General features: G+C 35.3%; 55 protein-coding genes and 2 tRNA genes (1 of these 57 only partly in view). 31 read left to right on the top strand and 26 right to left on the bottom strand.

The genetic code is table 11. The features are described 5' to 3' along the window. Together DB895_RS06555 and DB895_RS06550 are read left to right on the top strand one after the other, a co-directional pair. A protein-coding gene (locus tag DB895_RS06555; protein ID WP_262497401.1) for a tRNA1(Val) (adenine(37)-N6)-methyltransferase crosses the window boundary here: on the top strand, window positions 1-641 show its 3' portion. It extends 73 nt beyond the left edge of the window; 641 of the gene's 714 nt are visible here — the last part of the coding sequence; its start codon lies beyond the left edge, outside the window; the stop codon is at window positions 639-641. A 210-nt stretch (window positions 642-851) separates the two neighbouring features. Continuing rightward, window positions 852-2,030, top strand: coding sequence for an acyl-CoA dehydrogenase family protein (locus DB895_RS06550; RefSeq protein ID WP_116724631.1), 1,179 nt, complete (start codon window positions 852-854; stop codon window positions 2,028-2,030). A gap of 81 nt (window positions 2,031-2,111) precedes the next feature. Here the strand turns inward: DB895_RS06550 and DB895_RS06545 are convergent, their stop codons facing one another. The 3 genes from DB895_RS06545 to DB895_RS06535 all read right to left on the bottom strand — a co-directional run bounded on the left by DB895_RS06545 (window position 2,112) and on the right by DB895_RS06535 (window position 3,996). Continuing rightward, on the bottom strand, window positions 2,112-2,429 hold the full coding sequence (locus DB895_RS06545) for a 2Fe-2S iron-sulfur cluster-binding family protein (protein WP_116724562.1): 318 nt from the start codon (window positions 2,427-2,429) through the stop codon (window positions 2,112-2,114). Window positions 2,430-2,546: 117 nt separating this feature from the next. After that, complete coding sequence (locus DB895_RS06540; RefSeq protein ID WP_116724561.1) at window positions 2,547-2,786, bottom strand: NifU family protein; 240 nt, start codon at window positions 2,784-2,786, stop codon at window positions 2,547-2,549. An 82-nt stretch (window positions 2,787-2,868) separates the two neighbouring features. Beyond that, window positions 2,869-3,996, bottom strand: coding sequence for an Mrp/NBP35 family ATP-binding protein (locus DB895_RS06535; RefSeq protein ID WP_116724630.1), 1,128 nt, complete (start codon window positions 3,994-3,996; stop codon window positions 2,869-2,871). A 274-nt stretch (window positions 3,997-4,270) separates the two neighbouring features. Here DB895_RS06535 and DB895_RS06530 point away from each other — a divergent pair, with 274 nt between their 5' ends. Both DB895_RS06530 and DB895_RS06525 read left to right on the top strand, forming a co-directional pair. Further along, window positions 4,271-5,794 carry a TlpA family protein disulfide reductase gene (locus DB895_RS06530; protein ID WP_166426941.1) on the top strand — a complete coding sequence of 508 codons (1,524 nt, stop codon included), beginning with the start codon at window positions 4,271-4,273 and terminating at the stop codon, window positions 5,792-5,794. A gap of 250 nt (window positions 5,795-6,044) precedes the next feature. Beyond that, the gene (locus tag DB895_RS06525) at window positions 6,045-6,590 is read left to right on the top strand and encodes a hypothetical protein (protein WP_133242652.1); all 546 of its coding nucleotides are present in this window, start codon (window positions 6,045-6,047) and stop codon (window positions 6,588-6,590) included. Here DB895_RS06525 and DB895_RS06520 read toward each other — a convergent pair whose 3' ends face one another. From DB895_RS06520 to trmB, 3 genes are read right to left on the bottom strand one after another with little or no spacing between them, the layout of a single operon-like run. Then, on the bottom strand, window positions 6,591-6,914 hold the full coding sequence (locus DB895_RS06520; RefSeq protein WP_116724558.1) for an MGMT family protein: 324 nt from the start codon (window positions 6,912-6,914) through the stop codon (window positions 6,591-6,593). Window positions 6,915-6,917: 3 nt separating this feature from the next. Further along, complete coding sequence (locus DB895_RS06515; protein ID WP_116724557.1) at window positions 6,918-7,550, bottom strand: LysE family transporter; 633 nt, start codon at window positions 7,548-7,550, stop codon at window positions 6,918-6,920. Window position 7,551: 1 nt separating this feature from the next. Then, entirely contained in the window at window positions 7,552-8,226 is a 675-nt protein-coding gene (gene trmB, locus DB895_RS06510; RefSeq protein ID WP_116724556.1) for a tRNA (guanosine(46)-N7)-methyltransferase TrmB, read from the bottom strand. Window positions 8,227-8,319: 93 nt separating this feature from the next. On the opposite strand from trmB, the gene DB895_RS06505 reads away from it, so the two are divergent. Next, window positions 8,320-9,399 carry a glycosyltransferase gene (locus tag DB895_RS06505; RefSeq protein WP_116724629.1) on the top strand — a complete coding sequence of 360 codons (1,080 nt, stop codon included), beginning with the start codon at window positions 8,320-8,322 and terminating at the stop codon, window positions 9,397-9,399. Between the two features lie 80 nt (window positions 9,400-9,479). On the opposite strand, the gene phoU is transcribed toward DB895_RS06505, so the two are convergent. The 8 genes from phoU to DB895_RS06465 all read right to left on the bottom strand — a co-directional run bounded on the left by phoU (window position 9,480) and on the right by DB895_RS06465 (window position 17,337). Continuing rightward, entirely contained in the window at window positions 9,480-10,151 is a 672-nt protein-coding gene (phoU, locus tag DB895_RS06500) for a phosphate signaling complex protein PhoU (RefSeq protein ID WP_116724555.1), read from the bottom strand. Window positions 10,152-10,192: 41 nt separating this feature from the next. Continuing rightward, window positions 10,193-10,951, bottom strand: coding sequence for a phosphate ABC transporter ATP-binding protein PstB (pstB, locus tag DB895_RS06495; protein WP_116724554.1), 759 nt, complete (start codon window positions 10,949-10,951; stop codon window positions 10,193-10,195). Window positions 10,952-11,000: 49 nt separating this feature from the next. Continuing rightward, entirely contained in the window at window positions 11,001-11,939 is a 939-nt protein-coding gene (pstA, locus tag DB895_RS06490) for a phosphate ABC transporter permease PstA (protein ID WP_116724553.1), read from the bottom strand. Between the two features lie 2 nt (window positions 11,940-11,941). Then, entirely contained in the window at window positions 11,942-13,144 is a 1,203-nt protein-coding gene (pstC, locus tag DB895_RS06485; RefSeq protein ID WP_116724552.1) for a phosphate ABC transporter permease subunit PstC, read from the bottom strand. Between the two features lie 100 nt (window positions 13,145-13,244). After that, window positions 13,245-14,078 (bottom strand): phosphate ABC transporter substrate-binding protein, encoded by an 834-nt coding sequence (locus DB895_RS06480; RefSeq protein ID WP_116724551.1) that lies wholly within the window; start codon window positions 14,076-14,078, stop codon window positions 13,245-13,247. 29 nt (window positions 14,079-14,107) lie between these two features. Continuing rightward, window positions 14,108-15,391: a porin family protein gene (locus DB895_RS06475; protein WP_116724550.1), complete on the bottom strand. Its 1,284-nt coding sequence runs from the start codon at window positions 15,389-15,391 to the stop codon at window positions 14,108-14,110. A 191-nt stretch (window positions 15,392-15,582) separates the two neighbouring features. Beyond that, window positions 15,583-16,650, bottom strand: coding sequence for a sensor histidine kinase (locus DB895_RS06470; RefSeq protein WP_116724549.1), 1,068 nt, complete (start codon window positions 16,648-16,650; stop codon window positions 15,583-15,585). Continuing rightward, window positions 16,651-17,337 (bottom strand): response regulator transcription factor, encoded by a 687-nt coding sequence (locus DB895_RS06465; RefSeq protein ID WP_116724548.1) that lies wholly within the window; start codon window positions 17,335-17,337, stop codon window positions 16,651-16,653. 183 nt (window positions 17,338-17,520) lie between these two features. On the opposite strand from DB895_RS06465, the gene DB895_RS06460 reads away from it, so the two are divergent. The 5 genes from DB895_RS06460 (at window position 17,521) to DB895_RS06440 (ending at window position 24,173) form a co-directional block, all read left to right on the top strand. After that, entirely contained in the window at window positions 17,521-20,322 is a 2,802-nt protein-coding gene (locus tag DB895_RS06460) for a TonB-dependent receptor (RefSeq protein WP_116724547.1), read from the top strand. 197 nt (window positions 20,323-20,519) lie between these two features. Then, window positions 20,520-21,710 (top strand): hypothetical protein, encoded by a 1,191-nt coding sequence (locus DB895_RS06455; RefSeq protein WP_116724546.1) that lies wholly within the window; start codon window positions 20,520-20,522, stop codon window positions 21,708-21,710. Between the two features lie 106 nt (window positions 21,711-21,816). Beyond that, entirely contained in the window at window positions 21,817-22,152 is a 336-nt protein-coding gene (locus DB895_RS06450) for a T9SS type A sorting domain-containing protein (RefSeq protein ID WP_116724545.1), read from the top strand. Window positions 22,153-22,249: 97 nt separating this feature from the next. Then, window positions 22,250-23,107, top strand: a complete 858-nt coding sequence (locus DB895_RS06445) for a T9SS type A sorting domain-containing protein (protein ID WP_166426940.1) — start codon at window positions 22,250-22,252, stop codon at window positions 23,105-23,107. Between the two features lie 58 nt (window positions 23,108-23,165). Then, entirely contained in the window at window positions 23,166-24,173 is a 1,008-nt protein-coding gene (locus tag DB895_RS06440; RefSeq protein ID WP_116724628.1) for a LuxE/PaaK family acyltransferase, read from the top strand. A 21-nt stretch (window positions 24,174-24,194) separates the two neighbouring features. Here the strand turns inward: DB895_RS06440 and tyrS are convergent, their stop codons facing one another. Further along, window positions 24,195-25,490 (bottom strand): tyrosine--tRNA ligase, encoded by a 1,296-nt coding sequence (gene tyrS / locus DB895_RS06435; protein WP_116724543.1) that lies wholly within the window; start codon window positions 25,488-25,490, stop codon window positions 24,195-24,197. 144 nt (window positions 25,491-25,634) lie between these two features. Between tyrS and DB895_RS06430 the strand changes: the two genes are divergently transcribed. After that, entirely contained in the window at window positions 25,635-26,633 is a 999-nt protein-coding gene (locus tag DB895_RS06430; RefSeq protein ID WP_116724542.1) for an NAD-dependent epimerase/dehydratase family protein, read from the top strand. A 45-nt stretch (window positions 26,634-26,678) separates the two neighbouring features. On the opposite strand, the gene DB895_RS06425 is transcribed toward DB895_RS06430, so the two are convergent. From DB895_RS06425 to DB895_RS06415, 3 genes are all read right to left on the bottom strand, one after another. Then, window positions 26,679-27,032 carry a DUF4296 domain-containing protein gene (locus DB895_RS06425; protein WP_116724541.1) on the bottom strand — a complete coding sequence of 118 codons (354 nt, stop codon included), beginning with the start codon at window positions 27,030-27,032 and terminating at the stop codon, window positions 26,679-26,681. Window positions 27,033-27,260: 228 nt separating this feature from the next. Beyond that, on the bottom strand, window positions 27,261-28,601 hold the full coding sequence (locus DB895_RS06420; protein ID WP_116724540.1) for a dihydroorotase: 1,341 nt from the start codon (window positions 28,599-28,601) through the stop codon (window positions 27,261-27,263). A gap of 35 nt (window positions 28,602-28,636) precedes the next feature. Further along, the gene (locus DB895_RS06415; RefSeq protein WP_116724539.1) at window positions 28,637-29,362 is read right to left on the bottom strand and encodes a polyprenol monophosphomannose synthase; all 726 of its coding nucleotides are present in this window, start codon (window positions 29,360-29,362) and stop codon (window positions 28,637-28,639) included. A 189-nt stretch (window positions 29,363-29,551) separates the two neighbouring features. On the opposite strand from DB895_RS06415, the gene DB895_RS06410 reads away from it, so the two are divergent. The 15 genes from DB895_RS06410 to DB895_RS06340 all read left to right on the top strand — a co-directional run bounded on the left by DB895_RS06410 (window position 29,552) and on the right by DB895_RS06340 (window position 44,748). After that, window positions 29,552-30,217, top strand: coding sequence for a DUF4271 domain-containing protein (locus DB895_RS06410; protein ID WP_116724538.1), 666 nt, complete (start codon window positions 29,552-29,554; stop codon window positions 30,215-30,217). A 20-nt stretch (window positions 30,218-30,237) separates the two neighbouring features. Further along, window positions 30,238-30,987 (top strand): uroporphyrinogen-III synthase, encoded by a 750-nt coding sequence (locus DB895_RS06405; RefSeq protein ID WP_116724537.1) that lies wholly within the window; start codon window positions 30,238-30,240, stop codon window positions 30,985-30,987. A 332-nt stretch (window positions 30,988-31,319) separates the two neighbouring features. After that, window positions 31,320-32,573: a tyrosine-type recombinase/integrase gene (locus tag DB895_RS06400; RefSeq protein WP_116724536.1), complete on the top strand. Its 1,254-nt coding sequence runs from the start codon at window positions 31,320-31,322 to the stop codon at window positions 32,571-32,573. Between the two features lie 429 nt (window positions 32,574-33,002). Then, a complete protein-coding gene (locus tag DB895_RS06395) occupies window positions 33,003-33,290 on the top strand; it encodes a helix-turn-helix domain-containing protein (RefSeq protein ID WP_116724535.1) in 288 nt (95 codons plus the stop codon). Window positions 33,291-33,326: 36 nt separating this feature from the next. Beyond that, window positions 33,327-34,673, top strand: coding sequence for a hypothetical protein (locus DB895_RS06390; protein WP_133242651.1), 1,347 nt, complete (start codon window positions 33,327-33,329; stop codon window positions 34,671-34,673). A gap of 73 nt (window positions 34,674-34,746) precedes the next feature. Continuing rightward, window positions 34,747-36,318, top strand: coding sequence for a type I restriction-modification system subunit M (locus DB895_RS06385; RefSeq protein WP_116724533.1), 1,572 nt, complete (start codon window positions 34,747-34,749; stop codon window positions 36,316-36,318). Between the two features lie 12 nt (window positions 36,319-36,330). After that, on the top strand, window positions 36,331-36,999 hold the full coding sequence (locus tag DB895_RS06380) for a restriction endonuclease subunit S (RefSeq protein ID WP_116724532.1): 669 nt from the start codon (window positions 36,331-36,333) through the stop codon (window positions 36,997-36,999). Then, window positions 36,996-37,607 carry a restriction endonuclease subunit S gene (locus tag DB895_RS06375; protein WP_116724531.1) on the top strand — a complete coding sequence of 204 codons (612 nt, stop codon included), beginning with the start codon at window positions 36,996-36,998 and terminating at the stop codon, window positions 37,605-37,607. The genes DB895_RS06380 and DB895_RS06375 overlap by 4 nt, the downstream gene beginning before the upstream one ends. A gap of 8 nt (window positions 37,608-37,615) precedes the next feature. Then, entirely contained in the window at window positions 37,616-38,026 is a 411-nt protein-coding gene (locus tag DB895_RS06370; protein WP_145958729.1) for a hypothetical protein, read from the top strand. A 55-nt stretch (window positions 38,027-38,081) separates the two neighbouring features. Beyond that, window positions 38,082-38,750 carry a DUF3800 domain-containing protein gene (locus DB895_RS06365; protein ID WP_116724529.1) on the top strand — a complete coding sequence of 223 codons (669 nt, stop codon included), beginning with the start codon at window positions 38,082-38,084 and terminating at the stop codon, window positions 38,748-38,750. Between the two features lie 2 nt (window positions 38,751-38,752). Beyond that, window positions 38,753-39,259, top strand: a complete 507-nt coding sequence (locus DB895_RS06360; protein WP_116724528.1) for a hypothetical protein — start codon at window positions 38,753-38,755, stop codon at window positions 39,257-39,259. A 219-nt stretch (window positions 39,260-39,478) separates the two neighbouring features. Continuing rightward, a complete protein-coding gene (locus tag DB895_RS06355; protein ID WP_116724527.1) occupies window positions 39,479-40,201 on the top strand; it encodes a hypothetical protein in 723 nt (240 codons plus the stop codon). Window positions 40,202-40,210: 9 nt separating this feature from the next. After that, window positions 40,211-43,093 carry a type I restriction endonuclease subunit R gene (locus tag DB895_RS06350; protein ID WP_116724526.1) on the top strand — a complete coding sequence of 961 codons (2,883 nt, stop codon included), beginning with the start codon at window positions 40,211-40,213 and terminating at the stop codon, window positions 43,091-43,093. Between the two features lie 22 nt (window positions 43,094-43,115). Continuing rightward, window positions 43,116-43,475: a hypothetical protein gene (locus tag DB895_RS06345; protein ID WP_133242650.1), complete on the top strand. Its 360-nt coding sequence runs from the start codon at window positions 43,116-43,118 to the stop codon at window positions 43,473-43,475. A gap of 877 nt (window positions 43,476-44,352) precedes the next feature. Next, entirely contained in the window at window positions 44,353-44,748 is a 396-nt protein-coding gene (locus DB895_RS06340) for a hypothetical protein (RefSeq protein ID WP_116724524.1), read from the top strand. A gap of 222 nt (window positions 44,749-44,970) precedes the next feature. On the opposite strand, the gene DB895_RS06335 is transcribed toward DB895_RS06340, so the two are convergent. From DB895_RS06335 to DB895_RS06320, 4 genes are all read right to left on the bottom strand, one after another. After that, a tRNA-Ser gene (locus DB895_RS06335) sits at window positions 44,971-45,055 on the bottom strand. Between the two features lie 62 nt (window positions 45,056-45,117). Next, a complete protein-coding gene (locus DB895_RS06330) occupies window positions 45,118-46,146 on the bottom strand; it encodes an asparaginase (protein WP_116724627.1) in 1,029 nt (342 codons plus the stop codon). Further along, entirely contained in the window at window positions 46,136-47,272 is a 1,137-nt protein-coding gene (locus DB895_RS06325) for a 1-acyl-sn-glycerol-3-phosphate acyltransferase (RefSeq protein WP_116724523.1), read from the bottom strand. Before DB895_RS06325 ends, DB895_RS06330 begins: the two co-directional genes overlap by 11 nt. A 66-nt stretch (window positions 47,273-47,338) precedes the next feature. Further along, the gene (locus DB895_RS06320; protein WP_116724522.1) at window positions 47,339-48,106 is read right to left on the bottom strand and encodes a TatD family hydrolase; all 768 of its coding nucleotides are present in this window, start codon (window positions 48,104-48,106) and stop codon (window positions 47,339-47,341) included. A 111-nt stretch (window positions 48,107-48,217) separates the two neighbouring features. On the opposite strand from DB895_RS06320, the gene DB895_RS06315 reads away from it, so the two are divergent. Continuing rightward, entirely contained in the window at window positions 48,218-48,670 is a 453-nt protein-coding gene (locus DB895_RS06315) for a retropepsin-like aspartic protease (protein WP_116724521.1), read from the top strand. 344 nt (window positions 48,671-49,014) lie between these two features. On the opposite strand, the gene odhB is transcribed toward DB895_RS06315, so the two are convergent. Continuing rightward, window positions 49,015-50,238 carry a 2-oxoglutarate dehydrogenase complex dihydrolipoyllysine-residue succinyltransferase gene (gene odhB / locus DB895_RS06310; RefSeq protein ID WP_116724520.1) on the bottom strand — a complete coding sequence of 408 codons (1,224 nt, stop codon included), beginning with the start codon at window positions 50,236-50,238 and terminating at the stop codon, window positions 49,015-49,017. Between the two features lie 85 nt (window positions 50,239-50,323). Then, complete coding sequence (locus DB895_RS06305; RefSeq protein WP_116724519.1) at window positions 50,324-53,098, bottom strand: 2-oxoglutarate dehydrogenase E1 component; 2,775 nt, start codon at window positions 53,096-53,098, stop codon at window positions 50,324-50,326. Window positions 53,099-53,217: 119 nt separating this feature from the next. Here DB895_RS06305 and DB895_RS06300 point away from each other — a divergent pair, with 119 nt between their 5' ends. The 3 genes from DB895_RS06300 (at window position 53,218) to DB895_RS06290 (ending at window position 55,863) form a co-directional block, all read left to right on the top strand. Next, window positions 53,218-53,769: a hypothetical protein gene (locus DB895_RS06300; RefSeq protein ID WP_116724518.1), complete on the top strand. Its 552-nt coding sequence runs from the start codon at window positions 53,218-53,220 to the stop codon at window positions 53,767-53,769. Window positions 53,770-54,041: 272 nt separating this feature from the next. Next, window positions 54,042-55,307 carry an MFS transporter gene (locus tag DB895_RS06295; protein ID WP_116724517.1) on the top strand — a complete coding sequence of 422 codons (1,266 nt, stop codon included), beginning with the start codon at window positions 54,042-54,044 and terminating at the stop codon, window positions 55,305-55,307. 88 nt (window positions 55,308-55,395) lie between these two features. Further along, a complete protein-coding gene (locus DB895_RS06290; RefSeq protein ID WP_116724516.1) occupies window positions 55,396-55,863 on the top strand; it encodes a DUF2062 domain-containing protein in 468 nt (155 codons plus the stop codon). A 37-nt stretch (window positions 55,864-55,900) separates the two neighbouring features. Here the strand turns inward: DB895_RS06290 and DB895_RS06285 are convergent, their stop codons facing one another. Continuing rightward, window positions 55,901-56,656: a UDP-2,3-diacylglucosamine diphosphatase gene (locus DB895_RS06285; protein ID WP_116724515.1), complete on the bottom strand. Its 756-nt coding sequence runs from the start codon at window positions 56,654-56,656 to the stop codon at window positions 55,901-55,903. A gap of 24 nt (window positions 56,657-56,680) precedes the next feature. Then, window positions 56,681-57,133: a 6-pyruvoyl trahydropterin synthase family protein gene (locus tag DB895_RS06280; RefSeq protein ID WP_116724514.1), complete on the bottom strand. Its 453-nt coding sequence runs from the start codon at window positions 57,131-57,133 to the stop codon at window positions 56,681-56,683. Between the two features lie 103 nt (window positions 57,134-57,236). Between DB895_RS06280 and DB895_RS06275 the strand changes: the two genes are divergently transcribed. Further along, window positions 57,237-57,310 (top strand) — tRNA-Ala (locus DB895_RS06275). The last annotated feature ends 361 nt before the right edge of the window (window positions 57,311-57,671 follow it).

The raw sequence follows: 57,671 nt of genomic DNA, 5'->3' as shown, positions 1-57,671 counted from the left end.
TTTTGCTTGGCGCTTGGACTCCTTTGGAAAACAATCCCAACAGCATTTTAGACATTGGAACTGGAACTGGCATCATAGCCCTAATGTTAGCACAACGAAGTGCCGCAACACAAATTGACGCCCTCGAAATTGACGAAGACGCTTACGAACAAGCGGTCGATAATTTTGAAAACGCCCCTTGGAACGACAAACTATTTTGTTTTCACGCCGGTTTGGATGAATTTATTGAAGAACCTGAAGACGAATATGATTTGATTGTTTCTAATCCCCCATTTTATGTCGAGGACTATTATTCTACCAATAAACAACGGGATTTGGCTCGATTTCAAGACGCAATGCCTTTTGAAGATTTGATTGAAGCAGCCGATTTATTACTCTCTGAAAACGGAATATTCGCAGTAATAATTCCTTTTAAGGAAGAAGCAAAATTTATTGATTTGTGTGCCGAAGCGGAACTTTTCCCAATAAAAATAACAAGAGTTAAAGGCACGCACCAAACACCAATTATTAGAAGTCTACTCGCTTTTAAGCGTTTTGAAATGAGTACTCAGTCGGCTAACGAATTGGTAATTGAAATTTCAAGACATGAATATACGGATGAATATATTGAACTGACGAAGGATTTTTATTTGAAGATGTAAGTCATTCTCTACTGCCCTAGCCCTGATGGAAGGGAAAATCCCGCGCTTTTTAGCGCGGATTGGAATGACAGCAGGAATAGCTTCAAAAAATCTATATAAAATTATAACAATCGTCAATGGTTTTGTTAAATTTCTTTGTGTAAATTTGTGCCTTATTAATTAACCGATTGCTTTGCTTTACGCTTCGCAATGCCTTGCAATGACAAAACTATGAAACCAGATCTTTTTCAAGCCCCAGATTATTACAATCTTGATGAATTACTAACCGACGAACATAAATTAGTGCGGGATGCCGCGCGGGAATGGGTTAAACGGGAAGTTTCACCAATTATAGAGGATTATGCCCAAAAAGCAGAATTCCCAAAACAAATCATCAAAGGCTTAGCGGACATTGGCGCTTTTGGGCCTTATATTCCAGAGCAATATGGCGGTGCGGGTTTAGACCAAATTTCGTACGGTTTGATTATGCAAGAAATCGAAAGAGGCGATTCGGGAGTTCGTTCCACGGCTTCTGTGCAATCTTCGCTGGTGATGTATCCAATTTGGAAATACGGAAACGAAGAACAACGCATGAAATATTTGCCAAAACTGGCTTCCGGAGAATTTTTGGGTTGTTTTGGCTTGACTGAACCCAATTATGGATCTGACCCAGGAAGTATGATTACCAATTATAAAGATATGGGCGACCATTATTTGTTGAATGGTGCCAAAATGTGGATTTCGAACGCCCCATTTGCGGATATTGCCGTGGTTTGGGCTAAGGATGAAACAGGAAGAATTCACGGATTGATTGTAGAACGTGGCATGGAAGGCTTTACCACTCCAGAAACACATAACAAATGGTCTCTTCGCGCATCGGCAACTGGAGAACTGATTTTTGATAATGTAAAAGTGCCTAAAGGAAATTTATTGCCTAATAAATCCGGCTTGGGAGCCCCGTTAGGCTGTTTAGATTCTGCTCGGTACGGCATTGCTTGGGGAGCCATTGGAGCAGCAATGGACTGTTATGACACGGCTTTGCGTTATGCGAAAGAAAGAATTCAGTTTGACAAACCTATAGCAGGGACCCAACTGCAACAAAAAAAATTAGCCGAGATGATTACCGAAATCACCAAAGCGCAATTGCTAACATGGCGATTGGGCGTTTTGAGGAACGAAGGCAAAGCGACTACAGCCCAGATCTCCATGGCTAAAAGAAATAATGTAGATATGGCTATACATATTGCTCGTGAAGCTCGACAAATGTTGGGCGGAATGGGAATCACTGGTGAATACTCTATTATGAGGCACATGATGAATTTAGAAAGTGTAATTACGTATGAAGGGACTCATGACATCCATTTGTTAATTACAGGAATGGATATTACGGGTATTCCTGCCTTTAAATAAAATGAAATTCCCCAGAAACAAAATGGCTTTTCAGAAATGAAAGCCTTTTTGTTTCTGGGGAATTTAAAGTCCTCCTTATTTTTATGATTCTGGCGCCAACTCCAGTTCCAATCCTTCCAAACTTTCCGTGATTGGGATTTGACACCCCAAACGACTGTTCGGTTTCACATAAAATGCCTCCGAAAGCATAGCTTCCTCATCATCCCCCATTTCTGGCAAAGCAATATCGTTGAGAACGTAACATTGGCAGGAAGCACACATGGCCATTCCGCCACAGGTTCCTTCTACAGGAAGTTCATAAGCTTTACATAATTCCATGATGTTCATGGCCATATCCGTGGGAGCCTGCAAATCATGAACAACTCCTTCTCGGTCTTTAATTTTTATTAATACATCCATTATATCTTGAAATTGGTTGTTTTATGTTATTTATTTTTTAACTGATACTGGCTGTGGTTTTTAAATCACAATCATTTTATTAAAAATGTTCCTGCAGCATTAAACTCAAATCATGATTTACAAAATATTGACCACCGTTTCAATTTGTGGAGCAAACTTTTTTATGGTGGTTTCTACTCCTGCTTTAAGTGTCATTTGGTTTACACTACAGCTGGTGCAAGCACCCTCAAGTCGCACTTTCACGTGTTTGTTGTCCTCGATAGAGATGAGCGTAATATCTCCACCATCAGAATTCAAAAAAGGTCTGATTTCTTCCAGTGCTTTTAAGACATTGCGCGTTAATTCTTCTGTTGTCATAATTTAGGATTATTAGATTGTCAGATAGTTCATAGTTGGATGGGTAGATTATTTCAAAATCTACTCACCAACCCATAACAATCTATTTTTTTACCGCAGAACAGCCGGCCATTGTCGTGATTTTAACAGCTTCAGTAGGAGGTAAACTTTCGTTTCTGCTTACCACTTCCCGCACCACGTTTCTTGTGATTTCTTCAAAAACAGTTTCAATAACAGAACCCGTTTGCATTGCAGCCGGACGACCGTAATCCCCAGCCTCACGAATGGATTGAACTATTGGAACTTCTCCAAGGAATGGAACCTTTAAATCTTCTGCTAAGTTCTTGGCTCCTTCTTTTCCGAAGATATGGTATTTGTTGTTTGGCAATTCTTCAGGTGTAAAATAAGCCATGTTTTCGATAATTCCGAGTACAGGTACATTTATGGAATCTGACATGAACATAGAAACTCCTTTTCTGGCATCGGCTAAAGCTACCGCTTGTGGCGTACTCACAACCACGACGCCGGTTATAGGCAAAGATTGTACAATGGAAAGATGAATATCGCCTGTTCCTGGAGGTAAATCCAATAACAAGAAATCTAATTCTCCCCAATCGGCATCAAAAATCATTTGATTTAACGCTTTTGAAGCCATTGGTCCACGCCAAATTACGGCTTGACTCGGCGAGGTAAAAAATCCTATGGAAAGTATTTTAATACCGTAGCTTTCTACCGGTTTCATTTTTGATTTGCCATCGATTTCTACTGAAATTGGTTTTTCAGATTCAACATCAAACATAATAGGCATAGACGGCCCGTAAATATCAGCGTCAAGAATCCCTACCGAAAAGCCCATCTTAGCAAGGGATACAGCTATGTTTGCGGTAACGGTAGATTTTCCAACACCTCCTTTTCCAGAGGCTACGGCAACAATGTTTTTGATACCGGGAATCGATTTTCCTTTAATTTCTGGTTTGTCCGGAACTTCAATTTTACTATTGATTTTAATTTTTGCTTCGGGTGAAACCAATTCAAGAATTGCCTTTCTGATGTCATCCTCTGCTCGTTTCTTGATGTGCATGGCAGGTGTGTGTAATACTAAATCCACAACCACTTCATCTCCAAAAGTAACAACGTTTGCAACGGCACCACTTTCGACCATATTTTTTCCTTCTCCAGCTATAGTAATCGTTTCTAAAGCTTTAAGAATGTCTTTTCTATCTAATTTCATAACGTTCTTCTTGCCCTTAATTAAGGTTAATTTTAATTTGCAAAGATAATGCGAATTCTTTTTAAACAATAGGTAATGGATTGAAAATGTTTTGAGAATTGTATCCAATTTGACTCTTTTATATTTAATTGTAAATTTTTATTTTTTAAAGAAATATTTTATTTTTGTTTGAAAATTAAATTCAACTTTACACCATAATTGCATCGCTTTTCGGAATCACTATATTTGGAGCGTACTAATTATGAAATCCTATTATTTCAATAGTAAACCAATTATGAAAAAATTATTTTTATCGATTGTTATTTTTTCCCTTTTTTCTCATGCAAATGCGCAACAGGGACACGAAATTAAAATTAATTTAAAAAATTGCAAGGACACATTAGTGTATCTCACTTACTATCAGTTTGACAAAAATTTGTTAGTAGACACGGTCAAACCCATTAAAAATGGCTCCATTGTTTTTAAAGGAAAAAACAAATTAGACAAAGGAATCTATTCGATTTTGGGTCAAAACAAAAGTATTTATTTTGATTTTTTTATCGATGACCAATCCCAAAAAATCGAGATAAACAGTGATGCAGCGACTCAATTTACGTCCACGCTAAATAGTCCAAATTCAAAACAAGAAAATGATTTCTTTGATTACATTCGGTTTATCAATTCCCAAAAAAAGAATTTTGACTCCGTTTTGATTACAACTAAAGGAATGAGCAAAACCGATTCTACCGCTTTAGTAACTGCCAAACAAAAGCTACTTAGCGAAAACATTGCCAACTATGAAAAAACTTTCTTAGAGCAAACCAAAGGAAGCTACATTGGTGATGTTTTAAACTTGAAAATCGAAAAAACACTTAAAGATGTCCCAAAGGCCTCTAACGGGAGACCGGACAGTATTGCCGTTTTTAACTATTACAAGAAACATTATTGGGACAACGTGAATTTTCAGGATGATGGCATGGTGCGAACCCCTTTCTTTGCTAACAAGATGAAACGCTATTTTGATGCCTTGGTAGTAAAAAATCCCGATTCGGTTGCGGTTGAAATTGACCGCATCATGAACAAAACAGTACAAAGCAGCATTATGTACAAACTATTGTTAGCGCATTTTACATCTACTTATGAAACGTCAAAAATAATGAGTTTTGACAAAGTCTTTGTTTACATTGTAGATCATTATTTTAAAACCGGAAAGGGAAACGACCTTTACAATGACGACAATATCGTTAAAAACATTATTAATCGGGCGGAAATTCTACGCCCCTTATTGCTAGGGCAAATTGCACCCGATTTACCCATGATTACCATAGAAGGCCATGATAAAATTGCAAAAATGGGTTTTGATACCGCAAAAACAAGCGAAGAAGTAACCAAATTGTACTATGCCAACAGCCAGGAAATAGAAAAAACGGTTTTAAGGTTGCATTCCATAAAAGCAGACTATTTGGTGCTTGTTTTTTGGGATGTTGATTGCGGTCATTGTAAGGTTGAAATCCCAAAATTGTTAGAAACCTATCATGCCTTACTCAAGGAGAAGAAAGACATCAAGGTTTTTTGCGTATACACCCAACAAGAATTTGAGAAGTATCGCGACTATGTTGCAGAAAATAAACTGGATTGGATAAACGTGTATGACGGGGTTCATTTTACCAATTTAAAGGATAAATACGACATTTATTCGACTCCTGTTATTTACATTTTAGACAAAAACAAAAAAATCAAAGCCAAAAGAATTGGCGAAGAACAAGTAAAAGAGATTATTAACGCGATGGAATTGGAATATAAGGCGGGCGTTAAGTAATTCCCTAGACACAAATTCAAGGCTATTTAGGCAGCAAATACTTAAAAAAAACGAGTTACTTGAATAATCTCAAACCCTTTGATTGTATTTATTGACATTCTCAATTCACTTTTTAAAATCAATTTTATTACAAAAAAGTATCGATTTCAAAATGCAATAGCTAAATTCGTTATTGAGAAACATCAAATCAATTATGGGTTTAAGTTTTCATTATAAAGGAGCGTTAAAAAATCCGCTATCATTAAAAAAAATGATTGAGGAAGTAACCGATATCGCAAAAGCAAATCATTGGGGCTACCATGTTTTTGAAGAAGCGATTCCAAACGATGCGTTTACCGTCAATTCTTTTAACGATTCTATTTATGGCATTTTTTTTAGCCCTCCAAATTGCGAAACGGTGTACCTGACCTTTCTTTCCAATGGAAAAATGTGCGCTCCATACAAGTTAGAACACCCTGCGTTTTCCGAAAACGAATTGGAAGATGATTATCTTTCGGTAAAAACACAATTTGCCGGCCCTCAAATCCACAAACAACTGATTACTATTTTTGATTATTTGAACAAACTCTATTTTGAGAATTTTGACCTTACCGATGAGGGGAATTACTGGGAAACAAAAAACGAGCAATTACTTGAAGATACTTTTAAGAAATATACCCATTTAATTGACGGCTTTAGTAGTTTGTTGGAAAATATTCCGATGGAAGAAAACGAATCTATTGAAGCCTATTTGATTCGGATTGCAGAGATGGCCAATAAAAAAAATAAAGGTAATGAAAATAAAAACGGGAAATAATCACAACATCACTTCTGGAGTCCAAAATACCTTCTCAAAATCCATAATCTGATTATCGACAACAACAATCCCTTCGTTTTCCAATAATTGCTGCATCAAATTAGTCCCGTCAAAATGGTGTTTTCCTGTTAACAACCCTTTTCTGTTCACCACACGATGTGCCGGTACGTCTTCCAAATTATGCGCTGCATTCATGGCCCAGCCTACCATTCGGGCGGAGCGTCCGGTACCTAGCGCTCTGGCAATGGCACCATATGAAGTGACTTTGCCGTAGGGAATTTGTCTCGCTACAATATATACCCTTTCAAAAAAATTGGCTTCCACTTTTTAGTAATAGTATTTTATGACGGTAATCATTGTAATCAAAGCAACAATTCCGGTGATTGCACCAATAATTTGGTTCATATTTTTGAAGAAAAAATCGGTTTTGGCTTCAATTCTTTTAAAGAAACTGATGTAATAGTAAAAAACAGCAAAGGAGCCCAAAATAACCCCTGACAAAAACAACGCTATTGCAATCCTGTCAAAAGAAAAAAGCCGGTAGGACGACAAGGATATAGTGACAAATACGTAATACGGAACAGGGAAAAAATTAAGGGCGGATAATAACATACCCAGAAAAAAACGATTGGTTTTACTGTGCATTTTCATTTCTTCTTTCTTTGCTTTTGGTTTTTTGGCAAAAAACAGAAAATAAATGGTCAAGGCTATAAATATCGCTAACCCTACTTCTCGCAACAAAACGACTACATCTGGCCTGGAATCGATAAAGCGGGCAAAAAGGATGGCCGACAGCGTTTGGAAAAATATGATGATAATGGCTCCTGTAACAAAAAGCAACGCCCGATCCCGACCGTCACGAATGCTCACTTTTGCCGCCGTCATGTTAATTAATCCCGGAAGTGCGATACCAATTGCCGCTGAAAAAAATCCGAAAAATAGTGGCCAAACAAACCTCATCTTATTTAATTTTGAAACGAATATACGTAATTGCTTTGTTTAGTTGCAAATATTGTTTCTCGTAAAACGTTTGAATGGCAGTAACTTCTTCCGGAGAACCTTCATTGACATAGACATTGTGATTGGCATACAAAACTTCATGTCCTTCGCCATGGAGCAATCCCAAAGTGTACCCATGCATGAATTCGCTATCAGTTTTAAGATTCATCACACCGTCCGGTTTCAGAATTTTTTTATACAATTGTAAAAATTCAGAATTGGTCATCCTGTGCTTGGTACGTTTGTATTTAATTTGAGGATCTGGAAAAGTAATCCAAATTTCATCGACTTCATTTTCGGCAAAAATGTGATCAATCAATTCTATTTGTGTGCGAATAAAAGCCACATTGCGCATCCCCTCATCGACGGCCGTCTTCGCTCCCCGCCAAAATCGGGCGCCTTTAATATCAATGCCTATGAAGTTTTTTTGAGGATATTTCTCGGCTAAACCCACTGAATACTCGCCTTTTCCGCAACCCAACTCTAATACTAAAGGATTGTCATTTTTGAAAAAGTCGGCATTCCATTTTCCTTTAAGAGGAAAAGAACCCGAAACCACTTCTTCTCTTGTTGGTTGAAAAACATTCTCAAATGTTTCGTTCTCTTTGAATCTTTTTAACTTATTTTTACTTCCCACGATTTAATTTAATGTTTTGGCAAAACTAAGGAAATATACAAGACCAGAATTATTTTTATCTTGCAGTTTTTAAAACATAACAATTTAATAAAAATAATTGTGAATTTAACTACCCGAAACATCTTGATTGCACCATTAAATTGGGGTTTGGGCCACGCCACGCGTTGTATTCCCATTATAAAAGCATTAGAAAAAAATGGTTTTACACCAATAATTGCTTCGGATGGAGTTGCTCTTGAAATGCTTCGAAAAGAATTTCCGCATCTTCAAACCTTAGAATTGCCATCCTATCAAATTGAATACGCAAAAAATGGAGCCTATTTTAAATGGAAAATGTTGAAAAACGCTCCAAAAATGATTCAAGCCATTTTAGCCGAAAAAAAATTAGTGAAGAAATGGACTAAAGAGCACCATCTTATTGGTATTATTTCGGATAATCGTTTGGGGGTTTGCAACAAAAAAGTGCCATCGGTTTTCATCACGCATCAACTGAATGTAATGACGGGAAATACCACTTGGATTACGAGCAAATTGCACCAACACATTATAAAAAAATTTGACGAATGCTGGGTTCCGGATTTTGAAACTGCGCCTAATTTAACTGGGAAATTGGGCCATTTAGAAAAACCTGACTTTAAAATAAAATACGTTGGTCCGTTAAGCCGATTGGAGAAAAAAGAACTTCCCCTAAAATACGATTTGATGGTTATCCTTTCCGGCCCTGAACCGCAACGGGGAATACTTGAAGACCTGCTGAAAGAAAAGTTAATTGATTTTGACGGAAAAGTCGTTTTCATTAAAGGAAAAGTTGAAACCAATCAGACAAAAGAACAGATTAAAAATATTCTGTACTGCAATTTTATGACGTCAGATGAACTGGAACACACTTTTAACGAAAGTAATATCATCCTTTGCCGTTCCGGCTACACCACCGTAATGGATTTAGCAAAACTGGGTAAAAAGGCTTTCTTCATTCCAACCCCGGGGCAATACGAACAAGAATATTTGGCCAAAAAACTAAAGAGACAAGGCCTCGTTCCCTATGTCAAGCAAGACGATTTTAAATTAGGTCATTTACAGGAAATCGATTTGTACAAAGGATTAAGGACAGAGGAAAATCCCATTCATTGGAAAAATTTATTCTGTTTTTTCAAAAGTAAGGAAACGGCGTAAAAAAAAATTAGCTTTATATCAAATCGACACAAAGCTAATTTTTAAAATTTATTCAGCGTTAAATCAGGAAAAACGAACAATCATTCGGATTTACCAATGAATTTATCGTGCTTGATAATTTTAGCATTGATCATAAAATAAACCGATTCGGCAATATTCGTACAATGTTCTGCAATTCTCTCTATATGTTTTAATACCATAACCAAGTTAGTTCCTGAAACTATTGTTTTAGAATTGCTCTTCATTTCGGCAATAATTAGGTGAATGGCTTCGCTGCTTTTATGCTTAATACTATTGTTTAAAATAAAAATCTCTCCAATATTATTTTCATTTAAAGTCTGAAAACAGCCATTAGTCTTTAAGGTAATGGTTTCAATTTCTCTGGCGATTTCAGGAATATTGAATTTTGATGCCAAATCGTGTTTCTTATTAATATTCTTTGCCTTTTTTATAATACTTACCGCCAAATCGCCTATCCGTTCTATCTCATTGCTCATTTGCATGGCAGACATGATGAATCTTAAATCTGAAGCTACCGGTTGTTGCAAAGCAAAAATACCTTGACAGATGTCTTCAATTTTAATGTCTAGTTTGTCTATTTTATTTTCTATTTTTTTTACCTCTTTCCCTTCAAAACCTGGCTCTGAAAGCAATGCCTTCATGGCTTCAAAAACCTGGGCTTCTGCTAGATTATTGATTTCAATTATTGTACTTCTTAACTTTGCTAATTCTGTTTCTAAAAGTGATGCCATTTTTTTTAATTTAAAGATTGAAAGATACTGCAATTTAATAATTATCCAAATCTTCCCGTTATATAATCTTCTGTTTGCTTCTTTGATGGTTTGGTAAAAATCGATTTGGTTTTGTCCATTTCTATTAATTCACCCAAATAGAAAAAAGCGGTATAATCACTGGTTCTAGCGGCTTGTTGCATGTTGTGCGTTACAATGATGATGGTGTATTGCTCTTTCAATTCATGAATTAATTCTTCGATTTTTGAAGTAGAAATTGGATCAAGTGCACTTGCAGGTTCGTCCATAAGAATTATATCCGGGCTAACGGCCAGTGTTCTTCCAATACACAAACGTTGTTGTTGTCCGCCCGAAAGCCCCATAGCTGAATCATCCAATCTGTCTTTTAACTCGTCCCAAATGGCAGCTTGTCTTAATGACGTTTCCACAATTTCGTCGAGTTGCTTTTTATCTTTTATACCATTGATTCTAGGGCCATAAGCCACATTTTCATAAATGGATTTCGGAAAAGGGTTTGATTTTTGGAAAACCATTCCGATTTTTTTTCTAATGTTAACCACATCAACATTTTTATCATAAATATCGACTCCTTCTACCAACATTTGTCCCGTAATGGTCACATTTGGAATAAGGTCATTCATTCTGTTGATGCATCTCAAGAATGTTGATTTCCCGCAACCAGAGGGTCCAATTAAAGCTGTCACTTTATTGGACGGGATTATCATTGAAATATCTTTCAATGCCTTTTTTTCTCCATAGTATAAGGATAAATCGTTTACCTCAATTTTAATGTCTTTCATGTATTTTTATGTTAAGTCAAGAATAGAATAAATTGGTCCATTTTCGAAATTAATTTGCTTTTCTTCTAATTCTGGATCTAATAATTACAGCAACTAAGTTTAGTGACAAAGTAAGAATTAATAATACCAATGTTGTAGCAAACTGAATAGGCATCGTTTTTTCTACATCCGAAGATTGGGTGGACATAATATAAATGTGATATCCCAAATTCATAAATTGATCACTCAAAGAACCCGGTAAAGTCGCCAAATAATAGGCCGCCCCCGTAAATAAAATTGGAGCCACTTCTCCGGCACCTCTACTAACGGCAAGAATTGTTCCTGTCATGATTCCAGAAATAGATCCCGGAAGTACAACTTTTTTGATAGTTTGCCATTTTGTAGCCCCTAAAGCCAAACTAGCCTCACGCAACTCCCGGGGAATGGTTTTTAAAGCTTCTTCTACGGAAACAATGATAACAGGAAGCGTTAATAACGACATTGTTAAACTCGCCCAAAGAATGTTAGGTTGCCCCCAATGCAATTCGCCTGCGTTAAAAACCTTATCGGCTCCTGCTCCCACAAATTGAATAAAAAAACCCAGTCCAAAAAGACCAAATATGATAGAAGGTACTACTGCCAAAGTTCGGATGGAGAATCGGACGGCGGCAGCAAATTTTGAGTTTTCTTTTGCATATTCCGTCAAATATATGGCGGTAATGGCTCCGAAAGGAACGGCTGCAATAGACATCACTATTACTAATATAAAAGTCCCAATTATAGCTGGCAAAATCCCTCCTTTTGTCATTCCGTCAGTTGGAAATGTACTGATGAATTCCCATGAAAATTTTTCTCGTCCTTGGTATATAATAATTCCCAAAATGATAAAAAGAATGGCAAAAATTAAAATAACTGCCAATTGGGTAATTCCTATAATAAATTTTCCTTTAATATCCTTATCTCCTTTTTTACTTGAAAAAAACTGACCTTCTGTTTCCTTTGTTTTCATAATTATTTACCTTGGAATTTTTTGATTAATCTTCCTTTAACATAAAATTCTGCAACAGCATTTAATACAAATGAAAAGATGAAAAGCAAGGATCCGATAAAAAATAGCACACTGTAATGAGTTTCTCCAAAAACAGTTTCAGCCATTTCTGCTCCAATAGTAGCCGCAAAAGTCCGTACACTTTCAAAAGGATTTGCCGATAATAGTGCCGCATTCCCCGTGGCCATAAGAGCAATCATAGTTTCTCCAAAAACCCGACCCACGCCTAAAAGTAAGGCTGCAAATATCCCTGGCGTAGCTGCTGGTAAGGTTACAAAAAAGGCGGTTTGCCATTTGCTCGCTCCAAGCGCCAAACTTGCTTCGGTATATGTTTTTGGAATGGCTGAAAGGGCATCTTCTGAAATGGTATAAATAATGGGAATGGCCGCTAATGCCATGGCAACTCCTCCTACAAAAGCATTCAATCTGGAATCATACCCAAAAATATTTTGAAAGAAAGAAGCTAAAACTATTAGTGCAAAAAAACCGATTACCACTGATGGAAAGGCAGCAAGCATTTCGATAATGGGTTTAATAATTTCTTTGGCTCTTTTAGACGCAAAACAAGAGGTGTACAATGCCGCTAAAATGGCTAAAGGTCCCGCAATTAGCATGGCGATTACGGTTACTTTTAAAGTCCCAATGAGCAAAGCTATTAATCCAAATCTAGGGTGCTCTGATACTGGAACCCATTCTGTAGTTAAAAAAGTGCTCCAAGTTTTGTCAGCACCTTCGTTATTTTCCGGACCCAATGCTGGAGATTGTTCTGATGATGCAACGGTGGATTCCGCCTGAACATCGCCGTAAGTTTCTGGTTTTAAATCTTCTTGGGTTATTGGCTCAGCACCATAGGTTTCCGGCTTCAATTCCTCTATTGGTTCAGTCCCGTAAGATTCAGGCTTCAGATCCTCCATGGGAGCTGCTCTGTAGGATTCTGGTTTTGAATCGGAATTGACACCAATTTCTGTTTTTGGAGCTTCTTTTTCGCCGAAATTAAAAATAGGTAATGACTCTTTAAAAACAAAAACAAAGATGAGCACAATTATCGCTATGGATAAAAAGGCAACTGATGAAATAATTTTTTCAGCTAAAAACTCAGAAAGTCTGAATTGCTTTTTCAGGCTTTCCTTGGTGAAGGCATTCTTTTTCGGAATATTGGAATCCATTTATTTGAATTAAGTATTCGTAATTTATTCAATTAAAAAAATTAAACAATCAAAACCCCTTTACAAAATAAAGAGGCTTTGGCATACTAAAATATATTAATTATTTCACTGGGAAATAACCCACCCCCTCAATAACTTTTTGTCCTTCTGGGCTTAAAATCCAATCTACAAAAGCTTTTGTTTCTCCAGTTGGTCTTGATTTTAAATACATATACAAGTATCTGGAAATTGGATACGTTCTATTTTTAATTGTTTCGGCCGTTGGATAAACCCCCGGTGTTTTATCGTCTTTTTTAACTTTACAATCTTTAACCCCTTCTGCATAAGCAGCACCACCATAACCAATAGCAAACTTATCTTTCTTAACTGCATTTACAATTGCGGCAGTCCCTGGTAAAGTTTGACAACTTGGAGCATAATCTGTTTTTACAACATTGTCTTTAAAGAATCCGAAAGTTCCTGAACTGCTTTCTCTTCCATACAATCTGATTCCTGCATCAACTCCACCCACTTCTTTCCAGTTCGTTATTTTTCCTGCGAATATTAATCCAATTTGTTTAATGGTAAGTTCAGAAACACCATTTGCTTTGTTAAGATAAACAGAGAGTCCGTCTTTTGCACAAGGAATTTCAACCCCTAAAGTACTGTATCTTGCTTTTAATTTTTCCACTTCAGAGGCTTTCATCGGACGACTTGAATTTGCAATATCCGTTGAACCATTGATTAATGCTGCAATACCTACTCCTGAACCGCCTCCCGTAACTTGAATGGTTGTTCCCGGATTTTTCTGCATATATACTTCAGCCCATTTTTGGGATAAAATAACCATGGTGTCCGACCCTTTTACTGTAATTTTATTTAATGATGTAAAAGATAATCCAATAGTCATTATAACTAATAAAAATGATGCTACTTTTAATTTTGTGTTTTTCATTTTGAATTGATTTATTGATTAATTGAAAATTAAAATCCTGCTTGAATTCTAATTGTAAAAGTATTATCTAAAACGTCTTTAGTAAAATTTCCGCCAACTTTTGTACTGGACTCGTTAATTGGCAAACTGTATCCCGCAACAATTTTTACATTATCGTCATAAAAATATTGCCATGAAAAAGCCCAACTGTCATATTTCAAATCTTCCTTAATAGTCACCTCGTTTCCAGATAAATGTCTGTTAGGATCCCAACTATCATATCGAACGGCTATTTGATTGCTTTTCCCAATATTTTTAACCCAAGTTGCATAAAAACCTGTAAAATCCCGAATGCCATTGAAATTAAAACTAGGATTACTATTTGCAACCGGCAAAATTGTTGTGCCTTTCTCACCTGAAATTGCTCCAGAAATATACTCTCCTTTTAAAGACATTCCCCCAAGAAAATCATAGTATACTCTCATCTCTCCTCCAAACCATCTTTTTTGAAAACTATCACCTATTTTTGCAGTAAAGTCTTTATTGTTTGCATCACTAAAAGTTCCTGCCTGTAAAACTGTCGTATTCCCTAAATAGGCATGAGCACCAATATCTATTCCCAACCCTTTTGAAGGAAATGCAAAAGAATAAACCCCTCTCAACATGACGTCTTTTTTATTGTCGACATCCCTTAAATCATTTGTCAAAGACCCTACGCCATAGTTCCCATTAAAAACAGCTAATTGAAATTTAAACGGTATTTCATACTTTGTCTGTAAATCCGCCTCGATTTTTGCCCCTAAATCTCTTTCTTGAGGATATAGAATTCCAGACATTCTGCTTCGTTCTAACAATTCTCTGGAACGGGATGAAAACTCTACTTCATAACTTGTTCTATTAAATTGCCCCATAAATAATTTAAAAGTTTGCAACCAACGGTCATTTAACTGAACATAGGCATCCCTTAAAGTCACTTTATCAAATGCATAATCTGGCTGAATAACAAAAACTGCTCCTGTAGTAGGTTCATACGATAATTTTATGCGAGCTCTTCTAATATAAAACGAGTTCTTTATTGGCACAGCAGTTGTTGAAGGTCCAGGTCCTATATTATCTTGATAATTATACATTTCATATTGCGCTTGAAGGTAACCCGAAAATTTAATTTTTGTCAATTTAGCAAGATCACTTTCCATACCCGAAAGTCTTTCATCTAATCCAGCAAATTTCATAGAATGTTCGTCAACCGATTCTTTTAAGGAATCAATGCTAACTGTTTGCGCCCTACCAATATAGGCAATTAATAACAAGAAGAATAAGATCGTTTTTTTCATTATAAATATAGTTGTGTTTTGTTAGGCAAAGATAAATAGAGCAATTTATTTAATAGCAGATTTGACATTAAGTTATTAAAAACCTAATGTTAAGAAATTGTTACTAAAAAACACAAATATATAACTATCAGTTACTTACAAAAGTATTCACTCAAAGAGAAACGAAAAGAAGATTTGCAAAATAGATTTCTTTACAAAGCCTTTTCATCCATTTTTTTTTGAGCTTTCTCTAGTGTAAAAGAAAATTCAGATCCAAAACCAAATCGACTTTCTACATAAATTTTCTCATTATGAGCTTCAATAATATGTTTTACAATGGACAAACCTAATCCAGACCCGCCTTCGGTCCTGGCACCGCTTTTATCAACCCTATAAAAACGTTCAAAAAGTCGCGATATATTTTGCTTCTCAATACCTTCCCCATTATCCGTGATTCGAATTAGCACTTTATCCTCGGTTAAGTCCTCGATGCTTAATTCGGTCGAACCTTCGTTAATACCATATTTGATAGAATTTACAATGAGATTGATTAACACTTGCCGTATTTTTTCCTGATCTCCTATAACCATTATGGGTTTGTTATATTTCATATCAAACATCAGGAGAATGTCTTTCTTTGAAGCTTTCAACTCGAGCAAATCGAACACGCTTTGAATGAGTTTTACAATGTCGAACGGGGCAACTTCCAAATGCAATACACCAATTTCGAGTTTGGAAATCATATCCAAATCCTGCACGATATAAATGAGTCGCTCTACTCCTTTTTCGGCACGTTCCAAATATTTTTTTCGGATGCTTTTATCATTCATCGCCCCATCCAATAAGGTTGAAAGGTAGCCCTGAACCGTAAAGAGGGGGGTTTTAAGTTCATGGGAAACGTTCCCTAAAAATTCTCTTCGGTATTCTTCTCGGATTTTTAAGGTTTCTATTTCAAGCTTTTTATCCGTGGCAAATTTTTTCACTTCGCGCGTAAGTGTTGCCATGTCGGTCGTTATGGGCTGGTTCCTAAAAGTGCTTGATTCTAAAAGAGAAACGTCATCGTAGATTTTCTTTACTTTTTTATATATAAAATGTTCTACGCGATATTGTACAACGAAAAAAGTGAAGATGGCTGTTAAAATGGCAAAAACTAAACAAAATAAAGGGGAAAACACAAAGAATACAGATGTCAAAAGTCCCACTAACCCAGTTGAAAAAAGGGCAATATACAGCGCTGACCTAATTGCAAACTCATATGTTTTTTTAAATTTTATCACCATTTATATCTCAAACTTATATCCAACGCCTTTTATGGTTTTAAATAAATCTTCTCCTATTTTTTCGCGTAATTTTCTGATATGGACGTCTATGGTTCTTCCTCCAACAATAACCTCACTCCCCCATACCTTATCCAAGATTTCGTCTCGTTTAAAAACTTTACCCGGTTTGGACGCAAGCAAATAAAAGAGTTCAAATTCCTTTCTTGGCAAGACAATTTCGACAGCATCTTTTACAATTCTATATTCTTCCCGATTAATTTCAATACCACCAACATTTAATGTTTCTGAGTGTTTGCTTTCTTCTTCTTTAAATCGACGCAATAGGGCTTTGACTTTACTGACCAATAATTTTGGCTTAATGGGCTTGGCAATATAATCATCTGCACCAGCGTCAAAACCGGCCACTTGCGAATAATCCTCACTTCTTGCGGTAAGAAAAGTGATGATAACATGGCTCAATTCCGGTATTTTTCTGATGTTTTCGCAAGCTTCCATTCCATCCATTTCCGGCATCATGACATCCATAATTATAAGATGTGGCAATTCCTTTTTTGCTTTTACAATTGCATCTTTACCGTTTATGGCAGTACTAATTTGATAACCTTCTTGAGAAAGATTATAACCCACTATTTCTAGAATATCTGGCTCATCATCCACTAACAAAATCTTAATGTCTTTCTTCTTCATAATAGCAAACGAAATTTGTTTTCGAATGTAAATGTAAATATAAAACTACTACTTTAAAACGTGTTTACATAAATTTAATGTGTTAACGGTTTCTTAATATTCCCGAAACTAAATGGTAATAATCGACTAACTTTTACTTTACAAATTGGGTCTAATTTTGCATAAAATAAAAACCCCAATAAAATGAATTTTAGAATATTGTTTATAGCATTATTGATTACGACTAGTTCTTTTTCTCGAAACCAAGGAACAATTACTGGAATTTTAACAGATAAAGATTTCAATAATATAGCCTTACCATCGGCAGTCGTATTAATAAAGGGAACCAACATCAGCACGAATACGGATGCTGAAGGCAAGTATTTGCTTAACGTTTTACCAGGGAATTACATCGTTCAGTTTAGCCTACCTGGATATGAATCTACCGAGGTATTGGTGACGGTAAAAGAAGGAGAAACGACGGTTATTAATGAAAAATTAGTTTCTGCAAGTTATAACTTAAAAGAGATTGTTATAAAAACTTCTAGAAATAGAGAAAAGGAAACTGCCTTATTGCTTGACCAAAAAAATGCAGTTGTTATTAAACAAAGTATCGGAGCACAAGAAATGTCTCGTAAAGGAGTTAGTGATGTCGAGGAAGGACTTACAAAAATCACCGGAATTACAAAAGTAGGCTCGAGAGGTTTGTTTGTACGCGGACTGGAGGACCGATACAACAACTTATTGATAAATGATTTAGCTGCACCAACTAACAATCCTTTCAAAAAAATCATTCCGTTAGATTTATTTTCTACCGATATTGTTGGGGTTATTGAAGTATACAAAACCTTTAACCCAAACATTTATGGAGATTTTGCCGGAGGAACTTTCAATATTCAAACCTCAAAGGGTTCAAAAAGCATCACTAAACTAAACATTGGGGTTGGTTATACCGTAAACAACAATTTAGAAAACTTTTTAATTGCCAAAGACGCAAATTCCACAAAAGGGTTCTTTGGCTTGACCGGAAATGACCGAAACCTTCCAGAATCCATAGGTAATACCCCTTCAAGTCATACCTTTACTGCTGATGAATCTTTAAAATCATTCAAAAGTGGGTTTGATGTTTCTCAAATTGGCACTCCATTAAATTCGAGTCTTGGTTTGTTGCATTCGGAAAAATTCAACCTAAAGAGCAATAAGACTTTCTCTTATTTACTTTCTATCAATTTTGACAACAATTATTCGATTAGAAACGGAGTGGAAAGAACTTTTACTAACAATCCTTCTGGCTTCACTTACAGAAACAACTTCGACAATACGGAATACCGATATAAAACATCACTGTCTTCTTTAGTAGGATTAAATTATACTACAGAGAGACTGAAACTTTCTTACAATACACTTTTCATCAGAACTACTGAAAATTTAGTTAAAGATCAATTTGGTGTAGCAGATTCAAACTCAAGCAACAATAATACTTTAATAAGAACCAATCAATTAGACGAATCTAATTATATAAACAACCAGTTATTGGGCGAATATGCATTGAATGAAGATAAAAGTCAAAATATAAAAGCGGCAGTTTCCTATGCGATTACTAAGTATGCGCAACCGGACAGAAAATTCTTTTCAGGAACAAGATCAGGAACAGACGATATTTTAGTTTCTGTTGCCGGAAATAATTTCATCAAACAGTATTTGGATATTTCTGGTGATTCTTATTTCTCAGGATTAGGAGAATACAGTTTGAAATTTGGTAAAACTGAAAAAAATAATATTTTCACGGCAGGATACAATGGAAATAGGTCTAACATGACCTCATCCTATCGTTTTATAACACCCGTAAACAATAGTGCTCCAAACAGTTTTACAGCACCGTTAAATTCATTGGATACGAAATTAAATGGTTATTTAGCTTCAAATGCCATTAGTTTTAGAGAAAGCTCCAATGCTACATATCAAGCAAAACTAAAGGAAACTGCCAATGCAGGTTATGCTAACTTGCTTTACAAGCTTGGAGAAAAATGGGAATTAAATGGTGGAATTCGTTTAGAAAACACCATGAGAGAAACAAAATACAGAACTCAAGGTTCTTTCTCAGATCCATTTAAAACTTTAAAATATGACAACTTGTATGTTTTACCCGCTTTAAATGTAAAATACGGTTTGAATGAAAATTCGAATCTGCGTTTTGCCACTGGAAAAACATATACAAGACCGGTAGTAATGGAATCATATCCTATTGAGTATATCAATGCTGATGGAACTTCAACAAAAGGAAATCCATTTTTAAAAAATAGCAGCAACTACAATGTTGATTTAAAATATGAATTATTCCCAACAGCAAAAGAAATTTTTGTACTTGGATTGTTCGGTAAAAAAATAGATCAGCCTATAGAAAGAACATTCATCTCTAATGCTGCGAATTCAACAATTACCACTTATTTAAATTCAGACAATGCGGTTTTATATGGAGCTGAAATTGAACTCCTATTCGATTTTGCAAGAATTGACAAAAGTTTATCTGATTTTTCTTTTGGATTTAACACTTCATTAATGCACACGAAAGTTGATGTGAAGCCAACTACGACTGACAGCGAAGGCAATGTGACCACATCAATCGAAACCTTTAAAAACAGAGAATTACAAGGAGCTTCAAAATGGCTGATCAATTCTGATTTAAAATACCAATTTGACTTAAGCGAATCTTGGAGCAACACGGTTTCATTAGTTTATTCTGTATTTGGAAAAAGAATTTATGCCGTGGGAACAGGGGGACTGGATCATATTTATGAACTACCGGTTCAACAGTTGGATTTCATTTGGAGCAGCAAATTATCAGATCATCTTGATTTAAAATTCAGTGCTGACAACCTACTTGATCCAATACACAAATCCGAACAAGGAAATAATGGAACTTCAATTATAGCTGAAAATTCGACCATAACAAACAGTTATAAAAAAGGAAGAGGATTCTCAATAAACTTAGGATATACCTTTTAACATATATCAATGTTTAAAATCAAAAGCTCTATTTATTTAGGGCTTTTTTCATGCTTAAAACTCCCATAACACACTTAACATTCGCTTCACATTTTAGTGTTTTTTTAGTAACCGTATTGTAATATTCAGCTAACACCCTTTATCAGGCTATCCTATACTTTTGACAAAATAAAAAACAACAAATAATACAATAAACTATGAAAACTACATTTTTTACATTGGCACTTGCTACTGGGTTATTTCTAAATTCTTGCACTAGTAATGACGATCCAATTGTGGCAACACCAGCGGCAACGGGAGAAATTACAGGTACAATAACTGCAAATCAAACTTTTGCATACGGAAATTACACTTTAAAAGGTATTGTTAAAGTTGCTTCTGGAGTAACAGTAACATTCGATGCAGGTTCTACAATTACTGCAAACAAAACTACTGGAGATAATGCATTAGTAGTTTTAAACGGAGGAAAATTAAACATTAACGGTACTGCTGACAAACCAGTTGTATTTACAGAAGCATCTGCAACTCCGGGTTCTTGGGGAGGAATCATCATGTATGGTGATGCTCCAATAAAAGCAATTGGAGGCGTGACTACTTCCACTTCAGAAGATGGAAACGCATTGCCATATGGAGGAACAAATGCTACTCACAACGGAGGTTCATTGAACTATGCCAGAGTTGAATATGCTGGAGCAAAATTAGCTGATGGTACAAAAGAAAATAATGGATTTACATTTTATTCCGTAGGTTCAGGAACAACATTAGACCACTTGGTTTCGTACAAAGGTGCTGATGACGGTTATGAATTTTTTGGAGGAACTGTAAGTATGACAAATGCCATTTCTTATGGTAACTATGATGATGCTTTTGACTGGCAAGATGGATGGCAAGGTCAAAACAACGCTAACTGGTATGCTTACCAAACGGGTAAAGGAAATTACGGAATGGAAATTGAATGTTCTAACAACAATAATTCTTTCTTTCCAAAAATAACTAATATCACTTTAAAAAGAGAAGCCGGATGTACGCCAGAAGTTGCTGGTGATATACAAGTTGATGCTTTCCAATTCAAAAAAGAAGGAAATGGAGATTATAGTAATATCATTATCTCAGGATATGGAGATTATACTGAAGGGACGACTGTTTACAAAGGAGCTGCTGTAAAAATTCAAGATGCTACAACAAATACCAATCAAGTTAATGGATCAAAAATAAAATTAACTAATGTGACCATCTCTTCAACTTCACAAATTACACCTGTAGGAGCAACTTCAAGCATTCTAGTTAATTTCCCAGTTGGAAATTTTGCAACAACTACAACTACTATTGGGGCTTCATTAAAAGCTGGTGGATGGGCAACCGTAAGTGGAGCTAGTTTGATTAAATAGTTTTAAGTACAACAGGAATAATTACTAAGCACCTCTTAAAAAAGAGGTGCTTTTTTGTGGCATACTATTTGAAATAATTTCATACCTTTACTATATATAATTTGCCATGTTAAAAAACTACTTTCATATTCTTGTTGTGCTATTTTGTTTCTTTTCTTGGAGCGTTTCAGCCCAAGATAGTAAACAACAATCTAAAACGCAAGATACTTCCATCGATGGACTGAGTTTTTATCCGAATCCCGTAAGCAATGGTAAAATTTATATTACTTCAAAATCGGCAGGAGACAAGGAAGTTACCATATTTGATGTCCTAGGGAAAAAAGTACTACAGACAATTCTTTATACAAAAGAATTGAACATTGCCAGTATCTCTTCTGGAGTTTATATCATAAAAATTAGAGAGGGCGAAGCCACTGCCACTCGAAAATTGATAATAAAATAGTTAAAATCATAAATTTGATGATTTTTTTACATTAATTGGCATTTACAAAGAAAAATACTTCCTATCTTTGAAAACTAAATATTAAAAAAAAATGAAAATGAAAAAACTTTACACATTATTATTAGTGGCAGTTGCGTTCACTGCAAATGCCCAAACAACAATTTCACAATGGAATTTCGATGATGCTGATCCTGCTAAAGCTCAACTTCCAACAACGGGAAGCGGAACTTTCTCACTTGTTGGTGGCGTTGAAGACAACCTTACCGCTGGCTTAATGCCTGCTGGTAATCCTAGTACCGGAAAAGCATATAGCGTAAAAACATTCCCATTAGCAGCTACTGCTTCAGGAACTGCTGGATTTCAATTCGCAGTAAGCACTGCAAATTTCTCAGGTATTTCAGTTAGTTTTGACCCAAGATCTTCAAATACAGCTTCTAAATGGCAACAATATCAATATACTGTTGACGGAACAAATTGGATCGTTCTTGGCAATAATGCTGGCGCTCTTGTAAACGCATTCCCTACAGCACCTATCTCAATTACTTTGCCTGCAAGTGCTGATAACAATGCAAAATTAGCCATAAGACTTGTTTCAATTTTTGATCCTGCAGGAAGTGATTATGTAGCCGTTGGAGCAACATCAACCTATAGTGCTGGTGGAACATGGAGAATAGACAATGTTACTTTTACAGGTACTTCTCTAGGTGTTAAACAAAACTCAATCTCAGGATTAAGCGTTTACCCTAACCCTGTAACTAACGGAAATTTATTCATTACATCTAACAGTAACGAAGTTAAATCGGTAGCTATTTTTGACGTATTAGGAAAACAAGTAGTAAAAACAACTACTGCTTCTAACCAAGCAATCAACGTTTCTAACTTGAACAATGGTGTTTATATCTTAAAAATCACTGAAGAAGGAAAAACTGCGACAAGAAAATTAGTGATCAAATAATTCATTTTCTTTAACATATAGAAAACTCCAATTGAAAAGTTGGAGTTTTTTTTATTTAATTACTTTTGCAAAAAAACAACACTTGATTACAGCATCCGACATATTTACAATTTCCAGTCAAAAGCAATTTGAAAAAATCGCGCTTAAAGTGTTTCGTTTCCAATACGATAACAATCGAGTATATCATGAATTTTGCAACCTTTTAAAAGTTGACAAACAAGAGGTAAAATCATTGCGGCAAATCCCTTTTCTGCCCATTCAATTTTTTAAAAGTCATGCCGTTATCTCTAATAAAAACCCAACACAAGAAACCTTTACCAGTAGTGGCACCACGGGCATGATTACCAGTAAACATCTCGTCACCGACATCTCTTTATACGAAGAAAGCTATCGTAAAGGATTTGCTCAATTTTACGGCAACATCGAAGATTATGTCGTGCTGGCCTTGCTTCCTTCCTATTTGGAACGAGAAGGATCCTCACTAATTTACATGGTGAAAGATTTGATTGAACAATCGAACAAACCCGAAAGCGGCTTTTACCTTCACGATCACGAAGCTTTAACTGAAAAATTGGTCGCTTTAGATTCCGCTGGGAAAAATATTATTTTAATTGGTGTAACTTATGCTTTACTGGATTTAATGGAAAGCAGTACTTTTCAATTAAAAAATACCATTATCATGGAAACTGGGGGTATGAAAGGCAAACGCAAAGAAATGATTCGGGAAGAATTGCATGAATTGCTTTGCCATGGTTTTGGCGTTTCATCCATTCACTCAGAATATGGAATGACCGAATTATTGTCTCAAGCCTATTCGCTTGGCAACGGCGTTTTTGAATGCCCACCATGGATGCAAATTCAAATTCGGGAAACCGAAGATGCGTTGGCTTATGTAGAAAATGGAAAAACTGGCGGCATCAATGTCATCGATTTGGCCAACATTAATTCCTGTTCTTTTATAGCTACACAGGATTTGGGTAAAAAAAATCCCAATAACTCTTTTGAAGTCTTGGGACGTTTTGACAATTCTGATATTCGGGGCTGTAATTTGATGGTAGTCACTTAGCCTCACTGGGGAAAATTGAAGCTAAACCACTCGAATCACAAAATAATTCTTTTTTCCACTTTGCAACAATACAAATTGATTATTGATTAAATCCTTGGCAGAAAGTATAAATTCTTCAGTAACTTTTTCCTTATTTACTGAAATAGAATTGGCGGTCAAAGCGCGTCTTGCTTCTCCATTAGATTTCATAAAACCTGTTTTTTCATTCAAAACGGTGACAATGTCAATGCCTTTTTCAATATCATTTAGAGAAACTTCTGCTTGAGAGACACCCTCAAAAACTTCCAAAAATGTGGTTTCATCCAATTGCTTCAAACCATCTGCCGAGGTATTTCCGAACAAAATATTTGATGCCTCAATTGCTTTTTCTAAATCTTCTTTTGAGTGGACAAAAGCAGTTACTACTTCGGCTAATTTTCTTTGCAAAATCCGTAAATGTGGGACAACTTGATGTTCTTTTATTAAGGAATCAATCAATGTTTCATCCAAAAAAGTAAAAATTTTAATGTATTTCTCTGCATCAACATCAGTAGTATTCAACCAAAATTGGTAAAATTTGTACACCGAAGTTTTATCAGCATCCAACCAAATATTCCCGCCTTCAGATTTTCCGAATTTTGAACCATCCGCCTTTGTAATGAGCGGACACGTCATGGCATATGCTTTAGCACCATCATGGTTCATTCTACGAACCAATTCTGTTCCCGTTGTAATATTTCCCCACTGATCACTTCCGCCCATTTGAAGCAAACAATTGTAGTGTTTGTGCAAATGATAAAAATCATAACCCTGAATTAATTGGTACGTGAATTCCGTGAACGACATTCCCTCTCCATCTCCTGTTAAACGTTTCTTAACAGAATCTTTAGCCATCATATAATTTACGGTAATGCGTTTTCCAACTTCTCGGGCAAAATCGATAAAGGTGAACGTTTTCATCCAGTCGTAATTATTGACCAGAATCGGGGCATTTTTTTCCGTTGAATTAAAATCTAAAAATCGCGATAAAACCTTTTTAATCCCAGCTACATTATGATTTAAAGTTGCCTCGTCTAAAAGATTTCTTTCGTCGGATTTTCCTGAGGGATCACCAATCATTCCTGTTGCCCCTCCAACTAATGCAATGGGTTTATGTCCAAAATGACCCAAGTGAACCAATAGAATTATTGGAACCAAACTCCCAATATGCAAAGAATCTGAAGTGGGATCAAATCCTATATAAGTTGCTGTCATTTCTTTAAGCAATTGTTCTTCCGTTCCAGGCATAATGTCGTGAACCAAACCACGCCATTGCAATTCTGCGATAATATTCTTCATTTTATATGCTAATTTGCGCAAAGATAAAATTTAATGTTGATTTACTTGTCAGTTGGCAATGAATTGCTCGTGAGATAATTTGTTTATTCGGTTAAATGAAAAAATAATTCGTAATTCGTAATTCATAATTCGTAATTTCGCATCATGGTTTTAGTAACAGGGGCAACAGGTTTATTGGGTTCGCATTTAGTGCTGCATTTGTTAGAAAATAACGAAAGTGTTCGTGCTATTTATAGAAACCCTACTGCAATTGACAAAACGAAATCTCTATTCACTCTTTATGATAAAGAATATCTCTTTGATAAAATTGAATGGGTTCAAGCTGATATTACTGAAATTCCTTCATTGGAAATTGCTTTTCAAAACATTGATTCCGTTTATCATTGCGCCGCTTTGGTTTCTTTTGATCCCAATGACGAAAAACTACTCCGCAAAACAAACATTGAAGGAACTGCAAATGTGGTGAATTTTTGTTTGGATTATCACATAAAAAAACTGTGTCACGTCAGTTCCATAGCCGCTCTTGGGAATCTAAAAGAACATGAGAATATCTTTACGGAGGAAACAGAATGGAATCCGGAGAAATTTCACAGCGATTATGCCATCTCTAAATATGGAGCCGAAATGGAAATTTGGAGGGGACAACAAGAAGGCTTGCAGGTTGTTATCATAAATCCAGGAGTCATTCTGGGTCCAGGTTTTTGGAAAAATGGAAGCGGATTGATTTTTACCAAAGTAAAAAACGGACTATCTTTTTACACTAAAGGAGCAACCGGATTTATTGTCGTGAATGATGTCGTGAAAATCATGACTCAATTGATGAAAAGTGAGATTGTAGGAGAACGATTTATTGCGGTTACAAAAACTATTTCTTTTGAAAACGTATTGAATGCAATTGCAAATGCTTTAAAAGTAAGACCCCCGTCAATTTATGTAAAACCATGGGTGACAGAAATTTTATGGAGAATCGATTGGATTGTATCCACTATTTTATGGAGAAAAATAAAACTCAGCAAATCTATAGCACGCTCGTTACACATATTCGATTCTATTTCAAATGAAAAGGTAAAAACCGCCTTAAACTATAAATTTCAAGATATCGAGGAATATTGTATTGAGATTGGCACCTATTGGAAAAAATGATCTTTTATAACACGCCAATCATGATCCGTTATTCGAGTCAAAACCTCATTTTTTATTCGCTTTACTCTCTATAGAATCCAGATAACTTTTATTTTTTTCTATTCTTTTACCCACTTCTTCATACATTTTTTTGTAATTTGAAATATCAGATGCGTAAAACTGTGTGCTTTTTACAAATTGCAGACTGTCTATTTTATATTTTTTACAAACAAATTCATTCGAATTTACGTTTTGTAAATTTGCGGGATTGTGTACTTTTATTCCTTCTAAAAGTGCCAAGTCATAAATAATGTCAACCATTTTATCTTCTTCGATAAGATTTTTAGGCTTACTGATTCCGGTATCTTTACAGCTTGTCAGTAAAAATAAAAAACTTAAAAGGGCTAAACCTGTTTTCATATAGGTGAATTTATTTGGTAGCGTTCATGTATTTTATCACCTTTTCATTTATTAGCGTTTACTTCTCCGAATTTTATTTTTTAATCGGGGTTCGGAGAATTTCATTTGTTTGCAACAAACTTGCTGTTGGTGGTGACTTAATACGTGTACTAATTATTTTCGTATTCAATATTTTCAATTGAAATTTAGAATCATGAAATTTCAATTTTTAATTAATTTTCAAAAAAGTTATCGATTAAAAAGTAATCTTTTCCCTTGGGGAATTTCTTTTACTTTGAAATTATTATACACCAATTGGCCGTTGACGAAAGTATGCGTGATTCTAGACTTAAAAGTAAAACCTTCAAAAGGAGACCAGCCACATTTAGCTAAAATATTTTCTTTTTTTACACTCCAAGGCAATCCCGAATTTACAATAACCAAATCAGCATAAAATCCAACTTTTACAAAACCTCGCTTTTCAATTTTAAAAATTTTGGCCGGATTATGAGCCATTTTTTCCGCAATTTTTTCAATCGAAATTTTACCTTGATGATATGCTTCAAACATTGCCACAACGGCATGCTGCACTAGCGGTCCGCCAGACGGCGCTTTCAGGTAAGGCTGCTTTTTTTCTTCTAAAGTATGTGGTGCATGATCTGTTGCCACAACATCTATTCTCCCATCATTCAATGCTTCCCAAAGCACTTTCCTGTCGTTTTCAGTTTTAACCGCAGGATTCCATTTGATTAAATTACCTTTGGTTTTATAATCTTCATTTGTAAACCACAAATGATGAATACAAACTTCAGCGGTGATTTTTTTCTCCTCTAACGGAATTTTATTGGTCAACAAATCCATTTCCTTAGCCGTAGATAGATGGAAAACATGCAAACGGGCGCCTGTCTTCTTTGCCAAGGCAATTGCTTTTGATGAAGAAATGTAACACGCCTCTTCACTGCGGATCAAATGGTGCATTGTAACGGGAATATCATCGCCATATTCCGCTTTGTATTTTTCCAAATTGTTTTGAATTGTAGTCTCATCCTCACAGTGTACGGCAATCAACATGGGGGTACTTGAAAATATCTTTTCCAAAACCGCCTCATTGTCCACCAACATATTACCAGTAGACGACCCCAAAAATATTTTTATCCCAGCAACATTCTTTGGATCTGTTTTTAGAACTTCATCTAAATTATCATTGGTTGCGCCCATCATGAACGAATAATTCGCGTAAGATTTGACCGAGGCAATCTGGTATTTTGCTTCTAATATTTCTTGGGTTACTGCATTAGGAATCGTATTGGGTTGTTCAATAAAGGAAGTAATACCACCCGCTATGGCGGCTTTCGATTCTGAAGCAATATCACCTTTATGAGTTAATCCTGGCTCTCTAAAATGAACCTGATCATCAATTGCACCAGGCATCAAGTAGTTCCCTTCAGCATCAATGATTTTTGTAGCGGCCGATTTTGCACTGATAGATTCCGCAATTTCAACAATGAATTCATCTTCAATCAAAACATCACCTTCAAAAATGGTTCCTTCGTTTACTATTTTGGCATTCTTTATTAAAATCCGATTCATTAATTCTTTACTTTTTAAATGTAAAAAGACTGGTTCTATAATTGACTAAATAATTTTCTGACTTTTAAAGATATTACGCCAAAAACAGCTTCTTTAATAATGGAATTGCTCATTTTTGACTGTCCTTTTGTTCGGTCGGTAAATATTATTGGGACTTCAATAATTTGGAAATTTTTGGCATAGGCTCTGTATTTCATCTCAATTTGGAAAGCATATCCAATAAACCTAATTTTATCAATATTGATGCCTTCCAAAACTGATCTGTTATAACAAACAAACCCTGCGGTAGCATCATGAATTTTCATTCCGGTAATTATTCTAACATAAACGGAAGCAAAATAAGACATCAATACTCTGTTTAACGGCCAGTTAACCACATTCACCCCGGTCACGTATCTTGAACCAATAGCCATATCGGCAATGCCAAAGTGACAAGTATCGTATAGTTTTTCCAGATCGTTAGGGTTGTGTGAAAAATCAGCGTCCATTTCAAAAATATATTGGTATTTTCGAGCTAAAGCCCATTTAAAACCATGAACATAAGCGGTTCCTAAACCTGATTTCTTTTCTCTCTTTTCAAGAAATAGCCTGCCCTCAAATTCTTGCTGAAGTGTTTTTACCCTATCGGCCGTATGATCCGGAGAATTGTCATCAACAATCAGAATATCAAAAGGTTTATGCAACGAAAGTACCGTTCTAACAATGCTTTCGATGTTTTCAATTTCGTTATAGGTAGGAATTATGACGATGCAGTCGCTCATTTTTTGTTAAAATTTCAAGCAAAAATAATCTTTTTAAAGCAGTTGCGTCTTAATAATTTTATAATAAAACAGATTTTTTTTGTAATAAAGCACTAACAAAGAAATAATTCAAATATTCGCAACCAAACATAAAAACAATAAAAAACAAGACAATGAATCCCATATTTATTTAGTAATTTTGTATCCGTTATGATTGAGACCATATTTCATCCCCGAATTGTAGAAAACAGAGACTGGGCAACTCTTTTATTTATACTTGCGTTTGCATTAATCGCACTCACAAAATCTGTTTTTGAGGCACGTTTCAGTGATTTTCTAAAATTAATTATTTCTGACAAATACATTAAAATTTATAGGGATAGTAGCAATTTATTGAGCGGGTTTACAATCGCCCTATTTATCGTACAGTTAATTTCTTTGGCCTTTTTCATTCAATTAACACTCCATTATTTCGGCTATGCCTCGAAGACCGATTGGATTGTTTTTATCCAAATAACCACATTACTTTTCGTATTTATCTTTTCAAAATACTTGATTGAAAAAATTATTTCCACTTCATTCAAGATTGAAGAATTCATGGAACAGTTCAATTTAGCCAAAGTAAGTTACAGAACTTATATTGGCTTACTGATTCTTCCCGCTGACATTATTTTATTTTACACCAATATTTTAACGAAAAGTATAATTTTAACGATTATCCCCATTATTCTGGTCACATACGTAATAACCTACGCTCAATCATTAAAAAATTATCAAAATTTAATATTTGGCAAGTTGTTTTATTTTATTTTGTATCTTTGCGCACTTGAAATAGCACCTTACTATTTTATGTATTATTGGTTTACAAAAAGTTAGCATATTAGAAATTATCAAATATGAAAGTGAAAACAATTTTGGTGTCACAACCAGAGCCTAAAGTAGAGAATTCCCCGTATTTTGAGCTACAACAAAAGCATAAAGTAAAAGTTGATTTCAGACCGTTCATACATGTGGAAGGAGTAAATGCGAAAGACGTCAGACTCCAGAAAATCGACCTTCACAACTACACTGCAATCATCTTAACGAGTAAAAATTCCGTTGACCACTTCTTTAGAGTGGCAGAAGAAATGCGCTACAAAGTACCGGAAGGATTGAAATATTTTTGCCAATCAGAAGCAGTCGCTTTTTATCTTCAAAAATATGTGGTGTATAGAAAACGTAAAATCTATGTGGGTCAGAAAGATTTTGCCGACATGTCTCCCTTAATAAAAAAATACAAGGACGAAAAGTTTTTGTTGCCTGCTTCTGATCAGTTGAATGCGGATGCACCTCTTACGCTAAACAATCTTAAAGTAGATTGGACTCAAGCCATTTTTTACAAAACCGTAATGAGTGATTTGTCTGATTTGGCCGATGTTTATTATGATATTTTGGCGTTCTTTAGTCCAACTGGAATAAAATCATTATTTATGAATTTCCCTGGTTTTGAACAAAACAATACTAGAATTGCGGTATTTGGAAGCACGACTCAAAAAGAAGCATTAGAACGCGGTTTACGAATTGACATTCTTGCTCCTACTCCAGAAACACCCTCAATGACTATGGCGTTGGAAAAATACATTAACGAGGCCAACAAAGGGAAATAAAATTTGAAATACACTTCAAAAAAATCACGTTTTTAACGTGATTTTTTTTGTTGCAGACCGATAGAATTCAATTTATTATGAAACAGAAAAATGCTTCCTGAAAGGGAAGCATTTTTTTGTTTCAGCAGAGAGGAAGGGACTGCTTATACTGCAAACATACCACAAACTAAAACCTAATTTTTACTCAAAAATAGTTTATAACTGCAATAATAACAGAACTTAACAAATATTTTTAATTTTGCTGTAATTTTCAGTATAATGCAACAATTTACATTTAATCGTACAAATGCCGTACAAATTTTGTATATTTGTTTTATTGTAAATTACAAATTATGGCAACCATCAATTTTTTATACCGTTCAACGAAGGAAAAATCGAATTTACATCTACGTTTATTATATCGTTTTGATGACAAAGATTTTGTTTATGGTGCAAACACCAAGTTTGAAGTGTCAAAACAGTATTGGAGCAAACTACATAAAAAAAATTCAAAAGATATTGGGATTACTAATGAAAAAACCCGTGTTAACACCGAATTAAATAAAATAGAGAACCATATCTTAAATGCCTTTAATCTTGCCAATCCTAACGAGATAAATAAAGGATGGTTGCAAACACAAATAGACTACTATTATAACCCACCTCTTCAAGCGGAAGCATTGCCAAAGGAGCTGACCAAATACCTTGATTTTTACATTGAATACCGTAAACACGAATTAAAGGACACCTCAGTTCAAAAGTTTAGGACTATTAAACAGAAGATTGAAGAACTGGAAATTTTAAGAAGAAAGCCTATATTAATAAAGGATGTAAACGACAGCTTTAAAAATGAATTTGTAAGCTTCTATAAAACAAAAAAGTATGCTCAAAACACGATGCAACGTGAACTTACATTTATTAAGACTGTTTGCAGGCACGCAAGATTTATGGGAATAGAAACAAGTCCTCAATTAGATAGTTTACGATTAGACCAGTCTAAAGTTGAAAAGATATACTTAACAACGGATGAATTGCAAAAAATAGAACAGATTGAGAAAGCTAAATTGACTGACAGTTTAGAAAATGCAAAAGACTGGTTAATTATTAGTTGCTACACTGGACAACGAGTATCTGACTTTATGCGTTTCACTAAAGAAATGATACGTGTTGAAAAAGGCAAAAACCTGATTGAGTTTACCCAAAAGAAGACAGGTAAAATTATGACCATACCAGTACACCCAAAAGTTATAGAGATACTCAACAAAAGAAATGGAATGTTTCCTTATGCTATTTCTGACCAGAAATACAATGATTTTATTAAAACCGTTTGTGAGATAGCCGAACTAACCTATAAGATAAAAGGCAGCAAGCATATTGAAACAGCACCAAAGAGCGGAATATTTAGAAAAGTTGATGATATGTATAGAAAATGTGATTTGGTTACTTCACATATAGGAAGACAAACCTTTGCAACCATACACTATGGCAAAATACCTACATCGCTATTGAAAAACATTACTGGTCACACCACCGAGAAGATGTTTCTTACCTATATTGGTAAAAGTAGTGAAGATTTAGCCTTGGAAACCTTCAAATATTTTGACTAAAATTGAAAACTGGTCATTTGCTCGCTTTTTTACAAAATAAAAGAAGCTTTTTTCTTATATTATTTTAAATTAATGTATAGATTTATACATATAAAATAACAATAATATGTTAAATTTTAGTTAAATTTTTGCGAAAAACTAAATACTATGAGTTGGTTTTTCACAATTGTTTGATTGTTAGCAATTTAACTCTTATTGCCCTACTTGCCAACTAGGGTAACTATAATGCCCTATTGCCTATCTTTTTTTTATTTCCGACATTTGTAATGTAGAAAGTAACAAACTCGAGAACGTTATTCCTACCAACTTTTAAGGCCTTGAAAGTTGTATTGATTAGATTCCCATTTACATATAATTATGTATGTTCAAGAAAAAAAATACATTCTTGGAGCGGGATAAGTATGTTTAATTTTTAAAGGAAAAAAGGAAATGGAAAATAACATTCAATTTATTCAAACAACACCTGAACAATTGGCAGAGCTAATAAGTAAGGGTGTGAAAGGTCAATTAGATGACTTCAAAAAAGACTTTGCTGTTAATACTCCTGATGAGCTATTAACAAGAGAACAAGCCTTTGAATTTCTTAAAATCGATAGCACAACGTTGTGGCGTTGGACAAACAAAGGAAAAATTACCGCTTATGGTATAGGTAACAGGCGATATTACAAACGAGCTGAATTGCTGGCGAGTTTAATACCATCAAAAAAAGTAGCATAGTACTTCATTAAAAAAAAAATCAAAAAAATAAACGTTATGAAAAATATACAACCATTTGTGATGGTAAACAATGATTTACTAGCCACACCAAGACTTAGTTCAACTCAAAAACTATTCATATCCTATATAATAGGATGGCAGAAAAGCGGACTAAGCTGTAAAATGACCAATAGAACTCTAGCAGAACATTTCGGGATGAAATATGCTGGAATTAGGTCGATGTTAAACAAACTTAATACGTATAAATTCTTTGAAACTACTCAGTTTGGTCACACAGTTGACGGTTCTAGTTGGTCTTCTGGACACGAAATGAAAGTGGATGAAGCTAAACTGGTGGAGTTTCTTAATGCTGGAAAGTCGGAAAAAAAAGAGGCTATTGAAGAAGTGTCTTCAATTGAATATAGTGAAGGAAGAGTTAAACTAAGTAATACAGAAAGGCTAAATTTGATTAAAGAAGGCATTGAAGCTTTAAAACCAATAGAATTAATGTTGAAAAACGAAAGCTTCCTTTTAAGTCATAATAAAGGCACTCCTATTGAATCCCTTGAAGAATCGTTAAACAGTGCTGATTTAATTGATGAGGCGTTTTTAAATGAAATGGAAAGGGACTTGTTAATTGTCACAGAAGTTCTACAGAGTAATAAGAAGATACACCACCTTATGACAAACGATTCAGAATCACAAATGAAAGAAGGGATTTTGGCTAAAGAACCAGATAAAACTAATTCAATAGTTGAGAATTTAGTAAATCAATTGGCAAATAATAACAATCATAAACCGCAACCACCTTCACATTTTGAACTTACTTTTGATTTAGATGGTATGGTTAACATAAGTGATATTCTTGAATATGCTGAATTTGGTTTATATGATGCTCCCTTTTTTACCGAATACTTTGATGCGGAACAAGTCATTTTTGGAGATTTAATAAATTATATAATTGAATTAAGAAAGGAGCAAAAAAGCGAGAATTATAATAGCGTTGAGATTACTAATGTGCTTCTGAATAATTTAATCCAAATTATCCAAATAGAAGAATCAGAAAACAATAGCTCAACAAAATCCAAAGAAGTTGTTGAATTATTGAAATATATTTTGGAGAATGATGGACATAAGCCAGCACCTTTTCTATTGCCTGATTATAAAATTAACATAAATGAAAATGTTAATCTATTAGATGTTATAGAAGACATAGGTTTTGACATACAAGACAGTTCCTATTTTACAGATTTCTTTGAAGAAGAAGAAGTTGTCTTTGGGGATTTAGTAAAGTATATCATTGAAACAAGAAACGAACAGGATGTTGAAGGTTACGATAGTTTAGAAGTTACTGATTTGGTGTTGAAAAATTTAATCGAAATAATTAGTGAAGAACCAGCTTAACTTCCTGTCAATAAATACCAAGATTAATCTTAAAAAATGTAAATTAGCCATCACTTAATTTAGCACAAATAAAATGTCAGAAGACCAGAAGAAACAGCTCGAACAACAGCTTTGGAATATAGCCAACACCTTGCGTGGCAAAATGAATGCCGATGAATTCCGTGATTACATCTTGGGGTTTATTTTTTACAAATACCTAGCGGAAAAGATGGAAATCTTTGCCAATGGCATCTTGAAACAAGATAAACTTCATTTTCGTGACCTGAAAACATCCGACATCCACAATGCCGAAATCATTGAAGCGGTGAAGGAAGAAGCTTTAGAAAAACTAGGGTATTTCTTGAAACCTGACGAGTTGTTTAGCGAGGTCGCTAAACGTGGGAATAGTGATGTGGTAGGTATTAGCAACTTTATACTGGAAGACCTACAAAAAATCCTGACCAACATTCAACTGAGTACGATGGGTACGGATAGCGAAGAGGATTTTGATAACCTGTTTGAGGATATGGATTTGAACAGCACCAAGCTCGGGAAAACTCCAGAAGCCAGAAACGAAATTATCTCTAAAGTCTTATCGCACTTAGATAAAATTGATTTCAAGTTAGAAAACTCGGAGCTGGATGTTTTAGGTGATGCGTATGAATATTTGATTGGGCAGTTTGCCAGCGGTGCTGGTAAAAAAGCAGGGGAATTTTATACCCCACAAGAGGTGAGTATGATACTGGCGAAGTTAGTTACAACAGGCAAAGACAAATTGAAATCTGTATATGACCCTACTTGTGGTTCTGGTTCATTGTTGCTTCGTGTGGCGAAAGAAGTTAAAGAAGTAGGTGATTTTTATGGTCAAGAAATGAACCGTACCACCTACAACTTAGCCCGTATGAATATGATTTTGCACGGGGTACATTACCGCAAGTTCGACATCAAGCAAGAAGATACTTTAGAGCATCCTCAGCACCTTGAAAAACAATTTGAAGCCATTGTCGCCAATCCACCATTTTCAGCTCAATGGAGTGCTAATCCATTGTTCACAAGTGATGACAGATTTTCCCAATACGGAAAATTAGCACCTAGTAGCAAAGCTGATTTCGCCTTTGTGCAACATATGATTTACCATCTTGCCGAGAACGGAACTATGGCAATTGTATTGCCACACGGTGCTTTGTTTCGTGGTGGTGCGGAACAGCATATTCGCAGGTATTTGATAGAAAACCGTAACTATCTCGATGCGGTGATTGGATTGCCAAGCAATATCTTTTACGGAACTAGCATACCAACCTGCATTATGGTGTTCAAGAAATGCAAGGAACAACCAGAGGATGTTTTGTTCATAGATGCCAGCCAGCATTTTGAAAAGGTAAAAACTCAAAACGTATTGAAAGAAGAACACATTGATAAAATCGTTTCAACCTACCGCCATCGTTTAGAAGAAGGCAAATACAGCAAGCGTGTCCCTTTGCAATTGATAGCCGATAACGATTATAACCTGAACATTCCACGTTATGTAGATACCTTTGAAGCCGAAGACATTATAGATATTACAATTGTTTCTGAAAATATAAAAAAAATAGCAATAGAAACAACCCAAATAAATGCTAGAATAGCTAGTTTTTGTACCGAACTAGGAATACCAACCCCTTTTTAAATTTAAGCAACAATGTTAGAAAACGATAATTCAAAAAAACGGTTACAGTTTAAAGATAAAAACGGTAATGACTATCCTGAATGGGAAATTAAAAAGTTGGGAGATATTGCAAAGTTTTATTCTGGCGGAACACCTTTAACTACAAAGCGACAATATTTTGGTGGAAAAATACCATTTATTCGTTCTGGGGAAATTAATTCGAGTACCACTGAGCAATTTATTACAGAAGAAGGTTTAAAAAAATCTTCGGCAAAATTGGTTGAAACTGGAGATATTCTTTATGCTTTGTATGGGGCAACAAGTGGTGAAGTTGGCATTTCAAAAATTAATGGAGCAATTAATCAAGCGGTATTATGTATTAAATCTAATGAGAATCATTTTTATATTTATTCATTTTTAAAATTTAAAAAAGAAAATATTATTAAAACCTTTCTCCAAGGTGGACAAGGAAATTTGTCCGCTGATATTGTAAAAAATATATCTCTCCCGATTCCAACCCTTGAAGAGCAAACCAAAATCGCTAATTTTCTTTCTTCAATAGATGAAAAGATAGAGAAAATGGAGCAAGAATTAGCAGAGTTAAAATCCTATAAAAAAGGGGTAATGCAATTGATTTTTGATAATGAAAACGCTGGGAACGCCCATTTTGTAGAGAGAGAGAGAGAGAGAGAGAGAGAATAACCTATAGTTACTTTAAAGATGATAATGGGAATGAATATCCAAAATGGACAACTAAGAAATTGGGGGAAATTGCTACTTTTTCAAAAGGAAAAGGAATATCAAAAAGTGATATTACAGAAAATGGAGAATTTGAATGTATTAGATATGGAGAATTATACACTTATTATGGTGAAGTAATTGACGAAATTAAATCAAGAACAAATAGCAAGTATGAAAATTTAGTTTTTAGTGAAGCAAATGATGTAATTATTCCTGCTTCTGGTGAAACACAAATTGATATTGCAAAAGCATCTTGCGTTATAAAATCAGGGGTCGCTTTAGGAAGTGACTTAAACATCATTAAAACAGAAAATAATGGAATTTTTCTATCTTATTATTTGAACAATAAAAAGAAAAAAGATATTGCAAATCTTGCTCAGGGCATTTCAGTTGTCCATCTATATTCAAGTCAATTAGCATTGTTAGATATAGATTTGCCTTGTATAGAAGAACAAACCAAAATCGCTAATTTTCTAATGGTAATTGATGAAAAAATAAATCATTGTCAATCGCAAATAGCAAATACAGGGGTCTGGAAAAAAGGATTATTACAACAAATGTTTATATAAATTAGAGTATGATGAATTCAGAAAACACCAAAATATTAAAACAGCTAGTAAATCAAAAATTGAAATATGAAGATTTACTAGAAAAAGGGTTTCAAGATGACACAATAATTGTCGACACGATTTCATATAATGACGGGATGTTTAGCAAAACTGTCTTTATAAAAAAACGATATTATGAAGGGTTAACATTAGAAGTTGAAAACAATCATTTTTTTGTCATTTCATCAAACAATTTGTCGCTTGAACAAGCCGAAATAGAAAATCATATAATTGATTTAGAAAATGAAATTACAGCTCTCGATAATAATATAAAAGCCTATATTATGGAATTTGGCTGGTATGACCAAGCTAAAATTCTTGAAACAAAGAAAAATTTGTTAGAAAAAAGGGTAATAGAGATAAGGGAAACTAAAGGCTAAACAACCTGAAGTGTTTTAAAACAAAGAATTATTACAACAAATGTTTATATAAATTATGAATAAAACATTCAACATCTATTGTGACGAAAGTTGCCATATCGAGAACGACCATAAAAAATATATGTTTTTAGGGTCAACGAGTGTAGCCTATAATCAGGTCAAATTACACACCGAAAAAATTAATGAATTAAAAAAGAAGCACCACTTTTTTGCCGAGATAAAATGGTCTAATGTCTCAAAATCAAAAATTCGTTTTTATCTGGATTTGGTTGATTACTTTTTTGCCACAGATTTGCAATTTAGAACCGTAGGCATTGAAAAAGCAAAAATCAACAATGATGCTTTCAAACAATCCTATGACGACTTTTATTATAAAATGTATTATTACCTGCTGAACCACAACATCAACAGTTTGTACAATTACAATGTCTATTTAGACATTAAGGACACATTGAGTGCTTATAAAGTAAACAAACTAAAAGTTGTTTTGAATACCAAATTTGGCGTTTTTAGGAACGTTCAAAACATTCGTTCCCACGAGAGCATAATAATGCAAGTAACGGATTTTATGATGGGAGCCATCTCCTATCTTCACAATCAAGATGAAAAGAAAAATATCGCAAAAATTCAAATAATTGACAAAATAAAACATCATTGCAATGATGCTCTATTGAAGACCAATTATTCCGATAAATTGAATTTGTTTTTCATCGAATTACGATAGTTATGCCATTAAATTTACTAAAAAGATACAATGAGCTTCTTGATTTGGCTTCGCTTAATGAACCGCAAAGGTTGGCTTCATTAAAAGGAGTGTTCAGTGAAGCTTTTATAAACAGACAACCAATACACTTTAACAACAAGCTAGTAATTCCTTGTCCAAAAGATGGTGCTATTGGGATGGACACATTATTTAGACATCTAACAACTGTAATCACTGACAGAGTTACAAATAAACGAGAATTTGAAATGAGCAGGTCAAAAAGACTTCATTGGGTTCGTTACCATATTGATTGTAAAAAGAAAAACAATATGATGCTGTTTACAGTGAAAGAACCAGAAGGATTGAGAACTTATCTGTATGACGTTGATGAAAAATATGTTATTGTATTTGAACCCAAGATAAACCAAAACGTTTATTTTTTACTCACAGCTTACTATTTGGAAGGGAAAGATGCACAAAGAGATAAGATTGCTAAAAAATATAAAAGGAAGTTAGACGAACTATTATAAAAGCAAAAAACGCAGAGCATCTGGGCTTGCGTTTCTCGATTTCCTTTTCTCGAGTGAGAAATGAACTCGGTGCAAATATAAGGAATAAATCTATTACTTATCAACAATTGTTAATAATTATTTAACAAATTTTACAAAGACCAATATGTTATATTTTTAATTGAAATCAACTGACTATTAGACAGATAAGAATAACATAATCTACAATTTTATAAGAATATGACGAAACAACCACAAGCAATATTAGAAGAGCAAAATAAAATATTTGGTTATTCTGAACGTGGAATAATCAATTCACTGATATTCAATATAGGTGAGGATAAAAATCTTTTAAGAGAATTTATTGGGTTAATTAAGTTGCCATATCCAATTGATGTAGGAGAACCGAAAAAATATACCATACTGCTAGAGCAATCTTTTTCCCGATTTGGTGATGCGGATTTGATAATCATTATTCATTATGAAAATAAAGAAGACAAAAAGGTTTTGTTCTTTGAAGGAAAAGTAAAAACCTATAAAAAAAACTGGAACATTGAAACTGAATTTGGAAAGTACATTGAACCTATAAATAGTGAACACAAAATAAGACCTAAAAATTATTGGTCAAATTTATTCTCCCAGCTTTATTTAAAGAAATCATTAATTGATAATTGGATAGAAATTAACGAAAAGGGCGGTGTTAAACTATTAGAGTCTGAAAGGGATAGAAAAATAGGAGAGAATAAAATTGTGTTGAAAGCCTTTAAAAAATTGAATGGTTGCAAGCAAAATTATTATATTGGGCTTATTCCAACATTAGAAGAAAACATTAAAAAATTTAAGGGTAAAACAGATTTTGACTTACATTTTCTTTCTTGGGAAACAGTTCACAAGTTTTGCAAAGACAATAAATTAAAAAAAGTGTTAAAGATGTTTAAATACAATGATGGGCAAATTTATTAATCTTATATAATGGCTAAACAACCCGAAGCAATATTAGAAGACCAATTAGTAGCACAGCTCCAAAAGTTGGGTTATGGTTTAGTGCAGTTAAAAGACGAAACCGAACTTCTTGCAAACCTTAAACACCAATTAGAAATTCACAATCGTCAGGCTTTAATTAAAGCTGGTAACGCTAAATTTTCGGCAACTGAATTTGAAAGGGTGTTGAATATCCTAGCCAAAGGTTCTGTGTTTGAAAAAGGTAAAAACCTAAGAGAGAAACAACACCTTGTTAGGGATAATGGTGACAACTTGTATTTTGAGTTTATGAACACCGAGCATTGGTGTCAGAACCAGTTCCAAGTGACCCACCAAGTCAGTATGGAAGGTAAGTACAAAAACCGTTATGACGTTACCCTGTTGATTAACGGACTGCCTATGGTTCAAATAGAACTAAAGCGTAGAGGTTTAGAACTAAAAGAAGCTTTTAACCAAATCAACCGTTACCAACGCCATTCATTTGGTTCTAATTCAGCTCTATTCCAATACATACAAATATTTGTAATCTCAAATGGTGTAAACACCAAGTATTACGCTAATAATAGAAACCAATCCTTCAAACAAACGTTCTATTGGACTGACAAAGAAAATAAACGTTTGACCAACATTCTAAATGGGTTTACAAGTGAGTTCTTAGAACCTTGCCACATATCCAAAATGATATGCAAATACATCGTTTTGAATGAAGCTTATAAAATTCCTATGGTGCTAAGACCCTATCAATTTTATGCAGTAGAAGCATTGATTGACCGAGTGAAAAACAGCACCAAAAACGGTTATATCTGGCACACCACTGGTTCAGGAAAGACACTCACCTCTTTTAAAGCCAGCCAAATCATAATGAATTTGCCAGAGGTTAAAAAAGTAGTGTTTGTAGTGGACAGGAAAGATTTAGATTACCAAACCACCAAAGAATTTAACAGTTTCAGCAAAGGAAGTATTGACGGAACAGACAATACCAAAGCACTGGTAAATCAGTTTACAGACGACACCAAGTTGATAGTAACCACCATCCAGAAACTAAATACAGCCATAAGCAAAAAGCAATATTTGGACAAAATGGACAAGTTGAAGAATGAACGTATTGTGTTCATATTTGACGAATGTCACAGAAGCCAGTTTGGAGAAACGCATAATCGTATCAAAGCGTTTTTTAAGAACATCCAGATGTTTGGATTTACTGGAACGCCAATTTTTGCAGACAATTCAGTAAAGAACGATTTAGGAAGAAGAACCACATCGGAACTGTTTGGAGAATGCCTTCATAAATATGTGATTACGGATGCTATCAAAGATGAAAATGTGTTGAAGTTTGCGGTAGAATATGTAGGTCGGTACAGGGAAAAAGCAAACAGGGAAACCACAGTTGACATTGAAGTAGAAGACATCGACACCAAGGAATTGATGGAAGACCCTAGCCGATTGGGCAAAATTACGGACTACATCATAGCCAACCACAGCCGTAAAACCCATAACAAAGAATTCACTGGAATGTTTTGTGTATCAAGTGTTGAAACGCTAATCAAATACTATGATATTTTCCAAAAGAAGAAAGAAGCTGGCGAGCATAATTTAAAAATAGCCACCATTTTCAGCTATGCAACTAATGAAGATGATGCAGATGCCAACGGTTTTATTCCAGAAGAACTGTCTGTTGTAGAAGAACCACCCAGAGCTTTATATGGATTGCAAGCTCACAGCCGTGAGAAATTAGATGAGTTTATTGGTCATTACAATCAAATGTATGACACCAAGTTCTCGACCAAGGACAGCGAGAGTTATTACAACTATTACAATGATATTTCAAAGAAAGTAAAAGAACGTAAGATTGATGTTTTGTTGGTGGTGAATATGTTCCTGACTGGATTTGACAGTCCTACATTAAGCACTTTGTATGTTGATAAGAACTTGAAATACCACGGATTAATACAAGCCTATTCCAGAACAAACAGGGTGTTGAATGAACAGAAATCACAGGGAAACATTGTAGTGTTCCGTAACCTGAAAAATGCCACGGATGAAGCCATTACGTTATTCAGCAACAAGGAAGCCATTGATGTAATCATAATGAAACCGTATGAAGATTACACCCAAAAATTCAATGATGCCTATGCGGAATTGGTTAAGCTTACACCAACAATAGATAGTGTAAACGAATTACAGACCGAAGATGATGAACTGGCATTTATCAAAGCTTTTAGAGACTTGATGCGGTTAAGAAACATAATGAATTCATTTGCTGATTTTGATTGGTCAGATTTAGAGATGGATGAACAACAATTTGAAGACTATAAAAGCAAATACTTGGACTTATATGACAAGGTTGTTGAAGAACGCAAAAAAGAAAAGGTTTCAATTCTTGAAGATGTGGATTTTGAATTGGAATTGATACACCGTGACGAAATTAATGTAAACTACATTATCCAGCTATTAATCAAATTGAAGGCGAATACTAAAGGTGATACTTCAAAAGCGGAAAATGAGATATACAACCTACTGAATACCGAAGCCGATTTAAGAAGCAAACGAGAGTTGATAGAGCGATTCATCAAAGAGAATCTTCCCGTTATAGAAGACACAGACGATGTGCCACAGGAATTTGAAAAGTACTGGAACGAAGAACAGTTGAAAGCATTTAATCAACTGGTAAAAGACGAAAATCTATCACCAGAGAAAACAGAAAAACTTATTGAAAACTACCTGTTCTCAGAAAGAGAGCCTATGCGTGATGAGATACTGGAATTGATTGAAGGCGATAAACCAACCATACTTGAAAGAAAGAAATTAGGTGATAGAATCCTGAATCGGATAATTGGATTTGTTGATACGTTTATTAATGGTATTGTGGGGTAATGAAAATTCTAAAAGAATAATTATGGCAGTAAAATTTAACTCAGAAAGCGAACTAAAGCAATATAAGATATTAAACTTCAACTTAAAACTAGAACCTTTTAATGTTATGGTTACTGGCGAAAAGAAATTTGAATATCGGGATATTAGTGACCATTGGAGAAGTAGATTTTATAATAAAGATGGTAGTTTAAAGCATTTTGATTATGTGAAATTTACACACGCTTATAGTTCAAAAAACCCTTTTTTTATTTGTGAATTCAAAGGATTAGATGTAGTTAAAAATGTTCATATAAAATATAGCACTGGATTTGAGGTGAATTTTGATGATGAACGCTGGGCAGTTAAGCTTGGTGAAATTGTATTGAAAGGGAATCTAAAATAATAACCCCCCCTGCCTCGTTAGCCCCCTCTCCCTGTTGATATAACCACCCCCGTATGGGTAGTTATGATACTTTAAAAAAAATATTTTTTAAAATTTTCCCTTTAAGTTCTATTTGAGTATGAATAGAGTTGAAAGCGTTTTTAAAGCACCCCCTGTTGATTCAGGCACACACGTTGTTATTCACAAGGTAATAATGCTAATGACCCTGAATTGGTCTATATTATGAGTTTTATATGATGATTCAAAGAAGATTTAATTAAAAATATTTTTTAAAATTTTTTGTTGAGTTTCTATTAAACAAATTATGTTGAAATAGAAACACCCCCTGTTGTTTATCAAAATCAATATATAATATAAAAAGCAGGGGATGTTGTTCTGAAAACAGGAAATATGTTCTTTAAACCACTATATATAAAAATATATATAATATTAAAAATAAGAATATAAATAAAATTAATTACAAGAAATATATAAACCGTTTTTTTTAAAACATACTGCTTTATCTATTTAATTTTTAAACCATATCAACTAACAATATTGATTCAAACCATTATATAAAACATATTCAACTTTAGAGAGCGAAGCGACACCATTATAAAACAATATCAATTAAAAAGTTTTTCTTTATTCTATCAATAATTATCTAATGGATTAATCTATCTTCAATCAAATTGGAGCGAAGCGACACCTAGTTTTAAAAACAACATCAACTAAGACATTTTTTGAATATTTTTAATTACATTCAAACCTAAAGGGGTTGCCAGCCAACAACCTTAATTAATTTTGGCATATCATTTTTCTCAAATACTTCCTTAACAAAATTTAGTTTTTTCCTTTTTTTGCGTCTTAATTGATATTTATAAGTAAAGAAATAAATATGAGAAATTTAAGTGTTCAACTAAGAAACGGAAGAAAAATAACAATAGAAGGATTCAATATGATTCCTACTTATTCTGGATTAATTTCTGGTGAGCCTGATGAAGAATTAAACCACACTATTCTCAAAAAAACATCATATCCGAGTGCTTGGGGTGAAAGAAAAGTTGTTTACAAACAAGCCAATATAAAAATATCAGACACTGAACTAAAACCCTTTATTTATTCAGCTTGGTTAACCAGCAAACCAATAAATGATAAAAAAAATCAATTTGATGGTTCGTCAATCATTATGGTTTGGTATGGAAATGAACCGAAAAATAAATCCATTCAAGAAATAATATTAGTTGAGTTAGAAAATTTTGACTTGAGGCACTTTGAAAATTACAATATTTAAAGACTCAGTCCTTTTTCACTATTTGTTAACAAACTCAAACCTAAATGAAGTGCCATCCAATTAACTTAATTAGATTTTGGCATATCGTAAAATTCTATTTATATTTACTAAGAAAATATAGCTTTTTTAACCAATTTAAAGCCCATCGTACATTAATCGTACAATAATTAAAACATAAAAACCGTAATAGCCTATATTGTAGCTAATTACGGTTTTTTAAAGCAGAGAGGAAGGGATTCGAACCCTCGATATGTTGCCATATACACGCTTTCCAAGCGTGCGCCTTCAGCCACTCGGCCACCTCTCTATTTTATTTGAGTTTGCAAATAACCATAAAAAAATCCAGTAATGAAAATTAATATTTAATTTTTATGACAATTCTCCTCTTATAGCGGTTTCGAATATTGTTTTTAAAACATGTGGCGCTACTTTTTGGCCCAAAAGATACATCAGCTTTGTAATTGCAGCTTCGGTGGTGATATCTTTCCCGGAAATCACTCCAATCCTTCTTAATGCTGTGCTGGTTTCATATTGCCCCATGTTCACGCTTCCTCCTGAACATTGCGTAACATTAACAACATGCAACCCGTTTTTGATTGCTTCCTCAATTGCAAAAATAAACCATTCATCAGTGGGTGCATTTCCGGAACCATAGGTCTCTAAAATCATTCCTTTCAGACCGGGAATGCTTAAAATGGAAGACAACACGTTCTCATTTATACCGGGAAACATTTTCACAATGACCACATTATTATCCAATTCTTTATGAACCAGTAATTTTTTGGAGTTTGTTTTTGGCAAAAACAGCTCTTGGTTTATTTTTAAATGCACCCCTGAAACGGCAAGTGGTCCGTAATTTGGAGAAGCAAAAGCATTAAAATGTTCCGCATTTATTTTAGTGGTTCGGTTTCCCCGATATAATTTATATTCAAAATACAGGGAAACTTCATGAATTACGGGCTGGTTTTTGTCTTTCAAAGAAGCGATTTGTATGGCCGTAATGAGATTTTCCTTAGCATCCGTTCGTAAATCCCCAATAGGCAATTGCGACCCCGTAAAAACAACCGGTTTCGATAAATGCTCTAACATAAAACTCAATGCGGACGCTGAATAGGACATGGTATCTGAACCATGGAGCACCACAAAACCATCAAACTGGGTATAATTATCCTCAATAATGGTAGCCATTTTCAACCATCCCGCTGGATTCATGTTTGATGAATCGATTGGGTTTTCGAAAGAAATGGTTTCTATCTTGCAGTCCAACAACTGTAACTCCGGGATTTTTTGTGACAGTTTACTAAAATCAAAAGCCTTTAAAGCACCCGTTTCAAAATCCTTCATCATGCCAATAGTACCTCCCGTGTAAATGAGAAGGATGTTGGGTTTAGATAGCAGTATCATACCTTAATTTATTGACAACTGGATTGGCATACATATTCAAAAAACCTTCCAAGGCAACCGGATTTTTTTGGTCAATCCTAATTTCCATTCGCCTCTCAAAAAGCAATTTTTCATTGTCCGTGTAAAACGAACTGAATGTATTGGTTTTATGAAGAATGTCGTAGGCTATATAATTTGTAGGCCAAAGCTTGTAACTAGTCAAAATAGAATCATCAATAACTTGTGCCAAAGCCTGAATTTGTTTGTTGGAATTATTGAATTCTGAAGCGATTGCATCCAATTCCTTATCTAAAACGTCACCTACGTGAATGTGAATGTGCCTTTTTTGCCCCATTATTCCACTCAACAAAGTCATGAAATCCTCATTTTTTTCTTTAATGTAAATTTCATTTTTTGCCTCGGCCATTAATTGCGGCATTTTTAACGCATCCGTCGGGTCGTATTCATACGAAATCGAAACGGGAACAATTTTAATATTTTTAAAATACTGCATCAAATCTTCCTCCTCAGAACCCATCGCTAGCATTTTTAAAACACCCGGGTTTGTAACATCATTGCCATCTTTTGTCCTTCCTTCTCGCTGTGCAATCCATACCGAACGATTTTCCCGCAACAACAATTGTGCAATATATTCAGATAATAATTTAGAACTTTGCAACATTTCTCTCGGCGACAAACCGCGTTGTACCAGAAAATTCCTGTTGAGTTTTGACAACGTCAATAAGAATGATTTTTTTACCAAATTATCTCCAATGGCGGAAGCAGTCATCACCAAACCATGTTCAAACAAGGCGGCATTCAACAAAGAAGTGTCTAAGATGATGTCCCTATGGTTGGAAATAAATAAATAGGACGTGTTTTTTTCTAGTTTTTCAAAACCCGAAGTGGTCAAACCGTCGGAGCTTTTCTCCAAAACTTTTTGAATCGATTGATAAATAAAGTTGCACTGAAAATCCCGAATTGAATGCGTTTTAATCATTTGTCCTTTCCAAACGGAATCATCAACCTCGGGAAAGGTAAAATTCATCAATGCCTTCATCATCGGATGGTTTACTGACGAACGAATCCCTTCATTTATTTCGGCGTCGTAAAACGGACGTATTTGATCAAACTTTTGCATTTTTTGACGTTTTGTTAAAGTACGCACAAAATAACGAAAATTTATTTAAAATAAGGTTTTGTTTTGCTAAATATTGAAAACCGCTTTGGAATTTTCGGTCGTAATTCTTGCGATTTCTTCGGGGGTGCGGTCGTAAATTTCGGCCAATTTATGAACCACATTAATGAGATAACTGCTTTCATTGCGTTTTCCCCGATACGGAATTGGAGCCAAATAAGGCGAATCCGTTTCCAGAACGATATGCTTCAAGTCGACTTGGTTCAAGAATTGGTCTATTTTTCCGTTTTTAAAAGTGACAACACCACCAATTCCAAGTTTCATGTTATAGGAAATGGCCTGTAATGCTTGTTCGTATGTTCCCGAAAAACAGTGGAATATCCCAAATAAATCTTCCGATTTTTCTTCTTCCAAAATTTCAAAAATTTCGCCGAAAGCCTCCCGGCAATGGATCACTATGGGCAACTTGTACATTTTAGCCAATTGAATTTGCCTTTTGAAAGCAATTTGTTGCTCCTTTAAATGGGTCTTGTCCCAATACAAATCAATTCCGATTTCGCCAACGGCATAGAATTTTCTTTTGGCCAATTCGTTTTCTACAAGCTGCAGTTCTTCCAGATAATTTTCTTTTACATACGTGGGATGCAAACCCATCATCAGGAAAACGTTGTCGGGATATTCTTTTTCCAATTGATACATCGCCTCCGTGCAGGTCGAATCTATTGCAGGGATAAAAAAACGGGTTACGCCATTTTGAATGGCCCGTTGCATCATTTCGTCACGGTCTAGATCGAATTCTTCTGAATATAAATGGGTGTGGGTGTCGGTGATGATCATTTGCTATTTTAGGCCCTTATTTTTGGATTACAAAATTACGATTTAAAAGAAGCTATTTGACAAAACTTTGCGAACTTTGCGCAAACCTTTGTGCCTTAGTGGCAAAAAATCATGAAAAACCTTCCTGCTATCCTTAAAAACAATAACTACAAAAAGATAAAATTTAAGGTTTTAAAGACACAGCATTTGCTTATAAAAGCGAGCATCAACGGCATAAAAGGCAGCTTCATTCTCGACACGGGCGCGAGCAACAGCTGTGTAGGTTTTGAAAGCGTCGAATTGTTTCAGTTGAATGCCGGGACATCAAAAACCAAAGCCACCGGAGCCGGAGCCACCGGCATGTTTACCCAACTGGCCAAGAACAACCAACTGCAATTGGGATCTTGGAAAAACAATGATTTCAACTTGGTGATTTTCGATTTAACCCATGTAAACGCCGCCTTAATAGAACACAAGGTAAAACCCGTACAAGGCATTATTGGCGCGGATATTTTGCTGTTGGGAGAAGGGATTATTGATTATTACAATCGTTTTCTGTATTTATCGTTGGCAAATTCTAAATAACAGAAAAACTACGACTTTCGTAGGTTTGAAGTTTTTATTGTTATGGTAAATGTTCTTTATTGTGGGCGCAAAGTCAAAGACATTTGCGAAGCAGCTACACTTTGCGCAACTGGGTTAAGGAAGACTAAACTTTCAGTTGAACACTATTTTACAAATACAAAACCGTCTTTAAATTAAACCTTAACCCTCCTTATTACACACTAATAGTCTAAAATTTTGGTATAAATTTAAATTTAGGAATTACAAACCCTTAAAATAAGGGCATAAAAAAACCGCCAGTAAAACTGACGGCTCTATTAATTCTGACTTTGCTTTATCTAAAAGCTAGGAGAACAAAGCAATGACTACAATTCAAATGCTTTTTTAGGATTGTTATCACACAGTAATTCCAGTGGGTTTTCTAACGCTTCTTTAACAGCAACCAAAAACCCAACAGACTCGCGACCGTCAATAATTCTGTGGTCATAAGATAAAGCCACATACATCATGGGATGAATTTCCACTTTTCCGTTTACGGCAATCGGGCGCTCAATGATGTTGTGCATGCCTAGAATTCCAGATTGTGGTGGGTTGATAATTGGCGTACTCAACATGCTTCCAAAAACGCCTCCATTGGTAATGGTGAAAGTTCCTCCAGTCATGTCGTCAACGGTAATTTGTCCGTCACGGGCTTTTAATGCCAGTCTTTTAATGTCGGCTTCAATACCACGGAAACTCAAATTTTCTGCATTGCGCACCACAGGAACCATCAGGCCTTTAGGACCGGAAACGGCAATGGAAATGTCGCAAAAATCGAACGCTATTTTATAATCGCCATCCATCATGGAATTCACATCTGGAAACAATTGCAACGCTCTGGTTACCGCTTTCGTGAAAAAGGACATGTAACCCAATCCTAGTCCGCCGTGTTTGGCTTTAAAAGCGTCTTTATATTCGTTACGTATGGTATTGATGGGCGTCATGTTTACTTCGTTAAACGTAGTCAACATGGCGGTGTCGTTTTTTGCAGCAACCAAACGCTCGGCCACTTTTCTGCGCAACATAGACAATTTCGTTCTTTCTGAACCACGAGAACCTCCTGTTGGCGTTCCCATAGACGGCACAGCGTTCACGGCATCGTCTTTGGTAATTCGTCCGTCTTTCCCTGTCCCAAGAATATCCGAAGGTTGTATGTTTTTTTCGTCCAATATTTTTCTGGCCGCCGGAGAAGGCGTTCCTGCAGCATAAGTCGCCACTACCGGAACTGCTTTAGCTTCCGCTTTCACTTCTGCTTTGGGAGCTTCCACTGCTTTTGGAGCTTCAGCCACCGGAGCTGACCCAGATGGTTTTACGCCATCGGTATCAATGTGACAAACTACAGCGCCTACAGCAATCGCATCACCTTCTTCCGCTTTGAGCGTGATGATTCCGCTGGCTTCGGCAGGTAATTCTAAAGTTGCTTTATCTGAATCAACCTCAGCGATGGCTTGGTCTTTCTCTACATAATCGCCATCTTTTACTAACCAAGTGGCGATTTCAACTTCTTTTATGGATTCCCCTGGTGATGGGACTTTCATTTCTAAAATCATGTCTTTTTTTTGTTTAAGGTTTGATTCGTTTAAGATTTAACGTTCTAGAAAAAAAAACTTTAAACCTTAAACTTTAAACTATTTTTTATCGAAATAAATTCTTGTCAAATACCATTCTGATAGCATCTGCCTGACGGCGTTTTGCTCTGGTGTAACTTCCTGCGGCCGGAGCCGCATAGGCTTTTAGTGAGGCCAGCCTCCATTTTACCAAGTCGAAATTCATGAGCATGTAACTGTAAGCCCCCATGTTTTTAGGTTCTTCCTGTGCCCAAACATAATCATCGGCGTTTGGATATTTGGCTATGATTGCTTTTAATTGCTCGATTGGTAACGGAAACAATTGCTCGATTCGTACTACGGCTACGTCTTTTCTACCATTGATTTCTCTCTCGGCAGTGATGTCATAATAGAATTTCCCAGTACAGAAAACCAATGTTTTCACATCAGCTTTATTTACCGATTCATCATCAAACGTTTCCTGGAAACTTCCTATGGCAAATTCTTCAACAGTTGAAACTACTCTTGGGTCACGCAACAAACTTTTTGGTGTAAACACAATCAGCGGTTTTCGGAACGTGGTTTTCATTTGTCTTCTTAGCAAATGGTAGAAATTGGCGGGAGTGGTGCAATCGGCTACAAACATGTTTTGTCTGGCACAAAGTTGCAAATACCGCTCCATTCGTGCCGAAGAGTGTTCTGCACCCTGCCCTTCGTAACCGTGAGGCAACAACAATACAATTCCGTTTTGATTGTTCCATTTGTCTTCACCACAAGAGATATATTGGTCTATCATGATTTGGGCTCCGTTACTGAAATCCCCAAATTGTGCTTCCCAAATAGTTAATGTGTTTGGGCTTGCCAAGGCATATCCGTAATCAAATCCTAAAACACCGTACTCGGATAAAAGGGAATTGAAAATGTTGAATTTTCCGTTTTTCCCTTCCAAATTATTCAGCAAAGTCACTTCTTCCTCTGAATCTTCAACTTTAACCACAGCATGACGGTGAGAAAAAGTACCCCGTTCTACATCCTGTCCTGAAATACGCACATTGTATCCTTCTTTCAATAAGGAACCATAAGCCAAATGTTCGGCCATGGCCCAATCCAACTTATTGGTTTCAAAAAACATCGTTTTTCTGTCGTTGATCAGTTTTTCAATTTTACTGATAAACTTTTTATCGGAAGGCAAATTACAGATCACATTTGCAATTGCGGTAAGTCCCTCTTTAGGAAAGGAGGTATCTACTTTTTGAAGCATTTGGGTATCGGTAACTTGTTGAAAACCTTGCCACTCATTTTTCATGAATGGTGTAATTATGGTTAAATCTTTTTTACGGGATGCCTGAAGATTGTCGTCTAAGTCTTGTTTATAAGTCGTTTCTATAGATTTCACAAAATCCGCATCAATTACGCCTTCAGCCAATAACTTAGCGGCGTAGATATCTCTTGGGTTTTGGTGTTTTGCGATAATTTTGTACAATACGGGTTGGGTAAAACGAGGTTCATCCCCTTCGTTATGTCCGTATTTTCGGTATCCCAATAAATCAATGAATACGTCGTGTCCAAACTGCATTCTAAAATCCAACGCAAATGACATGGCGTGCACCACCGCTTCGGCATCATCGGCATTAACATGTAACACAGGAGAAAGTGTCACTTTAGCCACATCCGTACAATATTTAGAAGAACGGGCGTCCAAATAATTGGTGGTAAAACCAACTTGATTGTTGATTACAATGTGAATGGTTCCTCCGGTTTTATATCCGTCCAATTGAGCCATTTGCACAATTTCATATAAAATGCCCTGACCTGCAATGGCAGCGTCACCGTGAACGGCAATGGGTAATACTTTTGAAAAATCATCTGAAAAATACTTATCCTGTTTTGCTCTCGTGATCCCTTCTATTACTGCCCCCACGGTTTCAAGGTGCGAAGGATTTGGAGCCAAATTGATATTTATCTTTTTTCCAGTGCTGGTCACTTTATCGGCGGTAAGTCCCAAATGGTATTTTACATCCCCGTCAAAATATTCCTGATCGTAATCTTTCCCGTCAAATTCCCCGAAAATATCCTGGGTAGATTTGCCAAATATGTTTGCCAAAACGTTCAAACGGCCCCGGTGTGCCATCCCCATAACAAATTGCTCCACTCCTTTTTCAGCGGCTTTTTCGATTAAAGCATCGAGAGCAGGAATGATTGATTCCCCTCCTTCAAGCGAAAATCGTTTTTGACCCACGTATTTTGTATGTAAAAAATTCTCAAACGAAACCGCTTGATTCAATTTATTAAGAATCGCTTTCTTTTCATCTGATGAAAAATTAGGTTTATTGTCATTGACCCCTAATTTATTCTGAATCCATCCCACGACTTCCGGAATACGGATATACATGTATTCTACCCCAATGTGCTGACAATAAATAGTGTCCAAATGCTCTACGATTTTCCGAAGTGAGCAAGGTTGTATTTTAATCACTTTTGCAGCGTCAAAAACGGTATCCAAATCGGCTGCTGAAAGCCCAAAATTTTCAATATCTAATGTAGGAGCGGAAGCTCTCCTTTCTCTCACAGGATTTGTTTTGGTAAACAAGTGTCCCCGGGAACGATAGCCGTCAACTAATTTTAATACATTAAATTCTTTCTGAAGTTTTTCTGACACAAGAGTACTTTCAACGGCACCAGAAGCCACATTTGCAATATAGTTTACTGGGTTTTCGTCATTATAAGTAGTCATTCCAAAGTCGAAACCCTGGAAAAAACTTCGCCAGCTAGGCTCAACGCTATCTGGATTCTCTAAATATTGATCGTATAATTGTGCAAAAAATTCGGTATGTGCTGCGTTTAGAAATGAAAACCTATCCATAATAGTTGTGAATATACTTATTTGTTAAATAGAGATACAAAAGTACGCTAAACGAATTTATTTAAATCTATTTTTTACGTACTTTTACGTAAAAATTTGTTAAAAAAAACTAAGCGACCATGAAAAAAATATTTTTTTTAGCCGTTTCAAGATCTGTTGTAATACTAACAGCACTCTTCTTTTCGAATTCCTTAATCGCACAACAGCACGCAATTGCAACAAATATTCACAATGATTTTTGGCAAAAAGTGCAATTTGGCGGTGGAATTGGCTTAAGTATTGGTTCCGGCTATACGGATATCACTTTGGTTCCAAGTGCTATTTATAATTTCAACAACTACTTTTCTGCAGGGATTGGCCTCCAGGGAAGCTATGTTTCCTCTAAAAATTATTATACTTCATTTCATTATGGAGGAAGTTTGATAACCCTATTTAACCCCGTGGAACAAGTTCAGCTTTCCTTAGAATTGGAGGAAATTCGTGTAAATAATGAATATGAAACGTTTGATGGAGTAAATTATCAAAATAATTTTTGGAACACCAGTTTATTTCTGGGTGGCGGTTTTAGAAGTGGAAACGTAACCGTTGGTGCCCGATATAATGTGTTATACAACACCAATAAAAACGTATACAATGAAGCCCTAATGCCTTTTGTCCGGGTTTATTTTTAACTGGAATACAATTCTAGACGAATAAACAATTATTGATTTTACAGAAATAACCCAGACGCAATTGTTTTTTATCAATGCTACTCATTTGTTAGAATGATCCCTTTATAAATAAAATGCGTCTTATCTTTCCTTCGCCCGTAATGAAGGAAAAAAAGAATAAAAATTTGTTCTTCATCTATTTTTTGTTTCATTTTACATCCTAATAAACCCTCGACAAACGTATTTAATAATAAAGCTCCAAAAGGCATCATAAACAGACTGAAATTGACTCTATGAAAAAAAATGACCCCTATGCCGCCCTACGTTTTAGAGAATTTAACACCTTTCTCCTCTTGCGTTTTGCTATGGTTTTTGCCTGGTCGATGCAATTTATTGTGATTGAATGGCAAGTATATAGTTTGACCAAAAATCCGCTATCATTAGGAATCATCGGATTGATGGAAATCATTCCTGCCATTGCTATGGCGCTGTTTGCAGGACATATTGTAGACCAAAACGAAAAAAAAGGGCTTCTTTTAAAATGTATTTTAGGCTTTTCGGTAATCAGTTTGGGGCTATTTTTGTTGACATGGCCACCAATTGCAACCGGTTATTCTACAACAATAATACTATACTCCATTTATGCCTTGGTCTTTCTGGGCGGAATTGTAAGAGCTTTTCTTGGACCTACAATATTTTCGCTACTATCATTGATTGTTCCTAAAAAAGCATATCCAAACGCGGCGACCTGGAGCAGTTCGGTTTGGCAAATTGGCTCCGTTTTGGGGCCGGCAGCGGCAGGATTTTCTATCAATTGGATTGGAGTACATTGGTCAATGTGTTCTGTTTTTGGGTGTTCCATTTTAGCCTTGATAGCCTTGTCCCAAATTGCAACCAAACCCATTTTGAATCCAAAAATTGGCGAACCCATTATGGAAAGCCTGAAAGAGGGCGTGAAATTTGTTTACAACAACAAACCCATTTTGAACGCGTTATCGCTAGATATGGTGGCGGTATTGTTTGGAGGAGCTGTTTCCCTGTTACCCATATTTGCCCAAGATATTTTAAAAGTCGGACCTGAAGGTTTTGGGGTTTTAAGGGCGGCTCCGGCTGTGGGCGCATTTATAACAATGTTCATTTCAGCCTATGTTCCCTTGAATAAAAATGCCGGAATGAAACTTTTATCGGCCATTTTCTTATTCGGAATTTGCATCATTGTTTTTGGACTTTCCACTATTTTCTGGCTGTCGGTATTCGCATTGTTTTTAAGCGGGGTTGTTGATGGGATTTCGGTGGTGATACGCCAAACGATTCTGCAACTTAAAACGCCGGATTCCATGCGAGGTCGGGTTGCAGCAGTAAACTCCATCTTTGTGGGTTCATCCAATGAATTAGGTGCCTTTGAAAGTGGCTTAACGGCAAAATTAATGGGCACGGTAACGGCTGTAGTATTTGGCGGAAGCATGACCTTGATGATTGCGCTAGGCACTGGGCTTTTTTCTCCATCGTTTAGAAAACTGGATTTGCAAAAAGATCTGGAGGAACATGAAAATCAGTAGTATTCCGCATTTTTCAACACAATAATTTGTTACCGAAAATGTTCTTTTTTATTACCGCTTTAGCTTTGGAAAAATAGAATACAAGAAGATGAAATCGAAATTAACTCCCTTTACCAATAAAATCACCGCTCTTTTTAAACAAGGGCTAACCCCAAAGGAATTAGTCCAAAGCCTCATTGCCTCCGGATTAATTTCTATCATTCCCGTTATTGGAGTGAGTACTTTTATGATTACAACACTTTCCTTAAAAAGAAAGTTGAACTTACCTGTAATGCTGGCTTTAAGTTATTTGATGTGGCCGGTGCAAATCCTTTTGATCCTTCCGTTTATAAAGGCGGGTGAGTTTATTTTTTCTGTGCCTTCAAACAATCATACACTTGAAGAAATTATGGGTTCGTTCCAAAATGGCTTTTTCAAAACACTCCATCATCTTTCTTTTGAATTGCTTTGCGGCTTGGGAGGCTGGTTATGTACTGCCGTTCCTGTTGCCCTGGTGATTTATTTGTTGATGTTGTTTGTACTAAAAATGATTTTTAAAAGCAAAACTATAGTTTAAATTGCCTGAAACCCCTTAAAATGCTTTCACACAAATACTATTCGTATTTTTTTAACTCAAAAGTTTCCCCATCAAACACTCCATAGGTGAAATAGCCAATCCAGTCACCCAGATTTACATATTCAGAATTTTCGCCAACGGATAATATCATGGGCAAATGACGGTGCCCGAAAACAAAATAATTGTAGTGTTGCGTTTCCAGTTTTCGCTTGGCATAAAGCACCAGCCACTCGTTTTCTTCTCCTAAAAATTTCATGTCTTCCACTCCGGAAATGAGTTTGTTTTTTATGGAAAGATATTGTGCCAGTTTTACGCCAATGTCCGGATGAAGCCATCTAAACAGCGCTTTTGAAACTGAATTCGTAAATACTTTTTTCATGCGTTTATAGCCTTTGTCCCCGGGACCTTTTCCGTCACCGTGACCAATGAGAAAGGTTTTATTGCCAAAAGTAAACGCCCTGTTGTTATGAAATACTGGGATATTCAGCTCTTTTTCGAAATAATCGGACATCCATAAATCATGGTTTCCAACGAAAAAATAAATGGGAATGCCACTGTCTCGAATTTCGGCCAATTTTCCCAAAACCCTAACGAACCCTTTAGGAATAACGGTTTTGTATTCGAACCAAAAATCGAATAAATCGCCCAACAAAAAAATGGCTTCCGCATCTGTTTTAATTTCATCCAGCCAGGCAACAAATTTTTGTTCTCTTGGAAAACTCAATTCTGGTGTTGGCGCACCAAAATGCTGGTCGGAAGCAAAGTATATTTTTTTAGTGTTCGCTAATTGCATGTGGCTAATGTAGTACTTTTTAGATTACAAATTGTCGCTGGCATACCATTCGGCAAATGAGGTATCAGTTTCCTGTAATTTCAGGGAGTGCAGTTTGATAATATCGGGCAAACGGCTTTTGATTCTTTTTGAAAAATCAATCACCATGTTTTCACTGGTAGGTTGATAATTCACTAATATAACGTGGTGCCCGCGTGATTTTAATTCATTGGCCAATTCAATATGTGGGGTAGTTTCATTAAATACCGAGGCATGGTCAAATTGATCAACGATTTCCTCTTTTACAATTTTTTTCAAATCAGAAAAATCGATTACCATCCCGAATTTCACATTGGTCCTATCCGTAATGGGCTTCCCGATGACTGTTACCGATAATTTATAACTATGACCGTGAACGTTTTTGCATTTTCCGTCATAGCCATATAATGCATGCCCGGTTTCGAAACTAAATTGTTTGGTAATTCTGACGTTGCTCATTGTGCTGATTTTGGTGCAAATTTAGTAAATAGTAGCGATTCTATCCTGAATTTTACAATTTGCTTTTTTATTAAAACAAAAAATGTATATTTGCGGTGCATTTGGGGGATTAGCTCATTTGGCTAGAGCGCTTGCCTGGCAGGCAAGAGGTGGTCGGTTCGAATCCGATATTCTCCACAAAGTCCCATTTTTTTGGGACTTTTTTATTTTAATTCTGTTTTACCCCACCACATACTTTATCTAAAACCTATTAATAAACAATCTATTTGTCTACTAATAATATTCTAAAACTTATCCCTTCAATGGAACGTTTATCAATAGCACTTCCAGTCAAGAAAACGAAAGGCAGAAAACATATTGAAAATTTGATGAATTGTCTTGGTGAAAATTGGGAAGTCGCGAGTTTTTAAATTCGATATAATTTTCAAAGTCTCAAATTCTTAGTGTTTTTTCATTATAACGGCATTTCATATACTCATTCAAAAGCTATTAGTAAAATAGTCTTTGTAAAACATTTACTCCAATATTATCTCTTCAC

This window comes from Flavobacterium psychrotolerans (assembly GCF_003097635.1).
In the GTDB taxonomy this organism is placed as follows: domain Bacteria; phylum Bacteroidota; class Bacteroidia; order Flavobacteriales; family Flavobacteriaceae; genus Flavobacterium; species Flavobacterium psychrotolerans.
Note: the sequence above shows the minus strand (reverse complement) of the source record. Positions and strands in the feature narration are given on the sequence as shown.

What these genes read in the sequence shown, in the direction of transcription:
- DB895_RS06550 (WP_116724631.1), top strand. Translation starts at nt 852, where the DNA reads ATGAAACCAGATCTTTTTCAAGCCCCAGATTATTACAATCTTGATGAA.
- DB895_RS06545 (WP_116724562.1), bottom strand. Translation starts at nt 2,429, where the DNA reads ATGGATGTATTAATAAAAATTAAAGACCGAGAAGGAGTTGTTCATGAT.
- DB895_RS06540 (WP_116724561.1), bottom strand. Translation starts at nt 2,786, where the DNA reads ATGACAACAGAAGAATTAACGCGCAATGTCTTAAAAGCACTGGAAGAA.
- DB895_RS06535 (WP_116724630.1), bottom strand. Translation starts at nt 3,996, where the DNA reads ATGAAATTAGATAGAAAAGACATTCTTAAAGCTTTAGAAACGATTACT.
- DB895_RS06530 (WP_166426941.1), top strand. Translation starts at nt 4,271, where the DNA reads ATGAAAAAATTATTTTTATCGATTGTTATTTTTTCCCTTTTTTCTCAT.
- DB895_RS06525 (WP_133242652.1), top strand. Translation starts at nt 6,045, where the DNA reads ATGATTGAGGAAGTAACCGATATCGCAAAAGCAAATCATTGGGGCTAC.
- DB895_RS06515 (WP_116724557.1), bottom strand. Translation starts at nt 7,550, where the DNA reads ATGAGGTTTGTTTGGCCACTATTTTTCGGATTTTTTTCAGCGGCAATT.
- phoU (WP_116724555.1), bottom strand. Translation starts at nt 10,151, where the DNA reads ATGGCATCACTTTTAGAAACAGAATTAGCAAAGTTAAGAAGTACAATA.
- pstB (WP_116724554.1), bottom strand. Translation starts at nt 10,951, where the DNA reads ATGAAAGACATTAAAATTGAGGTAAACGATTTATCCTTATACTATGGA.
- pstA (WP_116724553.1), bottom strand. Translation starts at nt 11,939, where the DNA reads ATGAAAACAAAGGAAACAGAAGGTCAGTTTTTTTCAAGTAAAAAAGGA.
- pstC (WP_116724552.1), bottom strand. Translation starts at nt 13,144, where the DNA reads ATGGATTCCAATATTCCGAAAAAGAATGCCTTCACCAAGGAAAGCCTG.
- DB895_RS06480 (WP_116724551.1), bottom strand. Translation starts at nt 14,078, where the DNA reads ATGAAAAACACAAAATTAAAAGTAGCATCATTTTTATTAGTTATAATG.
- DB895_RS06475 (WP_116724550.1), bottom strand. Translation starts at nt 15,391, where the DNA reads ATGAAAAAAACGATCTTATTCTTCTTGTTATTAATTGCCTATATTGGT.
- DB895_RS06470 (WP_116724549.1), bottom strand. Translation starts at nt 16,650, where the DNA reads ATGGTGATAAAATTTAAAAAAACATATGAGTTTGCAATTAGGTCAGCG.
- DB895_RS06465 (WP_116724548.1), bottom strand. Translation starts at nt 17,337, where the DNA reads ATGAAGAAGAAAGACATTAAGATTTTGTTAGTGGATGATGAGCCAGAT.
- DB895_RS06460 (WP_116724547.1), top strand. Translation starts at nt 17,521, where the DNA reads ATGAATTTTAGAATATTGTTTATAGCATTATTGATTACGACTAGTTCT.
- DB895_RS06455 (WP_116724546.1), top strand. Translation starts at nt 20,520, where the DNA reads ATGAAAACTACATTTTTTACATTGGCACTTGCTACTGGGTTATTTCTA.
- DB895_RS06450 (WP_116724545.1), top strand. Translation starts at nt 21,817, where the DNA reads ATGTTAAAAAACTACTTTCATATTCTTGTTGTGCTATTTTGTTTCTTT.
- DB895_RS06445 (WP_166426940.1), top strand. Translation starts at nt 22,250, where the DNA reads ATGAAAAAACTTTACACATTATTATTAGTGGCAGTTGCGTTCACTGCA.
- tyrS (WP_116724543.1), bottom strand. Translation starts at nt 25,490, where the DNA reads ATGAAGAATATTATCGCAGAATTGCAATGGCGTGGTTTGGTTCACGAC.
- DB895_RS06430 (WP_116724542.1), top strand. Translation starts at nt 25,635, where the DNA reads ATGGTTTTAGTAACAGGGGCAACAGGTTTATTGGGTTCGCATTTAGTG.
- DB895_RS06425 (WP_116724541.1), bottom strand. Translation starts at nt 27,032, where the DNA reads ATGAAAACAGGTTTAGCCCTTTTAAGTTTTTTATTTTTACTGACAAGC.
- DB895_RS06420 (WP_116724540.1), bottom strand. Translation starts at nt 28,601, where the DNA reads ATGAATCGGATTTTAATAAAGAATGCCAAAATAGTAAACGAAGGAACC.
- DB895_RS06415 (WP_116724539.1), bottom strand. Translation starts at nt 29,362, where the DNA reads ATGAGCGACTGCATCGTCATAATTCCTACCTATAACGAAATTGAAAAC.
- DB895_RS06410 (WP_116724538.1), top strand. Translation starts at nt 29,552, where the DNA reads ATGATTGAGACCATATTTCATCCCCGAATTGTAGAAAACAGAGACTGG.
- DB895_RS06405 (WP_116724537.1), top strand. Translation starts at nt 30,238, where the DNA reads ATGAAAGTGAAAACAATTTTGGTGTCACAACCAGAGCCTAAAGTAGAG.
- DB895_RS06400 (WP_116724536.1), top strand. Translation starts at nt 31,320, where the DNA reads ATGGCAACCATCAATTTTTTATACCGTTCAACGAAGGAAAAATCGAAT.
- DB895_RS06395 (WP_116724535.1), top strand. Translation starts at nt 33,003, where the DNA reads ATGGAAAATAACATTCAATTTATTCAAACAACACCTGAACAATTGGCA.
- DB895_RS06390 (WP_133242651.1), top strand. Translation starts at nt 33,327, where the DNA reads ATGAAAAATATACAACCATTTGTGATGGTAAACAATGATTTACTAGCC.
- DB895_RS06385 (WP_116724533.1), top strand. Translation starts at nt 34,747, where the DNA reads ATGTCAGAAGACCAGAAGAAACAGCTCGAACAACAGCTTTGGAATATA.
- DB895_RS06380 (WP_116724532.1), top strand. Translation starts at nt 36,331, where the DNA reads ATGTTAGAAAACGATAATTCAAAAAAACGGTTACAGTTTAAAGATAAA.
- DB895_RS06370 (WP_145958729.1), top strand. Translation starts at nt 37,616, where the DNA reads ATGATGAATTCAGAAAACACCAAAATATTAAAACAGCTAGTAAATCAA.
- DB895_RS06365 (WP_116724529.1), top strand. Translation starts at nt 38,082, where the DNA reads ATGAATAAAACATTCAACATCTATTGTGACGAAAGTTGCCATATCGAG.
- DB895_RS06360 (WP_116724528.1), top strand. Translation starts at nt 38,753, where the DNA reads ATGCCATTAAATTTACTAAAAAGATACAATGAGCTTCTTGATTTGGCT.
- DB895_RS06355 (WP_116724527.1), top strand. Translation starts at nt 39,479, where the DNA reads ATGACGAAACAACCACAAGCAATATTAGAAGAGCAAAATAAAATATTT.
- DB895_RS06350 (WP_116724526.1), top strand. Translation starts at nt 40,211, where the DNA reads ATGGCTAAACAACCCGAAGCAATATTAGAAGACCAATTAGTAGCACAG.
- DB895_RS06345 (WP_133242650.1), top strand. Translation starts at nt 43,116, where the DNA reads ATGGCAGTAAAATTTAACTCAGAAAGCGAACTAAAGCAATATAAGATA.
- DB895_RS06340 (WP_116724524.1), top strand. Translation starts at nt 44,353, where the DNA reads ATGAGAAATTTAAGTGTTCAACTAAGAAACGGAAGAAAAATAACAATA.
- DB895_RS06325 (WP_116724523.1), bottom strand. Translation starts at nt 47,272, where the DNA reads ATGCAAAAGTTTGATCAAATACGTCCGTTTTACGACGCCGAAATAAAT.
- DB895_RS06320 (WP_116724522.1), bottom strand. Translation starts at nt 48,106, where the DNA reads ATGATCATCACCGACACCCACACCCATTTATATTCAGAAGAATTCGAT.
- DB895_RS06315 (WP_116724521.1), top strand. Translation starts at nt 48,218, where the DNA reads ATGAAAAACCTTCCTGCTATCCTTAAAAACAATAACTACAAAAAGATA.
- odhB (WP_116724520.1), bottom strand. Translation starts at nt 50,238, where the DNA reads ATGATTTTAGAAATGAAAGTCCCATCACCAGGGGAATCCATAAAAGAA.
- DB895_RS06305 (WP_116724519.1), bottom strand. Translation starts at nt 53,098, where the DNA reads ATGGATAGGTTTTCATTTCTAAACGCAGCACATACCGAATTTTTTGCA.
- DB895_RS06300 (WP_116724518.1), top strand. Translation starts at nt 53,218, where the DNA reads ATGAAAAAAATATTTTTTTTAGCCGTTTCAAGATCTGTTGTAATACTA.
- DB895_RS06295 (WP_116724517.1), top strand. Translation starts at nt 54,042, where the DNA reads ATGAAAAAAAATGACCCCTATGCCGCCCTACGTTTTAGAGAATTTAAC.
- DB895_RS06290 (WP_116724516.1), top strand. Translation starts at nt 55,396, where the DNA reads ATGAAATCGAAATTAACTCCCTTTACCAATAAAATCACCGCTCTTTTT.
- DB895_RS06285 (WP_116724515.1), bottom strand. Translation starts at nt 56,656, where the DNA reads ATGCAATTAGCGAACACTAAAAAAATATACTTTGCTTCCGACCAGCAT.
- DB895_RS06280 (WP_116724514.1), bottom strand. Translation starts at nt 57,133, where the DNA reads ATGAGCAACGTCAGAATTACCAAACAATTTAGTTTCGAAACCGGGCAT.